The organism is Staphylococcus sp. NAM3COL9 (genome assembly GCF_001431205.1).
Classification (GTDB): domain Bacteria; phylum Bacillota; class Bacilli; order Staphylococcales; family Staphylococcaceae; genus Staphylococcus.
The window spans coordinates 1-57,671 of the sequence record NZ_LGPC01000016.1 but is presented as its reverse complement, the minus strand read 5'-3'; the positions used below and the strand labels follow the sequence as shown (position 1 = coordinate 57,671).

At 33.6% G+C, this 57,671-nt stretch carries 68 protein-coding genes and 1 rRNA gene (1 of these 69 running past the window's edge); 61 read left to right on the top strand and 8 right to left on the bottom strand.

Features of this window, described 5'->3' with window-relative positions; translation table 11 throughout:
* A protein-coding gene (locus ACA31_RS09965) for an AEC family transporter (RefSeq protein WP_057513171.1) crosses the window boundary here: on the top strand, nt 1–560 show its 3' portion. Its footprint begins 349 nt before the window's first position; 560 of the gene's 909 nt are visible here — the last part of the coding sequence; the start codon falls outside the window, past its left edge; the stop codon is at nt 558–560.
* 171 nt (nt 561–731) lie between these two features.
* Here ACA31_RS09965 and ACA31_RS09960 read toward each other — a convergent pair whose 3' ends face one another.
* From ACA31_RS09960 to ACA31_RS09950, 3 genes are all read right to left on the bottom strand, one after another.
* Nucleotides 732–1,523, bottom strand: coding sequence for a glucose 1-dehydrogenase (locus ACA31_RS09960; protein WP_057513170.1), 792 nt, complete (start codon nt 1,521–1,523; stop codon nt 732–734).
* Between the two features lie 159 nt (nt 1,524–1,682).
* Nucleotides 1,683–2,540, bottom strand: a complete 858-nt coding sequence (locus ACA31_RS09955; RefSeq protein WP_057513169.1) for a RhaT/GlcU family sugar-proton symporter — start codon at nt 2,538–2,540, stop codon at nt 1,683–1,685.
* Between the two features lie 247 nt (nt 2,541–2,787).
* A complete protein-coding gene (locus tag ACA31_RS09950; RefSeq protein WP_057513168.1) occupies nt 2,788–3,657 on the bottom strand; it encodes a GNAT family N-acetyltransferase in 870 nt (289 codons plus the stop codon).
* Between the two features lie 121 nt (nt 3,658–3,778).
* On the opposite strand from ACA31_RS09950, the gene ACA31_RS09945 reads away from it, so the two are divergent.
* Entirely contained in the window at nt 3,779–5,917 is a 2,139-nt protein-coding gene (locus ACA31_RS09945) for a DNA topoisomerase III (protein ID WP_057513167.1), read from the top strand.
* A gap of 110 nt (nt 5,918–6,027) precedes the next feature.
* A complete protein-coding gene (locus ACA31_RS09940) occupies nt 6,028–7,362 on the top strand; it encodes an NCS2 family permease (protein ID WP_057513166.1) in 1,335 nt (444 codons plus the stop codon).
* A gap of 310 nt (nt 7,363–7,672) precedes the next feature.
* Here the strand turns inward: ACA31_RS09940 and ACA31_RS09935 are convergent, their stop codons facing one another.
* Nucleotides 7,673–8,059, bottom strand: a complete 387-nt coding sequence (locus ACA31_RS09935) for a hypothetical protein (protein WP_057513165.1) — start codon at nt 8,057–8,059, stop codon at nt 7,673–7,675.
* Nucleotides 8,060–8,418: 359 nt separating this feature from the next.
* Here ACA31_RS09935 and rpsJ point away from each other — a divergent pair, with 359 nt between their 5' ends.
* From rpsJ to ACA31_RS09755, 36 genes are all read left to right on the top strand, one after another.
* Nucleotides 8,419–8,727, top strand: a complete 309-nt coding sequence (rpsJ, locus tag ACA31_RS09930; RefSeq protein ID WP_002482611.1) for a 30S ribosomal protein S10 — start codon at nt 8,419–8,421, stop codon at nt 8,725–8,727.
* Between the two features lie 27 nt (nt 8,728–8,754).
* A complete protein-coding gene (gene rplC, locus ACA31_RS09925) occupies nt 8,755–9,414 on the top strand; it encodes a 50S ribosomal protein L3 (RefSeq protein WP_057513164.1) in 660 nt (219 codons plus the stop codon).
* A 26-nt stretch (nt 9,415–9,440) separates the two neighbouring features.
* Nucleotides 9,441–10,064: a 50S ribosomal protein L4 gene (gene rplD, locus ACA31_RS09920; protein WP_057513163.1), complete on the top strand. Its 624-nt coding sequence runs from the start codon at nt 9,441–9,443 to the stop codon at nt 10,062–10,064.
* Nucleotides 10,064–10,339, top strand: a complete 276-nt coding sequence (rplW, locus tag ACA31_RS09915) for a 50S ribosomal protein L23 (protein ID WP_002506966.1) — start codon at nt 10,064–10,066, stop codon at nt 10,337–10,339. The genes rplD and rplW overlap by 1 nt, the downstream gene beginning before the upstream one ends.
* Nucleotides 10,340–10,367: 28 nt before the next feature.
* Complete coding sequence (gene rplB, locus ACA31_RS09910) at nt 10,368–11,204, top strand: 50S ribosomal protein L2 (protein WP_057513162.1); 837 nt, start codon at nt 10,368–10,370, stop codon at nt 11,202–11,204.
* Between the two features lie 64 nt (nt 11,205–11,268).
* Nucleotides 11,269–11,547, top strand: a complete 279-nt coding sequence (gene rpsS / locus ACA31_RS09905) for a 30S ribosomal protein S19 (RefSeq protein WP_002482616.1) — start codon at nt 11,269–11,271, stop codon at nt 11,545–11,547.
* Between the two features lie 28 nt (nt 11,548–11,575).
* Complete coding sequence (gene rplV, locus ACA31_RS09900) at nt 11,576–11,929, top strand: 50S ribosomal protein L22 (RefSeq protein ID WP_002482617.1); 354 nt, start codon at nt 11,576–11,578, stop codon at nt 11,927–11,929.
* Between the two features lie 23 nt (nt 11,930–11,952).
* Entirely contained in the window at nt 11,953–12,609 is a 657-nt protein-coding gene (gene rpsC, locus ACA31_RS09895; RefSeq protein ID WP_057513161.1) for a 30S ribosomal protein S3, read from the top strand.
* 2 nt (nt 12,610–12,611) lie between these two features.
* On the top strand, nt 12,612–13,046 hold the full coding sequence (rplP, locus tag ACA31_RS09890; RefSeq protein WP_021338400.1) for a 50S ribosomal protein L16: 435 nt from the start codon (nt 12,612–12,614) through the stop codon (nt 13,044–13,046).
* Nucleotides 13,036–13,245, top strand: coding sequence for a 50S ribosomal protein L29 (rpmC, locus tag ACA31_RS09885; RefSeq protein ID WP_002506970.1), 210 nt, complete (start codon nt 13,036–13,038; stop codon nt 13,243–13,245). Before rplP ends, rpmC begins: the two co-directional genes overlap by 11 nt.
* Nucleotides 13,246–13,271: 26 nt before the next feature.
* Entirely contained in the window at nt 13,272–13,535 is a 264-nt protein-coding gene (gene rpsQ, locus ACA31_RS09880) for a 30S ribosomal protein S17 (RefSeq protein WP_002506971.1), read from the top strand.
* A gap of 30 nt (nt 13,536–13,565) precedes the next feature.
* A complete protein-coding gene (rplN, locus tag ACA31_RS09875) occupies nt 13,566–13,934 on the top strand; it encodes a 50S ribosomal protein L14 (RefSeq protein ID WP_057513160.1) in 369 nt (122 codons plus the stop codon).
* Between the two features lie 41 nt (nt 13,935–13,975).
* The gene (gene rplX, locus ACA31_RS09870) at nt 13,976–14,293 is read left to right on the top strand and encodes a 50S ribosomal protein L24 (protein ID WP_057513159.1); all 318 of its coding nucleotides are present in this window, start codon (nt 13,976–13,978) and stop codon (nt 14,291–14,293) included.
* A gap of 25 nt (nt 14,294–14,318) precedes the next feature.
* Entirely contained in the window at nt 14,319–14,858 is a 540-nt protein-coding gene (gene rplE, locus ACA31_RS09865; RefSeq protein WP_057513158.1) for a 50S ribosomal protein L5, read from the top strand.
* A 21-nt stretch (nt 14,859–14,879) separates the two neighbouring features.
* The gene (locus ACA31_RS09860) at nt 14,880–15,065 is read left to right on the top strand and encodes a type Z 30S ribosomal protein S14 (RefSeq protein ID WP_057513157.1); all 186 of its coding nucleotides are present in this window, start codon (nt 14,880–14,882) and stop codon (nt 15,063–15,065) included.
* 30 nt (nt 15,066–15,095) lie between these two features.
* Entirely contained in the window at nt 15,096–15,494 is a 399-nt protein-coding gene (rpsH, locus tag ACA31_RS09855; protein WP_002506975.1) for a 30S ribosomal protein S8, read from the top strand.
* Between the two features lie 27 nt (nt 15,495–15,521).
* Nucleotides 15,522–16,058 carry a 50S ribosomal protein L6 gene (gene rplF / locus ACA31_RS09850; protein WP_057513156.1) on the top strand — a complete coding sequence of 179 codons (537 nt, stop codon included), beginning with the start codon at nt 15,522–15,524 and terminating at the stop codon, nt 16,056–16,058.
* A 31-nt stretch (nt 16,059–16,089) separates the two neighbouring features.
* Nucleotides 16,090–16,452 (top strand): 50S ribosomal protein L18, encoded by a 363-nt coding sequence (gene rplR, locus ACA31_RS09845; protein ID WP_002506977.1) that lies wholly within the window; start codon nt 16,090–16,092, stop codon nt 16,450–16,452.
* A 20-nt stretch (nt 16,453–16,472) separates the two neighbouring features.
* Nucleotides 16,473–16,970 (top strand): 30S ribosomal protein S5, encoded by a 498-nt coding sequence (gene rpsE, locus ACA31_RS09840; RefSeq protein ID WP_002506978.1) that lies wholly within the window; start codon nt 16,473–16,475, stop codon nt 16,968–16,970.
* A gap of 16 nt (nt 16,971–16,986) precedes the next feature.
* On the top strand, nt 16,987–17,166 hold the full coding sequence (gene rpmD, locus ACA31_RS09835; RefSeq protein WP_057513155.1) for a 50S ribosomal protein L30: 180 nt from the start codon (nt 16,987–16,989) through the stop codon (nt 17,164–17,166).
* Between the two features lie 16 nt (nt 17,167–17,182).
* Complete coding sequence (rplO, locus tag ACA31_RS09830; RefSeq protein ID WP_046465814.1) at nt 17,183–17,623, top strand: 50S ribosomal protein L15; 441 nt, start codon at nt 17,183–17,185, stop codon at nt 17,621–17,623.
* Complete coding sequence (gene secY / locus ACA31_RS09825) at nt 17,623–18,915, top strand: preprotein translocase subunit SecY (protein ID WP_057513154.1); 1,293 nt, start codon at nt 17,623–17,625, stop codon at nt 18,913–18,915. Before rplO ends, secY begins: the two co-directional genes overlap by 1 nt.
* A 17-nt stretch (nt 18,916–18,932) precedes the next feature.
* Complete coding sequence (locus tag ACA31_RS09820; RefSeq protein WP_057513153.1) at nt 18,933–19,583, top strand: adenylate kinase; 651 nt, start codon at nt 18,933–18,935, stop codon at nt 19,581–19,583.
* A 172-nt stretch (nt 19,584–19,755) separates the two neighbouring features.
* A complete protein-coding gene (infA, locus tag ACA31_RS09815; RefSeq protein ID WP_001118443.1) occupies nt 19,756–19,974 on the top strand; it encodes a translation initiation factor IF-1 in 219 nt (72 codons plus the stop codon).
* 31 nt (nt 19,975–20,005) lie between these two features.
* Complete coding sequence (gene rpmJ, locus ACA31_RS09810; RefSeq protein WP_002482634.1) at nt 20,006–20,119, top strand: 50S ribosomal protein L36; 114 nt, start codon at nt 20,006–20,008, stop codon at nt 20,117–20,119.
* 21 nt (nt 20,120–20,140) lie between these two features.
* A complete protein-coding gene (rpsM, locus tag ACA31_RS09805; protein WP_057513152.1) occupies nt 20,141–20,506 on the top strand; it encodes a 30S ribosomal protein S13 in 366 nt (121 codons plus the stop codon).
* A gap of 23 nt (nt 20,507–20,529) precedes the next feature.
* Nucleotides 20,530–20,919 (top strand): 30S ribosomal protein S11, encoded by a 390-nt coding sequence (rpsK, locus tag ACA31_RS09800; protein WP_002506984.1) that lies wholly within the window; start codon nt 20,530–20,532, stop codon nt 20,917–20,919.
* A gap of 77 nt (nt 20,920–20,996) precedes the next feature.
* On the top strand, nt 20,997–21,941 hold the full coding sequence (locus ACA31_RS09795; RefSeq protein WP_057513151.1) for a DNA-directed RNA polymerase subunit alpha: 945 nt from the start codon (nt 20,997–20,999) through the stop codon (nt 21,939–21,941).
* A gap of 18 nt (nt 21,942–21,959) precedes the next feature.
* Nucleotides 21,960–22,328, top strand: a complete 369-nt coding sequence (rplQ, locus tag ACA31_RS09790) for a 50S ribosomal protein L17 (RefSeq protein WP_002506986.1) — start codon at nt 21,960–21,962, stop codon at nt 22,326–22,328.
* A gap of 487 nt (nt 22,329–22,815) precedes the next feature.
* On the top strand, nt 22,816–23,625 hold the full coding sequence (locus ACA31_RS09785; protein ID WP_057513150.1) for an energy-coupling factor transporter ATPase: 810 nt from the start codon (nt 22,816–22,818) through the stop codon (nt 23,623–23,625).
* Nucleotides 23,622–24,485 carry an energy-coupling factor transporter ATPase gene (locus ACA31_RS09780; RefSeq protein WP_057513149.1) on the top strand — a complete coding sequence of 288 codons (864 nt, stop codon included), beginning with the start codon at nt 23,622–23,624 and terminating at the stop codon, nt 24,483–24,485. Before ACA31_RS09785 ends, ACA31_RS09780 begins: the two co-directional genes overlap by 4 nt.
* Complete coding sequence (locus ACA31_RS09775) at nt 24,475–25,281, top strand: energy-coupling factor transporter transmembrane component T family protein (protein ID WP_057513148.1); 807 nt, start codon at nt 24,475–24,477, stop codon at nt 25,279–25,281. Before ACA31_RS09780 ends, ACA31_RS09775 begins: the two co-directional genes overlap by 11 nt.
* Nucleotides 25,282–25,287: 6 nt before the next feature.
* A complete protein-coding gene (gene truA / locus ACA31_RS09770) occupies nt 25,288–26,091 on the top strand; it encodes a tRNA pseudouridine(38-40) synthase TruA (RefSeq protein ID WP_057513147.1) in 804 nt (267 codons plus the stop codon).
* Nucleotides 26,092–26,298: 207 nt separating this feature from the next.
* Nucleotides 26,299–26,736: a 50S ribosomal protein L13 gene (gene rplM, locus ACA31_RS09765; protein ID WP_057513146.1), complete on the top strand. Its 438-nt coding sequence runs from the start codon at nt 26,299–26,301 to the stop codon at nt 26,734–26,736.
* A 19-nt stretch (nt 26,737–26,755) separates the two neighbouring features.
* Nucleotides 26,756–27,148 carry a 30S ribosomal protein S9 gene (rpsI, locus tag ACA31_RS09760; RefSeq protein WP_057513145.1) on the top strand — a complete coding sequence of 131 codons (393 nt, stop codon included), beginning with the start codon at nt 26,756–26,758 and terminating at the stop codon, nt 27,146–27,148.
* A gap of 212 nt (nt 27,149–27,360) precedes the next feature.
* On the top strand, nt 27,361–28,239 hold the full coding sequence (locus ACA31_RS09755) for an alpha/beta hydrolase (protein WP_057513144.1): 879 nt from the start codon (nt 27,361–27,363) through the stop codon (nt 28,237–28,239).
* 68 nt (nt 28,240–28,307) lie between these two features.
* On the opposite strand, the gene ACA31_RS09750 is transcribed toward ACA31_RS09755, so the two are convergent.
* Nucleotides 28,308–29,309: an LLM class flavin-dependent oxidoreductase gene (locus ACA31_RS09750; RefSeq protein ID WP_057513143.1), complete on the bottom strand. Its 1,002-nt coding sequence runs from the start codon at nt 29,307–29,309 to the stop codon at nt 28,308–28,310.
* Between the two features lie 147 nt (nt 29,310–29,456).
* On the opposite strand from ACA31_RS09750, the gene ACA31_RS09745 reads away from it, so the two are divergent.
* The 6 genes from ACA31_RS09745 (at nt 29,457) to ACA31_RS09720 (ending at nt 34,822) form a co-directional block, all read left to right on the top strand.
* On the top strand, nt 29,457–30,464 hold the full coding sequence (locus ACA31_RS09745) for an NADP-dependent oxidoreductase (protein ID WP_057513142.1): 1,008 nt from the start codon (nt 29,457–29,459) through the stop codon (nt 30,462–30,464).
* Nucleotides 30,465–30,485: 21 nt separating this feature from the next.
* Complete coding sequence (locus ACA31_RS09740; protein ID WP_057513141.1) at nt 30,486–31,505, top strand: zinc-binding alcohol dehydrogenase family protein; 1,020 nt, start codon at nt 30,486–30,488, stop codon at nt 31,503–31,505.
* A 215-nt stretch (nt 31,506–31,720) separates the two neighbouring features.
* Nucleotides 31,721–33,331 carry a BCCT family transporter gene (locus ACA31_RS09735; protein ID WP_057513140.1) on the top strand — a complete coding sequence of 537 codons (1,611 nt, stop codon included), beginning with the start codon at nt 31,721–31,723 and terminating at the stop codon, nt 33,329–33,331.
* A gap of 126 nt (nt 33,332–33,457) precedes the next feature.
* Complete coding sequence (gene amaP, locus ACA31_RS09730) at nt 33,458–33,994, top strand: alkaline shock response membrane anchor protein AmaP (protein WP_057513139.1); 537 nt, start codon at nt 33,458–33,460, stop codon at nt 33,992–33,994.
* A 12-nt stretch (nt 33,995–34,006) separates the two neighbouring features.
* Nucleotides 34,007–34,246, top strand: coding sequence for a DUF2273 domain-containing protein (locus ACA31_RS09725; protein WP_057513138.1), 240 nt, complete (start codon nt 34,007–34,009; stop codon nt 34,244–34,246).
* A gap of 69 nt (nt 34,247–34,315) precedes the next feature.
* Nucleotides 34,316–34,822, top strand: coding sequence for an Asp23/Gls24 family envelope stress response protein (locus tag ACA31_RS09720; protein WP_057513137.1), 507 nt, complete (start codon nt 34,316–34,318; stop codon nt 34,820–34,822).
* A gap of 82 nt (nt 34,823–34,904) precedes the next feature.
* On the opposite strand, the gene ACA31_RS09715 is transcribed toward ACA31_RS09720, so the two are convergent.
* Nucleotides 34,905–36,860 (bottom strand): IucA/IucC family protein, encoded by a 1,956-nt coding sequence (locus ACA31_RS09715; RefSeq protein WP_057513136.1) that lies wholly within the window; start codon nt 36,858–36,860, stop codon nt 34,905–34,907.
* A 101-nt stretch (nt 36,861–36,961) separates the two neighbouring features.
* Between ACA31_RS09715 and ACA31_RS09710 the strand changes: the two genes are divergently transcribed.
* The 7 genes from ACA31_RS09710 to ACA31_RS09680 all read left to right on the top strand — a co-directional run bounded on the left by ACA31_RS09710 (nt 36,962) and on the right by ACA31_RS09680 (nt 45,664).
* A complete protein-coding gene (locus tag ACA31_RS09710; RefSeq protein ID WP_057513135.1) occupies nt 36,962–38,140 on the top strand; it encodes an MFS transporter in 1,179 nt (392 codons plus the stop codon).
* Nucleotides 38,137–39,894 carry an IucA/IucC family protein gene (locus ACA31_RS09705; RefSeq protein WP_057513134.1) on the top strand — a complete coding sequence of 586 codons (1,758 nt, stop codon included), beginning with the start codon at nt 38,137–38,139 and terminating at the stop codon, nt 39,892–39,894. The genes ACA31_RS09710 and ACA31_RS09705 overlap by 4 nt, the downstream gene beginning before the upstream one ends.
* 3 nt (nt 39,895–39,897) lie before the next feature.
* The gene (locus ACA31_RS09700; protein ID WP_057513133.1) at nt 39,898–40,959 is read left to right on the top strand and encodes an alanine/ornithine racemase family PLP-dependent enzyme; all 1,062 of its coding nucleotides are present in this window, start codon (nt 39,898–39,900) and stop codon (nt 40,957–40,959) included.
* A gap of 94 nt (nt 40,960–41,053) precedes the next feature.
* Nucleotides 41,054–42,064 (top strand): ABC transporter substrate-binding protein, encoded by a 1,011-nt coding sequence (locus ACA31_RS09695; RefSeq protein WP_057513132.1) that lies wholly within the window; start codon nt 41,054–41,056, stop codon nt 42,062–42,064.
* 12 nt (nt 42,065–42,076) lie between these two features.
* Nucleotides 42,077–43,111, top strand: a complete 1,035-nt coding sequence (locus ACA31_RS09690; RefSeq protein WP_057513131.1) for a FecCD family ABC transporter permease — start codon at nt 42,077–42,079, stop codon at nt 43,109–43,111.
* Nucleotides 43,108–44,070, top strand: a complete 963-nt coding sequence (locus ACA31_RS09685) for a FecCD family ABC transporter permease (protein ID WP_057513130.1) — start codon at nt 43,108–43,110, stop codon at nt 44,068–44,070. The genes ACA31_RS09690 and ACA31_RS09685 overlap by 4 nt, the downstream gene beginning before the upstream one ends.
* Nucleotides 44,071–44,290: 220 nt before the next feature.
* Complete coding sequence (locus ACA31_RS09680) at nt 44,291–45,664, top strand: YjiH family protein (protein ID WP_057513129.1); 1,374 nt, start codon at nt 44,291–44,293, stop codon at nt 45,662–45,664.
* A gap of 96 nt (nt 45,665–45,760) precedes the next feature.
* Here ACA31_RS09680 and ACA31_RS09675 read toward each other — a convergent pair whose 3' ends face one another.
* Nucleotides 45,761–46,078: a heme oxygenase gene (locus ACA31_RS09675; protein WP_057513128.1), complete on the bottom strand. Its 318-nt coding sequence runs from the start codon at nt 46,076–46,078 to the stop codon at nt 45,761–45,763.
* 266 nt (nt 46,079–46,344) lie between these two features.
* On the opposite strand from ACA31_RS09675, the gene ACA31_RS09670 reads away from it, so the two are divergent.
* Together ACA31_RS09670 and ACA31_RS09665 are read left to right on the top strand one after the other, a co-directional pair.
* Nucleotides 46,345–47,151, top strand: a complete 807-nt coding sequence (locus ACA31_RS09670; protein ID WP_057513127.1) for a carbon-nitrogen hydrolase family protein — start codon at nt 46,345–46,347, stop codon at nt 47,149–47,151.
* Nucleotide 47,152: 1 nt separating this feature from the next.
* Nucleotides 47,153–48,478, top strand: coding sequence for an APC family permease (locus ACA31_RS09665; protein WP_216634272.1), 1,326 nt, complete (start codon nt 47,153–47,155; stop codon nt 48,476–48,478).
* A gap of 397 nt (nt 48,479–48,875) precedes the next feature.
* On the opposite strand, the gene ACA31_RS09660 is transcribed toward ACA31_RS09665, so the two are convergent.
* Complete coding sequence (locus ACA31_RS09660) at nt 48,876–49,136, bottom strand: SunI/YnzG family protein (RefSeq protein WP_057513125.1); 261 nt, start codon at nt 49,134–49,136, stop codon at nt 48,876–48,878.
* A 174-nt stretch (nt 49,137–49,310) separates the two neighbouring features.
* Here ACA31_RS09660 and ACA31_RS09655 point away from each other — a divergent pair, with 174 nt between their 5' ends.
* From ACA31_RS09655 to ACA31_RS09625, 7 genes are all read left to right on the top strand, one after another.
* Nucleotides 49,311–49,808 carry a metal-dependent hydrolase gene (locus tag ACA31_RS09655; protein ID WP_057513124.1) on the top strand — a complete coding sequence of 166 codons (498 nt, stop codon included), beginning with the start codon at nt 49,311–49,313 and terminating at the stop codon, nt 49,806–49,808.
* 120 nt (nt 49,809–49,928) lie between these two features.
* Nucleotides 49,929–51,116, top strand: a complete 1,188-nt coding sequence (locus ACA31_RS09650) for a UTP--glucose-1-phosphate uridylyltransferase (RefSeq protein ID WP_057513123.1) — start codon at nt 49,929–49,931, stop codon at nt 51,114–51,116.
* 19 nt (nt 51,117–51,135) lie between these two features.
* Nucleotides 51,136–51,819: a PAQR family membrane homeostasis protein TrhA gene (gene trhA, locus ACA31_RS09645; protein WP_057513122.1), complete on the top strand. Its 684-nt coding sequence runs from the start codon at nt 51,136–51,138 to the stop codon at nt 51,817–51,819.
* 325 nt (nt 51,820–52,144) lie between these two features.
* Complete coding sequence (gene sdrM, locus ACA31_RS09640) at nt 52,145–53,473, top strand: multidrug efflux MFS transporter SdrM (RefSeq protein ID WP_057513121.1); 1,329 nt, start codon at nt 52,145–52,147, stop codon at nt 53,471–53,473.
* A gap of 234 nt (nt 53,474–53,707) precedes the next feature.
* Nucleotides 53,708–54,160, top strand: coding sequence for a SepA family multidrug efflux transporter (locus tag ACA31_RS09635; protein WP_057513120.1), 453 nt, complete (start codon nt 53,708–53,710; stop codon nt 54,158–54,160).
* 338 nt (nt 54,161–54,498) lie between these two features.
* Nucleotides 54,499–55,563 carry an Mrp/NBP35 family ATP-binding protein gene (locus ACA31_RS09630; protein ID WP_057513119.1) on the top strand — a complete coding sequence of 355 codons (1,065 nt, stop codon included), beginning with the start codon at nt 54,499–54,501 and terminating at the stop codon, nt 55,561–55,563.
* A gap of 494 nt (nt 55,564–56,057) precedes the next feature.
* Nucleotides 56,058–57,610 (top strand): 16S ribosomal RNA (locus tag ACA31_RS09625).
* Nucleotides 57,611–57,671: the final 61 nt, after the last annotated feature.

Here is a 57,671-nt window from a genome sequence, read left to right as displayed (position 1 = left end):
TGATTTATTTTGGTATGGCGGATATTGGTGGCGCCATTATTATGTTTGGGGTAACTTACTTTGTAGGAAGCTATTTTAGTAGTGCAGGTGATAGCTTTGACTTTAAATATTTAGGGAAAAATCTTCTTAAATCAGTGCCTTTAATGACATACATCAGCATGTTCATTTTAAATATGCTCAATATTCATTTTCCAGCCCCAGTCATTGATTTCTTCTCTGTATTATCAAGCGCTAATATGCCATTATCAATGATTTTGATAGGGTTAATGTTGAATTTTAGTATAGATAAACGATTTTTACCAATTGCGATGAAGTACATTTTATTACATTACGGTTTAGGTATTATCGCCGGGTTACTCGTATATTTCTTTTTACCAGTCGATGACCAAATGGTAAAAACAACACTACAAGTTGCATGGTTATTACCAGTAGGTGTGGCAATAATACCTTATGCGATTCAATTTAAATATAAGACATTACCACTAGTCGGTATGGTCACCAATTTAACTATTGTTATTAGTATAATTATATTATACATTTATCAAGCTTTATTTGTATAAATGAAAGCACTCCTGTTATTTACAGGAGTGCTTAGAACATAGACGAATCAAGTGCTATAAAAGCATTTGGTTTGTTTTTTTTATAGGTGTTTTCCCTGAGATAATGTTTGTTTTCATATGAGTTCAATCTATGAATATGATGAATGACTGATCACTAAATTAAATGTTAGTTTAACCTTTACCGCCCATAAATGAAGGGTAATTTGTCATGCCGCCATCGACATATATTGTTGTGCCATGGATATAATCCGCTAAGTCAGATGCTAAAAATCTTGCGACGTTAGCAACTTGACCAGCTTCGCCAATTATCTTAGATGGAATCATTTTTAATGTTTCTTCACGTGTTGTTGGATCAGAGAATTTTTCTTTCGTGTGTTCAGTAACGATAGCTCCTGGAGAAATATTATTAATACGAATACCATATTGTGCGTATTCCATCGACATTGTTTCCATCATTAATTTTAATCCGCCTTTACTCGCTGCGTAGTTTACATAGTTTGGCCATGGGATTTTATCATGAACACTAGAGGTGTTGATAATCACACCTTTTTTATCTTCTTTTAAAAATTGATTTACCGCTGTTTTTGAACCTATAAATGCACCAGTCAAATTGACATCAATGACTTTTTGCCATTCTTTTAAAGGCATTTCGTGTGTAGGTATCGGTTTTTCAAAACCAGCGTTATTAATTAAAATATCGAGTGTACCAAATTGATCTACAGCAGATTGAATTAAGCGTTCTACATCATCTTCTTTTGATATATCAGCTTGTACCTTGATTGCCTTGCCGCCTGCATCTTCAATTAATTGAATAGTTTGAGTCACAGCTTCTAGATGGCTTTTTGAGCGATAATTTATAACGACATTAGCTTTTTCCTCACCAAACTGTTCTGCTATAGCTTTTCCAATACCGCTACCAGCACCTGTAATAACTACAACTTTACCTTCTAAGTCTTTAAACATAATGTATGACGCCTCCTTAATAGTAATTGTATAAAACAAAAAGTCTAAGACAAATGATGAAAGATGATGATTATTAATCATCTAATATCTAATGAAAATTGTCTTTGTCTTAAACTTAATGTTGTTTATCTATTTGTAAAATAATATTAAAGGTTAATGTTAACCTTTAATATTTCCGAGTACAAAGGCAGCAATGACAATGAGAACAATACCAACCCATATGCCAGTCATTTGACGTTTGTCTTTACGCTCATTTAACAGGAAAATGCCGCCAAGTGTGGATACGATGACTAATAGTTGCGACAACGAAAAACTCGTTGCTACACCGACTTTTGGTTGTGAATAGAACATAAATAAATTACCTATTCCCCAAATAACACCTGGAATTAAATTCCATGCAGTACTTTTTATTGATGTTTCGTGTTTAGCTGATAGTATTAAGCCACCAATCGCCATACCTATAGATTGGAAGAAAAGGGCATTCATTCCATCTACACCGAAGATTTGAGCTATTACTACATATACGACGTAACCAACAGTAGAAATTAGTAAGATAGGCATTGCTTTACCAAAGTTTTTCGTATTTTCTGATGCTTCATTTTTGCCTTTAATAGACGTCATAGCAATACCAATAACGAGTAATACCATAGCGAGTATACCTAATACTACTTGAGTACCAGTACTCCATTCTCCTAAAAATACAGCACTAAACAATGTTGTACCTACTAATTGTAACCCAGTAGAGATAGGCATTGTTTTAGACACCCCAATTAAACTAACTGATTTCAATTGGTAGCCTTGACCAAGCGCCCAAAAAGCACCTGAAATTAAGCCGACAATAATAATAGTGGGGTCACCAAATTCAGCATTGCCAGTTAATAATAAAATGATACCAATAATTAATGCACCAAATGTAGTACCTCTAATTTGGTTATAGGGACCACCACCAACAAGCACATTAATTAAAACAACGCTTCCCCAAAATAACGCGGGTAAAAGGGCAATTAATATATCCATACTTTAAATTCACTCACTCTCTATTTATATAAAACTTTTCTTTCAAAAACTATCTGAAATTGCCCTTGTATGGTATTTTAAAGCAAAATATTAATATAGTAAAAAATATTAGATTATACGCAAAATTATTTTGTGTCATTGTGAAATAGGATGGTTAACTGTTTTGAGCATAAAAAAAGAATAATTAAAATAAGCTTAAAGTTTGAATGGATTACAAACTTTAAGCTTATAAAGGTATAGAGATGCATTAAATATGAGCAGCGACGTATTTAAATTTTTTATATTCATAATTAATATTAAAGCCTAGCTCGTTAAAACGTTCAACAAGTGTCGTGTTTTTACTACGTATTTTGAAAAAAACTTTTTCTATATCGTGATTAGTAAACGCGATGTGTATGGCGTGTGATAGTAAATCAAATGCTATACCTTTAAGTCTATAATCAGAGTGCGAAGAAAAATATTTAATTTCTGCCTTATGACTATTTTCAAATATTTGAAGATAGAGATAACCTTTCAGTAGTCCCTCAGACATAAACATAAATAGGCGATGATGCTCATCTAGTGATTCAACAATTTCATTGGCAGTCATTACACCATGTTTAAATGTGTGCTCGTGCAATTTACTAAATAAACGATAGTAAGCTGGCTGATACTCTGTGATGTTTTGTGCGTGCTCAATTTCACCAATATCTTGTGATGCTACTAAATAATAATCTGTAAAGCTGTAAGAAGATTGAATAGTTTTCATAAAATCTAAATAACTTTGTTCTGTTTCTTCAAAAGAAAAGTTAAAACTCGTAGACTCAGATTTACTCTGTGCTAATGTTTCAAATAAGTTTTGAAAGGCTGAAATTGATGGTGTAACTGATTTGTTTACGAAAGGACCAAGAACTTTATATTTATTTTGCTCAAATTGAAAGGCTGACATTAACATGATGATTTGATCTTGATCATCCATAAGTGCATAGACGCCAGGTTCTTCGATGAGTTGTTTTATATTAGATGTAATATCTTTATGTGCTGGTGGTAATTTGTATAAATAAGAAGCTGAACGATAATCTGCGTTAATTATAAACTGTTCTATCTGGTCATAATCGCTTAATTTGATAGTTTTCATAAAATACCTCCGTCTGTAAACTATTAAGTTAATTATAGGAACTTTTTGATAAAAATGGAAGTTTTGATGTGCTATATACATGTTACAATAAATATTATATTGAATTTGAAAGGGCGAAATTATGAAATCACTAATTATAGCTGAAAAACCTTCAGTAGGTAGAGACATTGCAAATACTTTGAATGTTAATGAAAAGCGCAATGGCTATTTTGAAAATAATAAATATATAGTTACCTGGGCGTTGGGTCATTTAGTAACGAATGCAACGCCAGAGCAGTATGATAATAATTATAAAGAATGGAAACTTGATGTTTTACCTATTATACCAAATAAAATGAAAACTGTTGTTATAAGTAAGACAAGAAAACAATTTTCAACAGTTCAATCTTTAATTAAGAACAATAATGTTAAAGACATCATCATCGCAACAGATGCTGGTAGAGAGGGTGAACTAGTAGCGCGATTAATATTAGATAAAGCACACAATCATAAACCAATTAAACGTTTGTGGATTAGTTCTGTAACAAATAAAGCAATTAAAGATGGTTTTAACAAACTACAAGATGGTCGCAAATATGATAATTTATATCATGCTGCATTAGCACGTAGTGAAGCAGATTGGATTGTTGGCATCAATGCTACTCGAGCCTTGACAACTAAATATGACGCTCAATTGTCACTCGGGCGTGTGCAAACACCAACAATACAATTAGTACAAATGAGACAAAATGAGATTAATCAATTCAAACCCCAAACTTATTTTACGATGAAATTGAATGCAGGTGGCCTTAACTTTCAATGTATTAAACCTCAGTCACACCCAGATAAAACTGTTTTTGAAGGTATCAAAAAGGAAATTGATGGACAAGTAGCAACGATTGAAACAATAACTAAAAGTCATAAAAAATCATATCCACAGCAATTGTTTAGCCTAACCGACTTACAACAAGAAGCTTATAAACGTTATCACTTAGGACCTAAAGAGACTTTAAATACATTACAAGCATTGTATGAAAGACATAAAATTGTGACGTATCCTCGTACAGATTCAAACTATCTAACTGATGACATGGTAGATACGCTCAAAGATCGTTTACAAGCAATTATGGCTACCACTTTAAAAGACATTGCAAAAGGGCAAATGTCACAATCGTTTTCTGCTAAGCAAAGATTTGTAAATAATAGTAAGGTATCAGATCATCATGCTATCATACCAACAGAAGTACGACCTGATATGAACCAATTAAGCCAACGAGAATCAAAAATATATATGATGATCGCTCAAAGGTACTTAGAAAATCTAATGCCACCGCATGAATACGAAGCAGTTTCTATAGAATTAAGTGTTGGTGGATATAAATTTACGTTTAAAGATAAAATTACTACTAAATTAGGTTTTAAAGCAGTCTATGATACACAAGAAAAAGCAAATGAACAAATTGCTCAAATGCAAAAAGGTGCAACACTTAAAATCAGTCGTGTGAACATAGAACAACATGAAACAACACCTCCTGCATATTTCAATGAAGGAACTTTACTCAAAGCGATGGAAAGCCCTCAAAAATTCTTTGCGTTAGATGATAAAAAACATAATGATACATTAAAAGAAACGGGCGGTATTGGGACTGTAGCAACAAGAGCGGATATCATAGAAAAATTATTTAATATGAATGCGATTGAAGCACGTGATGGCAAAATAAAAGTAACTTCTAAAGGAAAGCAAATTTTAGAATTAGCACCAAAAAAACTAACTTCTCCGTTATTAACAGCAGAATGGGAAGAAAAACTTTCACTCATTGAACAAGGCAAATATGATGTGAAGCAATTTATATCAGAGATGAAACAGTTTACTAACGACGTTGTATCTGAAATTAAGGAAAGTGAACAAAGCTATAAACATGACAATTTAACTACTACTGAATGTCCAACTTGCGGTAAATTTATGATTAAAGTTAAAACGAAAAATGGACAAATGCTAGTTTGTCAAGATCCTACGTGTAAAACGAAAAAGAACGTTCAAAGAAAAACTAACGCCCGCTGTCCTAATTGCCATAAAAAAATGACATTATTCGGAAGAGGGAAGGATGCCGTTTATCGCTGTGTTTGTGGTCATACTGAAAGTCAGGCTCAAATGGATAAACGACATAAAAATAAAAAGTCAGATAAAATAAATAAAAAAGATATGAAAAAATATATGAATAAAGATGAGGATATAGAAAACAACCCATTCCAAGATGCATTAAAAGGCCTTAAGTTCTAAAATAATCGAACAAATGAAATATATAATTTGACAAAGTTCGTGTTTACTATTGTAAAATAGTTGAATTGATATTAAAATATGAAAGTATTTTAAAAAAAGGAGAACTAACTGTGAAAAAGTATTTCAAGTTTGATAAACATGGAACAAGCTATAAGAAAGAGATACTTGGTGGGCTAACGACTTTCTTATCTATGGCATACATTTTAGCTGTTAACCCTCAAGTACTTAGTTTAGCAGGCGTTGATGGCGTGTCTGACGATATGAAAATGGATCAAGGTGCTATTTTCGTTGCCACAGCACTTGCAGCATTTGTTGGCTCACTATTTATGGGGCTAATTGCACGATACCCAATTGCTTTAGCACCTGGTATGGGTTTAAATGCATTCTTTGCGTTTACTGTTGTATTAACTATGGGCATTCCATGGCAAGTCGGATTAACTGGAGTACTATTTTCTGGTTTAGTATTTGCAGTCCTCACTATGACGGGGCTACGGGAAATAATCATAAACGCAATCCCCTTTCAGATGAAAATGGCAGTATCCGCAGGGATTGGGTTATTTATCACATTTGTAGGGTTACAAAGTTCAGGTATTATTGTTGCCAATGATTCTACGTTAGTTACATTAGGGCAACTGACTGACGGCCCTGTACTCTTAACAATATTTGGTATTATCATCACTGTTATACTTTATGCAGTTAGAGTGCCAGGAGCAATATTTATTGGTATGATGCTTACATCTATTCTTGGTATGATTACTGGTCTTATACACACGCCAAGTGGCATAGTAGGTCAAGTGCCAAGTATTGAACCCACTTTCGGCGCAGCTTTTGAAGCGTTTAAAGATCCATCGCAATTATTTACTGTTCAATTTCTAATTGTTATCCTAACATTCTTATTCATAGATTTCTTTGACACAGCAGGAACTTTAGTAGCAGTAGCTAGTCAAGCTGGTATGATGAAAGATAATAAACTTCCAAGAGCAGGACGTGCACTTTTCTCAGATTCATTAGCGACTATCGTAGGTTCGATTTTTGGTACCACAACAACGACTACGTATATTGAATCGACATCAGGTGTTGCTGTCGGAGCTAGGACAGGATTTGCAAGTGTAGTAACAGGTTTTTGCTTCTTATTAGCGATATTCTTTAGTCCGCTTATGGAAGTAGTGACGAGTGCAGTTACTACGCCTGCATTAGTTGTAGTTGGTGTCTTAATGTCTTCAAACTTTGCAGAAATAGATTGGAAGAAATTTGAAGTTGCAGTGCCAGCGTTTGTCACGATAATTATGATGCCTTTATCATATTCAATTGCGACAGGTATTGCTTGTGGATTCATATTCTATCCAATTACAATGTTAATTTCTAAAAGACATAAAGAAGTACATCCTATTATGTATGCTTTAATGGTATTATTTATTCTCTATTTCGTGTTTGTTCACGGATAAATCAAAAGCACATTGTTGAACGTCAAAGCGACGCAACAATGTGCTTTTATATTTATAAATAATTAACTAAGAATTGTTTATAAATTGTATGGAATATTGTGCATCAAATACATATTATACAAGAAGTGAAAACAAGTTTCTTCATTAAAAGGCAATTTTAGAAAAGATAATAAGATTTAAGCTTAAAATAAAGAATCGAATTATCAGATTGTTATGATTTACCAAATAAAGAATCATATAACATACACTCGATGAAAATAGTTAATCCAAACTAACAGATCTTATAAAACAATTAAAAAAGAAAGTATAATTACTTATGAGTTTCTTTATATTCTGTATATACTACTTTTGCATTTTTGTTAGCTACATACAGAGGAGTAGAAAAAAGTACGAATATAAAGAAAAGCATTAAAAAGAATAAAATCCAATGCACTACCATACCGACGAAAGGTAAAAATGCAATGAATGAACCAATAACACCTAATAAAGGAATAATCATCATAGGTTTAATTGAGTTTTGCTTATCTACTATAAGTATAATCATAGTTACAAGGTATAACAGCGCGTTGATAAGCAATGGCTGCCAACCAAAACTAAGAATAATGCTACCGCCAAGAAATGGAATACCATAAACAAACTCTCCTATAAGGAGTACAAAGCTCAAAATTATAAGTGTAGTACGAATACCGCTTTTCATATCATGTCACCACCTAATATCTATCATTATAAAACAAAACAATAGATTTCTATAATAATAAGTAATGATGAATTCTAGCGATTTAAAAAGAATTTCAAAAAGATTTTAAAAAAGGTTGAAGTGATTAGAGTATTCAAGTACAATAACAAAGTATGTGTTAGACAAAAAGTATAAAAACTTTTGCAGAAAAGCTTGATTAATCACTGCTTTTCATGTAACATATCTAATGTTGGACTTTAAGAACACGCGATGAAGCGAAAGGTTACTGACACACCCGGCCGCTTTGCCATGGCGCTGTGTGAGATAGTTTTCGTGGAGAAGTCTATCACTTAAATGTAGACGAATAAGGAGGGAAAATTATGGCAAAACAAAAAATCAGAATCAGATTAAAAGCTTATGATCACCGCGTAATCGATCAATCAGCAGAAAAAATTGTTGAAACAGCAAAACGTTCTGGTGCAGATGTATCTGGACCAATTCCGTTACCTACTGAAAGATCAGTTTATACTGTAATTCGTGCCGTGCATAAGTACAAAGATTCACGTGAACAGTTCGAACAACGTACACATAAGCGTTTAATCGATATTGTTAACCCTACACCAAAAACAGTTGATGCTCTTATGGGCTTGAACTTACCATCTGGCGTAGACATCGAAATCAAATTATAATAGAAAATTTTAGGAGGTGGACTTTCGATGACCAAAGGAATCTTAGGAAGAAAAATCGGGATGACACAAGTTTTCGGAGAAAACGGTGATTTAATCCCAGTAACAGTAGTAGAAGCAAGCCAAAACGTTGTATTACAAAAGAAATCTGAAGAGATTGATGGTTACAACGCAATACAAGTAGGCTACGAAGATAAACGAGCTTACAAAAAAGGTAGTAAAACTAGCAAATATGCTAACAAACCAGCTGAGGGCCATGCTAAAAAAGCAGGCGCAGCACCTAAGCGCTTCATTCGTGAATTCAAAAACGTTAATGTTGATGAATACGAAGTAGGTCAAGAAGTCTCAGTTAATACATTTGAAGCTGGAGACGTAATTGATGTAACGGGCGTATCTAAAGGTAAAGGTTTCCAAGGTGCCATTAAACGTCATAATCAAGCACGTGGTCCAATGTCACATGGTTCTCATTTCCATAGATCACCTGGTTCAATAGGTATGGCATCAGATGCTTCAAAAGTCTTTAAAGGACAAAAAATGCCTGGACGTATGGGTGGAGACACAGTAACAGTACAAAACTTAGAAGTAGTTCAAGTTGATACTGAAAACAATGTAATTTTAGTTAAAGGTAATGTACCTGGACCTAAAAAAGGTTTCTTAGAAATCTCTTCATCAATTAAAGGTAATAAATAATATAGAATGAAAGGAGGATATGCATAATGGCAAATTATGATGTATTAAAAGTAGATGGAACTAAATCAGGTTCAGTTGATTTAAACGATGCAGTATTTGCAATCGAACCAAACAATAGTGTTCTTTTTGAAGCAATTAATTTACAACGTGCTTCATTACGCCAAGGTACACACGCTGTTAAGAACCGTTCAGCAGTACGAGGCGGCGGAGCTAAACCATGGAGACAAAAAGGTACAGGACGTGCGCGTCAAGGTACAATCCGTGCTCCACAATGGCGTGGTGGTGGTATCGTATTCGGACCAACACCAAGAAGCTACTCATACAAAATGCCTAAGAAAATGCGTCGTTTAGCATTACGCTCAGCATTATCTTATAAAGTACAAGAAAAAGGTTTAACTGTTGTTGACACATTAAACTTAGAAGCTCCAAAAACTAAAGAGTTCAAAACTGTACTTTCAAATTTAGAACAACCTAAAAAAGTATTAGTAGTTACTGAATCAGAAGATGTAAACGTAGCATTATCTGCTCGTAACATTCCTGGTGTACAAGTTACTACAGCTCAAGGTTTAAATGTTTTAGATATCACAAGCGCTGACAGTGTATTAATTACAGAATCAGCTGCTAAAAAAGTTGAGGAGGTGCTAGGATAATGGAAGCAAGAGACGTTCTTAAGCGCCCCGTAATCACTGAAAAATCATCTGTCGCTATGGCAGAAGACAAATACACATTCGACGTTGATACTCGTGCTAATAAAACACAAGTAAAAATCGCTGTTGAAGAAATCTTTGATGTAAAAGTTGCTAATGTAAACATCATCAACTACAAACCAAAGAAAAAACGTATGGGCCGTTACCAAGGCTATACAAACAAAAGACGCGTAGCAATTGTAAAATTAAAAGAAGGATCAATCGATCTATTCAACTAAAACATTACCAATAAGGAGGTAAACGACAATGGCTCTAAAAAAATATAAGCCAATTACTAATGGTCGTCGTAATATGACTGGTTATGATTTCTCAGAAATCACTGAAACAACTCCAGAAAAATCATTATTACAACCGCTACCGAAAAGAGCGGGACGAAATAACCAAGGTAAATTGACAGTTCGCCATCGCGGTGGAGGACATAAACGTCAATACCGTGTTATTGATTTCAAACGTAATAAAGACGGCATCAACGCTAAAGTTGATTCAATTCAATATGATCCAAACCGTTCAGCAAACATTGCATTATTAGTTTATGCTGATGGAGAAAAACGCTATATCATCGCTCCAAAAAACCTTAAAGTAGGTCAAGTATTGGAAAACGGTGAAAATGCAGATATCAAATTAGGTAATGCATTACCATTAATTAATATTCCAGTAGGTACAGTAGTACACAATATCGAGTTGAAACCTGGTAAAGGTGGACAAATCGCTCGTTCAGCTGGTGCTAGTGCACAAGTACTTGGTAAAGAAGGTAAATATGTTTTAATCAGATTAAGATCTGGTGAAGTACGTATGATTCTTTCAACTTGCCGTGCTACTATTGGTCAAGTTGGTAACATCCAACATGAACTTGTTAACATTGGTAAAGCAGGACGTTCTAGATGGAAAGGCAAACGCCCAACAGTTCGTGGTTCTGTAATGAACCCTAACGATCACCCACACGGTGGTGGTGAAGGACGTGCACCTATCGGTATGCCATCTCCAATGTCACCTTGGGGTAAACCTACGCTTGGTAAGAAAACTCGTCGTGGTAAAAAATCTTCAGACAAACTTATCGTTCGTGGACGTAAGAAGAAAAAATAAAAATGACTTATTTGCGTGTGCGGCATGATTGCTGCACGCTCACAATAAGAAGGGAGGCGCCACTATGGCTCGTAGTATTAAAAAAGGACCTTTTGCTGACGATCATCTAAAGAAAAAAGTTGAGGCTCAAAGCGGAAGCGAGAAAAAACAAGTAATCAAAACTTGGTCACGTCGTTCAACTATTTTCCCTGATTTTATCGGACATACATTCGCAGTATATGATGGACGTAAACACGTACCTGTATTCGTAACTGAAGATATGGTTGGTCATAAATTAGGAGAATTCGCACCAACACGTACTTTTAAAGGTCATGCAGCAGATGACAAAAAAACTAGAAGATAACTTCTAACAAGTAGAGGAGGAAATTCGAATGGAAGCAAAAGCGGTTGCTAAAACAATAAGAATCGCACCTCGTAAAGTTAGATTAGTATTAGATCTAATTAGAGGCAAGAGCGCTGGCGAAGCTATAGCGATTTTAAAATTAAAAAACAAAGCTTCATCACCAGTAGTTGAAAAATTATTAATGTCCGCTTTAGCAAATGCTGAACATAACTATGACATGAACACTGATGAATTAATAGTTAAAGAAGCTTATGCTAATGAAGGACCAACATTAAAACGTTTCCGTCCACGTGCACAAGGCCGTGCAAGTGCGATCAATAAACGTACAAGCCACATTACAATCGTCGTAAGTGACGGTAAAGAAGAAGCTAAAGAAGCTTAATAATCTTTTAAGGAGGGAACACTGTGGGTCAAAAAATTAATCCAATAGGACTTCGTGTTGGTATTATCCGTGATTGGGAAGCTAAATGGTATGCAGAAAAAGACTTCGCATCATTATTACACGAAGATTTAAAAATCCGTAAGTTTATTGATAACGCATTAAAAGAAGCATCAGTTTCTCAAGTTGAAATTGAGCGTGCTGCTAACCGTATCAACATCGCTATTCATACTGGTAAACCTGGTATGGTAATCGGTAAAGGCGGTTCAGAAATTGAAAAATTACGTAATAAATTGAACTCATTAACAAGCAAAAAAGTACACATCAATGTTATAGAAATCAAGAAAATTGATTTAGATGCTAAACTTGTTGCTGAAAATATTGCAGTACAATTAGAAAATCGTGCATCGTTCCGTCGTGTACAAAAACAAGCTATTACAAGAGCTATGAAAAATGGTGCTAAAGGTATCAAAACACAAGTTTCAGGTCGTTTAGGCGGAGCTGACATCGCTCGTATTGAGCAATATTCAGAAGGAACTGTTCCACTTCATACACTACGTGCTGACATTAGTTACGCACATGCAGAAGCTGACACTACTTACGGTAAATTAGGTGTCAAAGTATGGATTTATCGTGGAGAAGTTCTTCCTACTACTAAGAACTCTAGTGAAGGAGGAAAATAATAATGTTACTACCAAAACGTGTAAAATATCGTCGTCAACATCGTCCTAAAACAACTGGTCGTTCTAAAGGCGGTAACTATGTAACATTTGGTGAGTATGGTTTACAAGCAACTACAACTTCTTGGATCACATCTCGTCAAATCGAATCAGCTCGTATTGCAATGACACGTTTCATGAAGCGTGGCGGGAAAGTTTGGATTAAAATCTTCCCACATACACCTTACACTAAAAAACCTTTAGAAGTACGTATGGGTGCTGGTAAAGGTGCGGTTGAAGGCTGGATTGCAGTAGCAAAACCAGGTAGAATTTTATTTGAAATCGCAGGCGTTGACGAAGAAGTTGCGCGCGAAGCATTACGTTTAGCTAGTCACAAACTTCCAGTGAAAACTAAGTTTGTAAAACGTGAAGAATTGGGTGGTGAAACAAATGAAAGCTAAGGAAATTAGAGACTTAACCACTTCAGAAATCGAAGAACAAATTAAATCTTCAAAAGAAGAGCTTTTTAACCTACGCTTTCAGTTAGCAACAGGTCAATTAGAAGAAACTGCACGTATTCGCACGGTAAGAAAAACGATTGCGCGTCTAAAAACTGTTGTTCGTGAAAGAGAAATAGAACAAGGTAAAGCTAATCAATAATTTAATTTAAAGAGGAGGTTACTATAGTGAGTGAAAGAAATGATCGTAAAGTTTATGTAGGTAGAGTCGTTTCCGATAAAATGGATAAAACTGTAACTGTACTTGTTGAAACATACAAAATGCACAAATTATATGGTAAACGAGTAAAATACTCTAAAAAATACAAAACTCATGATGAAAACAACTCAGCTAAATTAGGGGACACAGTTAAAATACAAGAAACACGTCCTTTATCAGCAACTAAACGTTTCCGTTTGGTAGAAATTGTTGAAGAATCAGTTATTATTTAATAAATAGTGAAGATAAAGGAGGTTTAACTCATGATCCAACAAGAAACACGATTAAAAGTAGCAGATAATTCTGGTGCACGTGAAGTTCTTACAATTAAGGTATTAGGTGGATCTGGTCGTAAAACAGCGAATATTGGTGACGTTATCGTAGTAAGTATTAAAAATGCTACACCAGGTGGCGTTGTCAAAAAAGGTGAAGTTGTTAAAGCTGTTATCGTACGTACTAAATCAGGCGTACGTCGTAACGATGGTTCATATATCAAATTTGATGAAAATGCATGTGTCATTATTCGTGACGACAAAGGCCCACGCGGTACTCGTATCTTTGGACCAGTTGCACGCGAATTACGTGAAGGCAACTTCATGAAAATTGTATCATTAGCTCCAGAAGTACTTTAATAATACATTTATAAATATATAAATTTAAGGAGGTGCCACACATGCATATCAAAAAAGGTGACAACGTAAAAGTTATCGCAGGTAAAGACAAAGGTAAAGAAGGTAAAGTTGTTGCAACTGAACCTAAAAAAGACCGTGTCGTTGTGGAAGGTGTCAATACAATCAAAAAGCACCAAAAACCAACTCAATTTAATCCTGAAGGTGGAATCTTAGAAACAGAGGCAGCAATCCATGTTTCTAACGTACAATTATTAGATCCTAAAACGAATGAACCAACACGCGTTGGTTATAAATTCGAAGATGACAAAAAAGTTCGTATCGCTAAAAAATCAGGCGAAGAAATCAAAACTAATAATTAATAACTAATTGAAAGGAGGACCCACTGTGAACCGTTTAAAAGAAAAATTCAACTCTGAAGTTGCTCAAAACTTAGTGAAACATTTTAACTATAGTTCAGTAATGGAAGTGCCGCAAATTGATAAAATCGTAGTAAATATGGGTGTCGGTGACGCTGTACAAAATACTAAAGTATTAGATGATGCTGTAGAGGAATTACAAGCTATCACTGGTCAAAAACCATTAATCACTAAAGCTAAAAAATCTGTTGCAACATTCCGTTTACGTGAAGGTATGCCAATTGGTGCTAAAACAACTTTACGTGGCGAAAGAATGTATGACTTTTTAGATAAATTAATTTCTGTATCACTACCTCGTGTACGTGATTTCCGTGGTGTATCAAAATCTGCATTCGATGGCAGAGGTAACTACACTTTAGGCGTTAAAGAACAATTAATTTTCCCTGAAATCGACTATGACCGAGTAAGTAAAATACGAGGAATGGATATCGTTATCGTAACAACTGCTAACACTGACGAGGAAGCTCGTGAATTGTTAACACAATTCGGTATGCCATTTCAAAAATAATCTCTAAAGGAGGCTAATTAAGTGGCTAAAACTTCAATGGTTGCTAAGCAACAAAGAAAACAAAAATTCCAAGTACGTGAATATACTCGTTGTGAACGCTGTGGTCGTCCACATTCCGTATATCGTAAATTTAAATTATGCCGTATTTGTTTCCGTGAATTAGCTTATAAAGGCCAAATCCCTGGCGTTCGTAAAGCTAGCTGGTAATATAAAAAGTCTGAAAGGAGGCAACAATCAATGACAATCAACGATCCAATTGCAGATATGCTAACTCGTGTAAGAAACGCCAACATGGTGCGTCACGATAAATTAGAATTACCTGCTTCAAACATTAAAAAAGAAATTGCTGAAATTTTAAAAAGTGAAGGTTTCATTAAAAACGTAGAATTTGTTGAAGATGATAAACAAGGGGTTATCCGTTTATTCCTTAAATATGGTCAAAACAATGAACGTGTTATCACTGGATTAAAACGTATTTCTAAACCGGGTTTACGTGTTTATGCTAAAGCTAACGAAGTACCTAAAGTACTTAACGGTCTTGGCATTGCATTAGTTTCTACTTCAGAAGGTGTTATCACTGATAAAGAAGCAAGAAAACGTAATATCGGTGGAGAAATCCTAGGTTACGTTTGGTAATAATAAATAACAAGGAGGTGCGATAACATGAGTCGTGTTGGTAAAAAAATTATTGACATCCCTAGTGACGTAACAGTAACTATTGAAGGCAATACAGTAACTGTTAAAGGTCCTAAAGGTGAATTGTTTAAAACTATGGATGAAAGAATGACATATAAACAAGATGAAAGTACTTTAGAAGTTGTGAGACCATCTGATTCAAAAGATGATAAAACAGTACATGGTACAACTCGTACTTTAATTAATAATATGATCATCGGTGTTAAAGAAGGATACCAAAAAACATTAGAACTAGTAGGTGTAGGTTACCGTGCTCAAATGCAAGGTGAAGACTTAATCCTTAATGTTGGTTATTCACACCCAGTTGAAATTAAAGCTGATAATGGTGTTAGTTTCGCTGTTGAAAAAAATACTAAAGTTACAGTAACTGGTATTTCTAAAGAAGCAGTTGGCGCTATCGCTTCAAACATTCGTTCAACAAGACCACCAGAACCGTATAAAGGTAAAGGAATTCGCTATCAAGGAGAATTCGTTCGCCGTAAAGAAGGTAAAACTGGTAAATAATAAATAACTTTCAGAAGAAAGGAGTAATAAAATGATCAGTAAAATTGATAAAAACCAAGTGCGTTTGAAAAGACATGCTCGTGTCCGTAATAAATTGTCAGGCACAGCTGAAAAACCACGTTTAAACATCTATCGTTCAAACAAACATATTTACGCACAAGTTATCGATGATGTTAATGGCAAAACATTAGCACAAGCATCAACACAAGAAAAAGACTTAGCAAATGAAACAGGTTCAAAAGTTGAACTTTCAGCTAAAGTCGGCGAAACTGTAGCTAAAAGAGCTAGCGATAAAGGTATTAAAACAATTGTTTTTGACCGTGGAGGATATTTATACCATGGCCGTGTTAAAGCCTTAGCAGATGCAGCTCGTGAAAATGGATTAGAATTTTAATTTGAAGGAGGGACATTTACATGGCTCGTAGAGAAGAAGTGAAAGAATTTGAAGAACGCGTTGTTACAATTAACCGTGTTGCTAAAGTTGTAAAAGGTGGTCGTCGTTTCCGTTTCACTGCTTTAGTAGTGGTTGGAGATAAAAACGGTCGCGTTGGATTCGGTACTGGTAAAGCACAAGAAGTGCCAGAAGCAATCAAAAAAGCAGTAGAAGCAGCTAAGAAAGACTTAGTAGTTGTTCCACGTGTTGAAGGTACAACACCTCACATTATTAATGGCCGTTTCAGTTCAGGTAATGTTTTAATGAAACCAGCTGCACCAGGTACTGGTGTTATTGCAGGTGGCCCTGTTCGTGCGGTATTAGAATTAGCTGGTATTACTGATATCTTAAGTAAATCTTTAGGATCAAATACACCAATCAACATGGTTCGTGCAACAATTAATGGATTAAAAAACCTTAAAAATGCTGAAGAAGTTGCGAAATTACGCGGTAAATCAGTAGAAGAATTATACAATTAAGGAGGGAAAATAAGTTATGGCTAAAGTACAAATTACCCTCACTCGTAGTGTTATAGGTCGTCCAGAAACACAACGTAAAACTGTTGAAGCTCTAGGTTTGAAAAAAACGAACTCTTCAGTAGTTGTTGAAGATAACCCTGCTATTCGTGGGCAAATCAACAAAGTAAGTCACTTAGTGACAGTAGAAGAAAAATAATTAAGGAGGTGCCGAAATGAAATTACATGAGCTAAAACCGTCAGAAGGTTCTCGTAAAGTACGTAACCGTGTTGGACGTGGTGCAGCTACTGGTAACGGTAAAACTAGTGGTCGTGGACAAAAAGGTCAAAAATCACGTTCAGGTGGTAGTGTAAGACCAGGTTTCGAAGGTGGTCAATTACCATTATTCCGTCGTTTACCAAAACGAGGTTTTACTAACATTAACCGTAAGGAATATGCTATTGTTAACTTAGACCAACTTAATAAATTTGAGGATGGTACTGAAGTAACTCCTGCTTTATTAGTAGAATCTGGTGTAGTTAAGAACGAAAAATCTGGTATTAAAGTACTAGGTAAAGGTTCATTAGACAAAAAGTTAACTGTGAAAGCTAACAAATTCTCTGCGTCTGCAGTAGATGCTATTGATGCAAAAGGCGGAGCACACGAGGTGATCTAATGTTTGAAACGCTTGTGAGCTTCTTTAAAACTAAAGAAGTTCGTAACAAGATCTTTTTTACTCTCGCAATGTTAGTTATTTTTAAGATAGGTACTTATATTCCAGCACCTGGTGTAAATCCAGCTGCTTTTGACAGTAGACAAGGTTCTCAAGGTGTCACTGATTTGTTAAATACATTTGGTGGCGGAGCCTTGCAGAATTTCTCAATCTTTGCCATGGGTATAATGCCTTACATTACTGCATCAATTGTGATGCAGCTATTACAAATGGATATTGTTCCGAAGTTTTCTGAGTGGGCAAAACAAGGTGATGCAGGTAGAAAAAAACTTACCAACATAACACGTTATTTTGCTATTGTACTCGCATTTATCCAATCAATTGGTATGGCGTTCCAATTTAATAACTATCTAAAGGGTCAATTGATCATTGATCAATCAATCCTTAGTTATTTATTAATTGCTGTTGTATTAACAGCAGGTACAGCATTCTTAATTTGGATGGGTGACCAAATCACTCAATTCGGTGTTGGTAATGGTATTTCAATTATCATCTTTGGTGGTATTTTATCATCACTACCTTCATCATTAATTCAGTTCTATCAACAGTCATTCGTAGGTCAAGATGATACTACAATGTCATGGTTAAAAGTACTAGGATTAGTTATAGGAATGATATTATTAACAGTCGGTGCAATATTTGTATTACAAGCTATTCGTAAAATTCCAATTCAATATGCGAAGAAGCAATCAACACAACGATTAGGTTCACAAGCAACATATTTACCTTTGAAAGTTAACTCTGCTGGGGTTATCCCGGTTATCTTTTCAATGGCATTCTTCTTGTTACCTAGAACATTAACATTGTTCTTCCCTGACGCTAGTTGGTCGCAGAAGATTTCAGACGTGGCAAATCCATCGAGTAATATCGGTATGATTGTTTATGTGGTGCTTATCATTGCATTCACATACTTCTATGCATTTGTTCAAGTCAATCCTGGAAAGATGTCAGATAATCTCAAGAAACAAGGAAGTTATGTTCCGGGTATTAGACCTGGTGAACAAACAAAAAAATATATTACTGGAGTACTCTATCGTTTAACATTTGTAGGATCAATATTCTTAGCTGTAATTGCGATTATGCCAATCATTGCTACTAAAGTAATGAGTTTACCTCAATCTATTCAGCTTGGTGGTACTAGTCTACTCATCGTAATTGGTGTAGCAATTGAAACAATGAAGAGTCTTGAAGCTCAAGTGACTCAGAAAGATTATAGAGGCTTTGGTGGTAGATAAATTGTAGGAGGGCACTTATGAATATCATTTTAATGGGTTTACCTGGTGCAGGTAAAGGAACTCAAGCGAGTGAAATTGTAAAGAAATTCCCAATTCCACACATATCTACTGGAGACATGTTCAGAAAAGCGATTAAAGATGGAACAGATTTAGGCAAAGAAGCTAAATCATTCATGGATCGTGGAGAATTAGTCCCTGATGAAGTAACTGTGGGCATCGTTAAAGATAGAATTTCTGAAGACGATGCAAAAAAAGGATTCTTACTAGATGGCTTTCCTCGTACTATTGAACAAGCTGAAGCATTAAATGAAATTATGCAAGAATTAGGTAGAAAAATTGATGCTGTTATCAATATAGAGGTAGCTGAAGAAGAATTAATGAACCGCCTAACTGGTCGTAGAATCTGCGAGAAATGCGGAACAACTTATCATCTTGTATTCAATCCTCCTAAAGTTGAAGGTATTTGTGATCTTGATGGTGGTAAATTATACCAACGTGAAGATGACAACCCAGAAACAGTTGCAAATCGTTTAAATGTCAATGTTAAACAGTCTAAACCTATCTTAGAATTCTATGATAATAAAAAAGTATTAAAAAACATTGATGGTTCAAGAGATATTAAAGTCGTTACTGAAGACGTTATCGATATCTTAGAAAACTTAAAATAATATCAACTTGTACGGTCTATGGAATGTCAAAAGTATAATTGAATAAGAGTGACAATACGATATAGTAATTCATTTTAATTTTGTTAAACTTATTAACAACACTTATAGACTCGTATGGTTAGAGTTGATTGTTGACGATAACCAACTATTGCAAAAAGGGGGAAGTTAATAAATGGCTAAACAAGATGTTATTGAATTAGAAGGTACTGTGTTAGATACTTTACCAAATGCAATGTTTAAAGTAGAATTAGAAAATGGTCATGAGATTTTAGCTCACGTAAGTGGTAAAATCAGAATGAATTATATTCGTATTCTGCCTGGCGACAAAGTAACTGTAGAAATGTCTCCGTACGATTTGACGCGCGGAAGAATTACGTATCGTTATAAGTGATCGTCACTCCATAATATAGGGAGGTATTAAAATGAAAGTAAGACCATCAGTAAAACCAATTTGCGAAAAATGTAAAGTCATTAAACGTAAAGGTAAAGTAATGGTAATTTGTAGCAACCCAAAACATAAACAAAGACAAGGCTAATAAAGAGAGGTGTAAATAATTATGGCACGTATTGCAGGAGTAGATATTCCACGTGAAAAACGTATTGTTATTTCATTAACTTATGTATATGGTATCGGTACTACTACAGCGAGTAAAATTGCTGAAGAAGCTAACGTTTCACCAGACACACGCGTTAACGAATTAACTGACGATGAATTAGGTCGTATCCGTGAAGTAGTAGATAGCTATAAAGTAGAAGGTGACTTACGTCGTGAGCAAAACTTAAACATTAAACGTTTAATGGAAATCTCATCATACCGTGGTATCCGTCACCGTCGTGGCTTACCAGTACGCGGACAAAAGACTAAGAACAATGCTCGTACTCGTAAAGGCCCAGTTAAAACTGTAGCTAACAAGAAAAAATAATAGGTAAAGGAGGCAAAATTTAAATGGCACGTAAACAAGTATCTCGTAAACGTAGAGTGAAAAAGAATATTGAAAATGGTGTGGCTCACATCCGTTCAACATTCAATAATACAATCGTAACAATTACTGATGAATTTGGTAATGCGTTATCATGGTCATCAGCAGGTGCACTTGGATTCAAAGGATCAAAAAAATCAACTCCATTCGCAGCTCAAATGGCATCAGAAACTGCTGCTAAATCAGCTATGGAACATGGTTTGAAATCTGTTGAAGTCACTGTAAAAGGCCCAGGTCCTGGTCGTGAATCAGCTATCCGTGCATTACAATCAGCTGGATTAGATGTAACTGCAATCCGTGACGTTACTCCAGTTCCACATAATGGTTGTCGTCCACCAAAACGTCGTCGCGTATAATTTTATTGTTATTGTCGCAGGTCACTGAGAAATTACAGTACAAATCAAGTCGACGTAATCAAGGAGGATATTTGTAAATGATTGAAATCGAAAAACCTAGAATTGAAACAATTGAAATTAGTGATGATGCTAAATTCGGTAAGTTCGTTGTTGAACCACTAGAACGTGGCTACGGTACTACACTAGGAAACTCCTTACGTCGTATCCTACTATCTTCATTACCAGGTGCAGCCGTTAAATACATTGAAATCGAAGGCGTATTACATGAATTCTCAGCTATAGATAATGTTGTTGAAGATGTTTCTGCAATTATTATGAACATCAAAAAACTAGCATTAAAAATCTATTCTGAAGAAGAAAAAACTTTAGAAATCGATGTTAAAGATGAAGGCGAAGTAACTGCAAGTGACATTACTCATGATAGTGATGTAGAGATACTGAATCCTGAGATTAAAATTGCAACTGTTTCTAAAGGTGGACATTTAAAAATCCGTCTAGTTGCTAATAAAGGTAGAGGCTACGCATTAGCAGAACAAAATAACACTAGTGATTTACCAATTGGTGTAATTCCAGTTGATTCATTATATTCACCTGTAGAACGTGTTAACTATACTGTAGAAAACACGCGCGTAGGTCAAAGTAGTGATTTTGATAAATTATCGTTAGATGTTTGGACTAATGGTTCTATAACGCCACAAGAGTCTGTTTCATTAGCTGCAAAAATCTTAACTGAACATTTGAATATCTTTGTTGGATTAACTGATGAAGCACAAAATGCTGAAATCATGATTGAAAAAGAAGAAGATCAAAAAGAAAAAGTTCTTGAAATGTCAATCGAAGAATTAGATTTATCTGTTCGTTCTTACAACTGTTTAAAACGCGCAGGTATCAACTCTGTACAAGAGTTAGCTGATAAATCAGAAGCTGACATGATGAAAGTCCGTAATTTAGGTCGTAAATCTTTAGAAGAAGTTAAATATAAACTTGAAGATTTAGGTTTAGGCTTAAGAAAAGAAGATTAATATAAAGGAGGTTAACTCATGGGTTACAGAAAATTAGGTCGTACTTCTGATCAACGTAAAGCTATGTTACGCGATTTAGCTACTTCACTTATCGTTAGTGAACGTGTTGAAACTACAGAAGCACGTGCAAAAGAACTACGTAGTGTTGTTGAAAAATTAATCACTTTAGGTAAAAAAGGAGATTTAGCTTCTCGTCGTCAAGCTGCTAAAACTTTACGTAATGTTGAAATCTTAAATGATGATGAATCAATTCAAACTGCACTACAAAAATTATTCGGTGAAGTTGCTGAACGTTATACAGAACGTCAAGGCGGTTACACTCGTATTCTTAAAGTAGGCCCTCGTCGTGGTGACGGAGCTGAATCAGTAATTATCGAATTAGTTTAATTTAAATATACGTACTACTATGTATAAAGCAAATGAGTGCAACGATAATGTTTGCCACATACAAATATTGTCTAGCTCAGAGTACCCCATCAAACTTAATAAACTTTAAAGCGTGAACTCAAAAAATATGATGGGGTGCGCGCTTTTTTTATTTATAAGGCCCTCTCAATTCTATCAGAATTGAGAGGGCCTTATGCATTTGTAAATCAATTGTGCCCCTCTCTACCTTAACGCTTTAGTAAAAAGATGAATAGCTAATCTAAAGCTTATGCGTAAGGTATCATTATCAAAGCAGAGTTTAGAGCGTTTTTTTAGAGTCACATGTATGTTAAAGCGCAAATGACAAAAGAAATATTTTATAAAATATTTAAAGTACTTCTTTATAGCAATGCTTCTTTAGACTTTACTAGTGCTTCTTTAGAAAATTTCATGTAAAATAGGTTAAGTATACAACAATGATGAATATAAATTTTTGGAGGCAATTGATATGAAAACGCGAGATAATATTATTACATTTAATCATGTTTCATTTAAATATAATAGTGATGAACGATTTGCGTTAAATGACGTATCTTTTGATATTCCAAAAGGTAAATGGACATCAATCGTAGGACATAATGGCTCAGGTAAGTCTACTATTGCTAAACTAATGATAGGCATAGAATCACCATTTAATGGTGATATTTATTTGCGTAATAGATTAATTCACGAAAATAATTTGAATTACTTAAGACAGTACATTGGCATCGTGTTCCAAAATCCTGAAAATCAATTTGTCGGCTCTACAGTGGAGTATGATGTTGCATTTGGTTTAGAAAATAATGGTGTTACATATGAAAGCATGCAGACGATTGTGCCTGAAGCATTAGCTGACGTAGAAATGTTAGATAGAGCTACATACGAACCTCAGTCTCTCTCAGGAGGCCAAAAGCAACGTGTTGCAATTGCAGGGGTTCTTGCTTTGAATACAGATATCATTATATTAGACGAAGCTACATCTATGTTAGACCCTGCTGGTAGAAATGAGTTACTGACATTAATTCATCGTTTAAAAGAGGAAAAAGATGTTACGATTATTTCTATTACACATGATTTGTCAGAAGCAGTAGAGGCTGACCATGTAGTGGTGTTGAATGAAGGTACTGTATATCAAACTGGGTTACCACAAGAAATTTTCAATGATGGTAAGGAACTCACAAAGATTGGTTTAGACCTTCCATTTTCGATGCGGATGAATTCTCAGTTATTAGGTGTTACTGATTACATAACTTATGAAGGGTTGGTAAGAAAATTATGACAGTACATTTTAACCAAGTTAGTTATGTATATCAAAATGGCACTCCGTTTGAGCATCTCGCATTGGAAAATATTGTAACTTCATTTGAACAAGGGAAATACTATGCTGTGATAGGACAAACTGGTTCAGGTAAATCGACATTGATTCAACATTTCAATGGCCTTTTAAAGCCAACTAGTGGCGCGTTAGAAGTCAATGATATAACAATCACCCATAAGACTAAAGATAAGATTTTAAAGCAAATACGTAAACGAGTAGGGGTTGTATTTCAATTTCCAGAGTCACAGCTATTCGAAGATTCAGTTGAACGAGAGATTCTTTTTGGTCCTCAAAACTTTAATATGCCTCTTAACGAAGTAAAAGAACGTGCATTTCGTTTACTATTAGAATTTGGGTTTAACAGGGATATATTGCAGCAGTCTCCTTTTCAAATGTCAGGTGGGCAAATGAGAAAAATCGCAATTACATCAATACTGGCAATGAATCCAGACATTGTTATTTTAGATGAACCTACTGCAGGGCTTGATCCAAAAAGTAGAAAACAAATCATGGAGTTAATAAAAAAACTTCAAGTAGAACAGCAGAAAACAATCATCCTTGTAACGCATGAAATGAATGATGTAGCAAAATATGTAGATGAAGTTAAAATTATGAGCGATGGCAAACTTATTGATTCATGTGCGCCACGTAAACTATTTAGTGATACGAATTATGTGAAGCAAATGCACTTAGATGTACCTAATATTGTGAAATTGCAAAGAGATATTGAAGATAAACATCAATATCATTTTAATAAAATTGCATTAACTGAAGCAGAATTTATTGAAATGTATAAGGAGTGGCAACAACATGAGAGATAAGTTTATCATAGGCCGCTATCTTCCGTTAGATACAATAATTCATCGTTTGGACCCACGTTCAAAATTGATCTTTGTCTTCTTCTTTATTGTATTAATCTTTTTTGCACATTCGTTTGCTACTTATTTTTGGTTGTTTCTATTAATATTAGTTTTCATGAAGTTAGCCCATATTAAATTATGGTTTTTAGTAAAAGGATTGACGCCAATTTGGATATTTCTCATCTTTACCTTTCTCATGCATTTGTTTCTAACCAAAGGTGGTACAAGAATATTTGAGCTTTCAATTATTTCTATCGATACACATGGTATTTTAGAAGGTATTTATATTGTCTTGAGACTAATGTTCATCATTATGATTTCAACGATATTAACATTAACGACAAGTCCAATTGACTTAACAGATGCATTTGAAAGGCTATTCTCACCATTGAAACTCGTTAAAATACCTGTGCATCTATTGAGTATGATGATGTCGATAGCATTGCGATTTATACCAACACTGATGAATGAGTTAGATAAAATTATTTTAGCTCAAAAATCTCGTGGCTCAGAAATAAGCGCTGGAGGGTTGGTTAATCGAGTAAAAGCATTTATACCATTATTAATACCATTGTTTATTTCTGCATTTCAAAGAGCAGAAGACTTAGCTATCGCAATGGAAGTAAGAGGTTACGATATTAAAAAACAACGTACGAGTTATCGTAAGTTGCAATGGCGATGGCCAGATGTATTAGTACTCACATTACTAATACCGATAGCAGTGATATTGTTTGTTTTAAAATATATAGGAGTGTAATGCAGGATGCGTGTTTTAGTAAATATTTCATATCAAGGAAGTCAGTTTCTTGGTTTTCAAATACAACAAAATGGTAGAACAGTACAACAACAGTTTGAGAAAATACTTAAAAGAATGCATAAACGTCATGTGCGAATTAACCCAAGTAGCAGAACAGATAAAGGAGTCCATGCGCTAGAGCAATATTTTCATTTTGATACAGAATTGAACATCGCTGCGTCACAATGGAAGTACGTAATGAACCGCGCTTTGCCTGATGATGTATATGTAAATGATGTAACCTTCATCGACGATGATTTTCATTGTAGGTATGATTGTGTTGCAAAGTCTTATCGTTATAGAATTTATCAATCTGAGCATAAGGATCCCTTTCAATGTGGTTTAAAAACATATATTACTGATTCATTGGATATTGAAAAAATGAATAGAGCAGCCCAATTATTTATAGGAACGCATGATTTTACGGGTTTTTGTTCACAAAAAACAGAAGTAGAGAGTAAAGTTCGCACGTTATATGAAAGTCGCATTAAAATTACAGAAAATGGTCTGGATTATATTGTCACAGGCTCAGGATTCCTATATAATATGGTACGTGTGCTTATGGCGTTTCTAATAGAAGTTGGAAAAGGAAAGCGTAATCCTGAAGAGGTACCTGAGCTTTTAATGATGAAAGATCGTAATCAGGTTCCGTTTACTGCACCATCAGAAGGATTATATTTAGAGCGGATTTATTTGACAACTTCAGCGTTAATCAATGACTTTGGTAGTGATATAAAAATACATCAAAAAAAATCATCACAAAATGATTAAATAAGATTGACAAAATGGCTTAAAAATTATACGATTACTAACGGTATTGTTTTATATCACCCACGATAAGCCCCGGAATCTTATTGTGTAACAAGATATAGAAGCACGTAGAACAAGAACAAAAAATTAACAAAATAAATGACATCTAAACTTAAAAGTAATAACTATTAAACAAGAAACATTTATTTATTCTAGGAGGACAATTATATGCGTCAAACATTTATGGCTAATGAATCAAACATTGAGCGCAAATGGTATGTTATTGATGCTGAAGATAAAACACTTGGTCGTTTATCATCAGAGGTAGCAACTATTTTACGCGGTAAAAATAAAGCAACTTATACACCACACGTTGATACAGGTGATTATGTAATTATCGTCAACGCTTCAAAAATACATTTTACAGGTAACAAAGAGCAAGATAAAATGTATTATCGTCACTCAAACCACCCAGGCGGAATCAAATCAATTTCTGCTGGTGAGTTAAAAGCTAAGAATCCAGAACGTTTACTTGAAAATTCAATTAAAGGTATGCTACCAAGCACGCGTTTAGGCGAAAAACAAGGTAAAAAATTATTTGTATATAGTGGCGCTGAACATCCACACGCTGCACAACAACCAGAAAACTACGAGTTACGTGGTTAATTAAAAGGAGGAAATTACATTGGCACAAGTTGAATATAGAGGCACAGGCCGTCGTAAAAACTCAGTAGCACGTGTACGTTTAGTACCAGGTGAAGGTAACATTACTGTTAACGGCAGCGATGTACGTAGCTACTTACCATTTGAATCATTAATTTTAGACATAAACCAACCGTTTGATGTTACAGAAACTAAAGGGAACTATGATGTTTTAGTTAACGTTCACGGCGGTGGATTTACTGGGCAAGCTCAAGCAATCCGTCACGGTATTGCTCGTGCATTATTAGAAGCAGATCCTGAATACAGAGGTTCTTTAAAACGCGCTGGATTACTTACTCGTGATCCTCGTATGAAAGAACGTAAAAAACCAGGTCTTAAAAAAGCTCGTCGTTCACCACAATTCTCAAAACGTTAATATTACTACTGCAACTGTTGCGAATTTTTTTGCTTCCAGATACAGTACGCAAATTAGTGTAGACAATTTGTGTTCGATATTAAAAAGCACTTTCCAATTATATTGGAGAGTGCTTTTTTGTATTACAAAATAAAATTTTATTTTAAAACGTTAAGTATGATAAGATGTTGGGTAATTAAAGAAAATAACTTTATAATATAGGGCGTGATTACATGGAATATAAAAAGAACTCTCGTAATTTTTATACAGTACTACTTATCGTTTTGCTCGTTGCCTTATTAAGTGTAGTGTTTTTAGTAATTAAATATTATGGAAATAACGAATATCCTGTCAGAAGTGATTCCGAGGAAGCAATACCTACATTTTACCTTCATGGATATAAAGGGTCAGCAGATTCGGGGAATTTTCTAGTAAATTCAGCTATTAAGTCAGGTGCCTCAAAAGAGGTTATTCAGGCCTATGTTTCAACAGATGGAAAGGTGACATTCGATGGAAATTTAACGAGTAAATCCAAGTATCCAATTATTAAAATTAAGTTAGAAGATAATAATAATGAAAATGTAGAAAAAAATGCGAAATGGATAAGAAATGCCATCGTTGCAACAAACTATCAATATAACTTTGAAAAATTTAATTTTGTTGCACATTCTATGAGTAATAAGTCATTTAGTTACTATATGTTAAATTATGGAGACGATGAACAACTACCAACTTTAAACAAAGTAGTAAATTTAGCTGGAAACTTTAATGGTAAGGTAGATGTAGATGGCAAAAAATTAAATGTTGAATTAGATAAAAATGGTAAACCTAATAAAATGATGGATGATTATAAAGAATTAAGAGCTATGAAACATAAATATCCTGATAACGTAAATGTATTAAATATATATGGAGATATAGAAGATGGCACTGATTCAGATGGTAGGGTGACGAATGTATCTTCAAAATCATTAAAATATTTATTAGGTGACAATGTAAAATCATATGAAGAATTTAAAGTGCAGGGCCCTAATGCAGAGCATGGGAAACTAGCAAATAATAAAAAAGTGCAAGATAAAATAAATGGATTCTTATGGGATAAAGATCTTTAGATTAAAATATCATGCAAAATAGCAACATATCAACCATTAAGTTAAATTTGGTTGATATGTTGTTTTATTTAATATTCTGTCATGTTTTGCTTAGCAATTAACTCTAACAATGTTTTTCGGTGTGTTTCACCAAAAACGTGTGGTTGAATCATAATTTCGTCAGCATTAAATCTTAAAGTAACATCATTCAATTCTTTCATAATATCATCAGGTAAACCTGAAATCACTCTATTTTGATTATGATTCTTTTTATCTTGTTCACGTGTTGACAGTTGTCGATTCATTGCTGATTCAATTGAAGGATAAAATTCAGGCTGATTCAAATAACCAATGCGTATTAACCATAAATGAAATGCATACTCTAATTGAGTAATTTGTGATTGATTTTCTGCTGTAATTACAAACGTAGAGATAATGACATAAGATTCGCTTTCAGGATGAAATTTTTTAAATAAATGACGATAATGATTAATAACATTTTCAGTATTATGGTTAGCTTGACCCATTAGCGCAACCACGAAAGGTAATCCCTTTTCTGCAGCAATTGTAGCACTTTGTTTACTCATACCTAATATATACATACTTGGTTTTGTATCGATTAATGGCGTTGCATGTAACCCTTTAAAACGATGATCATGAGTATTGTCACCATTAAAATAATGTATTAAATCATTAATTTGTGTTTTATAACTTATATCTTTTGTTTTAGTTTCATTTAAAGCATGATTTACATTTTTAAAGCTAGGCGAGTGTCCTGTCCCTAAATCGACGCGTCCAGGGTGACGTGCTTCCATTAATTTAAATTGTTCTGCAATTTTATATGCACTATAATGAGGCAGCATAATACCGCCACTTCCAATATGAATGGAAGTGGTTTGTTCTAAGAGTGACATCATAACCATTTCAGGCGCACTAGAGGCCACAGAGAACACTTGATGATGCTCTGCAACCCAGTAGCGATAAAAGCCTAATGACTCAGCTAATTGAGCTAATTCAATGGTATGATTTAAAGCTTGTGTCGGGTTGCGGCCTTCAAAAATTGGAACATAGTCTAAAATACTTAGTTTCACTTAAATATCTCCTTATTCTTTTACATTAGTCAGTATATGAATTTAAAGTAAGCATAACATAGCCATATAGAGCTGAATAAGCGATTTGATTGATTGCAAAGCTGTATCACTATAAAATGAAAGGAAATAGCGAATGGAGGCAATATAATGAATACAGAACAAATCGTATTAGCAAAGAGACCTGAAGGCATTCCTTCAGATGAGGTATTTAAATATGAAACTGTTGAAATAGATGTGCCGAAAAAAGATGAAATTCAAATAGAAGCGTTATATATATCAGTAGATCCATATATGCGTGGGCGTATGGATGATAGTGATTCTTATATCAAACCATTCCAAATTGATGAACCTTTATCAGGACATGTTGTTGGTAAAGTCATTGAATCAGAAGCAGATGATTTTGAAAAAGGTGACATTGTTACTGGTCAATTACCTTGGCAAAAACTAAGCAATGTTCCAGCAAAGCATGTTATTAAAGTATCTAATACAGATGTTCCACTACATTTATATTTAAGTGTATTAGGAATGCCTGGTCAAACAGCGTATCATGGTCTATTAAAAATTGGACAACCGAAAGAAGGCGAAACAGTTGTAGTATCTGCTGCATCTGGCGCAGTTGGTTCTGTGGTAGGGCAAATTGCTAAATTAAAAGGTGCTTATGTTGTAGGCATTGCAGGTGGCCCTGAAAAAACAACATACTTAACAGAAACATTAGGTTTTGATGTGAGTGTAGATTATAAATCAGATGATTTTTCAGAACAATTTGCTAAAGCAGTACCAAATGGTGTAGATGTATACTATGAAAACGTAGGTGGATCGATTGCTGACGAAGTAATGAAACACTTAAATCAATTTGCTAGAATTCCTGTTTGTGGAGCAATTTCTGGTTACAATGATACAACGATTGAACACGGACCACGTATTCAACCTATACTCATAAAATCACAAGCGTTAATGAAAGGGTTTATTGTGGCAAATTATGCAGATGATTTCGCAAATGCGAGTAAACAACTTGCACAGTGGGTACAAGAAGATAAAATAAAAACAAAAACGTCAGTCATGAACGGATTTGAAAATATACCAGAGGCATTTAGAAACTTATTTACAGGCGATAACTTTGGCAAACAAGTTATACAGGTGTCAGACAATATCTAAACATTAAAGGGGATATGTTATATGAAAGCAATAGGTGCAGATACTCGTTTTAATCTAGATGAAGGAAATCAGTTCTATGAATTTGAAGTTGAACGACCTGAACCAACACAATACGAGCTCTTAGTACGTGTACAAGCTATGAGCATTAATCCTGTAGATACGAAAATAAGACAGTCTCCTGTTGACCAACCACCACGAGTTTTAGGCTTTGATGCTGTTGGTGTTGTAGAAGCGATAGGTGAGGAGATTAATCATTTTAAAGTTGGTGACGAAGTGTTTTATTCTGGTTCTCCAGCATATCAAGGTTCTAATCAAGAATATCAACTTGTTGACGAGCGTCTTGTTGCTAAAAAACCTAAAAATATAAGTGCTACTGAAGCTGCAAGTTTACCTTTAACAGGACTCACTGCTTCAGAGACGTTATTTGATGTATTTAAAATTTCACATAACCCAGAAGATAATAAAGGTAAGTCTATTTTAATTATCAATGGTGCAGGTGGTGTAGGAAGTATTGCAACACAAATAGCCAAACACCATGGACTACATGTCATCACAACCGCTTCACGAGAAGAAACGTATAATTGGTCTAAAGATATGGGTTCAGATATTGTGTTAAATCATAAAAATGATTTAATTAAAGAGTTTGAAAAATATGAAATAAGCGAAGTTGATTACATTTTCTGTACGTTTGATACAGACCAATACTATGAAAAAATGATAGAACTCGTAAAAACAAGAGGAATCATTGCAACCATTGTTGCTTTTAAAAACAAACAAGATTTAAACCTACTAAAAGACAAAAGTATTACATTTACACATGAATATATGTATTCAAGACCACTACATGAGACTGAAGATATGACTTTACATCGTGATTATTTAACGGATATTTCTAAAAAAATAGAATCGGGTGTATATCAACCTACATTAAGTAAAGTGATAGATGGTCTAACAGCAAATAGTCTGTTCGATGCACATACGAAACTTGAAAATGAAAACATGATTGGTAAATTAGTAATTAAACTCAATCAAGGATCATAACTTATAAATGCTAGATAAGCCTTCCAATTACTTCATGGGTGAATAATTGGAAGGCTTTTAAATATGTAATTTTATTATAATTTAATCTTTAATAAATCGAATAATAGTATTTAAATAAGTTTTTATAATCTTTAAAAATGGTTACAAATATAGAATATATTAAGTATGATAGGGTATGTATGTTACATAAAGTAAAGGGAGTGTGTATTTTTGTTATGCATTTAAAAAAAATGGCGGTAGTATTTTGGGTGGCATTAGCTATCTGTACGTTATTTGTACTCTATGGTGCAATATTACCGAAACAATTAGAATCAGTTACTCAAACTATAACGAATTTTATAGCAGTTACTTTTGGGTGGTATTATTTATTACTTGTATTAGTTATATTAATTGTATGTATTTATCTATTATTTTCTAGATATTCATCTATTACATTAGGTGAAGAAGGCGAAGATCCTGAATTTTCATTAAAATCATGGTTCGCAATGTTATTTAGTGCAGGTATGGGGATTGGTTTAGTCTTTTGGACAACTTCTGAACCTATCAGTCATGCATTTACTTTAACCCCATTACATAAAGCAGGAACGCAAACTGCAATTAATGATGCGATGCAATTTTCATTCTTTCACTGGGGCGTGCATGCATGGGCTGTATATGGTATCGTGGGCCTCGTTTTTGCGTACTTTAATTTCCACAAAGGTTATCCGGGATTAGTCAGCGCTACGCTCATACCTGTTTTAGGTAGTAAAATGATGAAAGGTCCTATCGGTGGGGCAATTGATGTCCTTGCAATTATCGCTACTGTAACGGGTGTTGCTGCAACCCTTGGTTTTGGTGCGTTACAAATCAATGAAGGGTTGAACTTCTTATTTGAAATACCTTCTAATTTTGTGACTCAAGTTATTATCATTATCATAGCAACTCTATTATTTACTTGGTCGGCTTGGTCAGGAATTGATAAAGGTATTAAGAACTTAAGCAATATTAATATGGCGTTAGCGTTCATTGTATTACTCCTATTGTTCTGTGTAGGACCTACACTAACGATTTTAAATACATTTACCAATTCATTAGGAGATTATATTGCTAATTTCTTTAAGATGAGTTTACGTATACCGCAATCAAGTGGCGAAAAATTCCAATGGCTACAACAATGGACGATTTTTTATTGGGCTTGGTGGATTTCATGGGCTCCATTTGTTGGAATCTTTATCGCTCGTGTATCTCGTGGTAGAACAATTAAAGAATTTATATTAGGTGTGCTATTTGTACCAGCACTTGTATGTTTCCTATTTTTCGCAGTATTTGGTGCATCAGCAATTTACTTACAACAAAATGGTATTGCGAATATCGCGAAAGAGGCAACTGAAACAGCGACATTTGCTACGCTGGAACATTTCCCATTAGGATTTACATTGAGTATTATTACACTCATAGTCATTATGATTTTCTTTGTAACATCAGCTGACTCAGCAACATATGTATTAGGTATGTTGAGTTCTAAGGGTAGTATTAATCCTTCTGGTTTAGTCAAAGTCAGTTGGGGCATTATTTTAGCATTATTTGCAATGATTATGATTTACACAGGAGGAACACAATCGATTCAAAACCTGTTAATTATCGCAGCCTTACCATTCTCCATCGTCATTATATTAATGATATGTTCACTCTTTAAATCCTTAGCTATAGAAAAGCCGAGACCTAGCAATAAATTACTTGTCACGGATAATCAGCTTTTACAATATCGTAAAGCAAATCAAGACGATATAGAAGCGAAAGACAATAAAGAAATAGAAACGACTGAAAATCAGAACAGAAATAACTAGAGCAAACTTATTTTGCCATAGAAATTATTTAAAAAATACAATAAAAATGTTTTTAAGATTTTTATTAAGGGTATTAGTCTTATATGACAAGTACATAATTTAGAAACATAGGAGGTGTCATACGAGGTGAAGCGACTTAAAAATTTTATATTAGGACTTTTAATTGTAGTAATTGTTGGTGTTTTACTGTTTATGTATATCAAAGATTCTAGAATTACTCAGTATCAAGATTACTTAACAAAGTTTAATTGGTTTGAACCGACCTTAATAGGTTTGGCAGCGTTACTCATTTTAATTGGTCTGATACTACTATTCAGCTTGTTTAAACCTACGCATAGAAAACCCGGACTTTACAAAGATTTCAACGATGGTCATATTTATGTATCGAGAAAAGCAATTGAAAAATCAGCATACGATACACTTGTACAATATGAACAAATTCGTCAACCGAATGTGATTGCTAAATTGTATAACAAGAAGAAAAAATCACATATTGCTTTGAAAGCAGATTTTTTTGTACCAGGTGATGTTCAAGTTAAATCGTTAACGGAAGAAATTAGAAATGACATTAAGCAGAACGTAGAACACTTTACTGAATTACCAGTATCAAAACTAGAGGTCAACGTTAGAGATCAAAAAACCTCAGGCAAACGTGTGTTGTAAGGGAGGGTTATCATGGCTAATAATAATCACCAAAATGGACAAGATTCTACACAAGAAGTTGTTGATTTCTTAAAAGTATTTAAATGGAGAATCATTGGATTCTTAGCATTCTTGATTATCGCAATATTATTCTTAACACTAGGTTTCTGGAGTACAATATTAATCTTAATATTATGTTTGATTGGAATTGCAATCGGGTATACTAAAGACCGTAAGCAAGACTTTTTAAATTTCTTAAATCGATGGAGTTAGTATTTCCAAAGATTGAAAATGACTTAAAATTATATTTTTAAAAATTGAGAAGACAAAGGAGATTTTAATATGGCAGTAGATAATAATAAAGCAAAACAAGCATATAATAATCAAACTGGAGTTAATGAACAAGAAGTACAAAAGCAACAACAAGAACAAAAACAAGAACAAGAACCACAATTTTCAAATAAACTATCATTTTCTGATGAAGTAATTGAAAAAATTGCAGGAATCGCAGCGCGTGAAGTAAGTGGTATTTTAGAAATGAAAGGCGGATTCGTCGATAGTATTTCTAACTCATTCGGAAGCAACGAGAACGTTTCACGAGGCGTAAGCGTTGAAGTTGGAGAAAAACAAGCAGCTGTTGATTTGAAAGTGATATTAGAATACGGTGAGTCAGCACCTAAAATCTTCCGTAAAGTAACAGACTTAGTTAAAGAACAAGTTAAATATATTACTGGTCTTGACGTAGTTGAAGTTAACATGCGCGTTGAAGATGTAATGACTAAAAAAGAATGGTCTCAAAAAAATGAAAAAAGCCAAAACTCAAATAACGAGGAAAAAGGCTTACAATAGTTAAGAACATTCATTTTAATAAAAAATACCGATAAAGCTTATGCTTTATCGGTATTTTTATTTTGTATTTTAAGTGTAAGTATTAATCTAATATACGATATAGAGGATTATTGACTTGAATATAAGTATAGTAATCGGCTTCATCTTTAAGTCTCATGGTTGTTACACATTTATAGTCAATTTTAGGAGCAAATAAAATGGATTGTATATCATTGATTCTAGGTGTATTATTCATTGAATTTTCAATTTCCTGTAACTTTTTAAATATAATATCACTTATCATAGACCAAATGTTTTGTTCTAAATTTTTGTTATTACTTGATTGGGCTATGGTCAAAATTAATTCGCCAAGATGGTTCTGGATACTAGAATAAAACATTTTATTAAAGACAGTTTGCGATTGATCCGTAAGGATTAAAGATTTTTCATGGAAATTGCTTGTACTATACCCCATTTGATTTAAATAGTTTTTGTCGATGCGCAGTCCTTCGAAATCACGTATGTATAACGTGTGAATTAAACCGTCCTCCTTGAATGAGGCAATCGAATTTTGTAAATGAGCCTCCAACGCAATACCATATTTTGCATATAATGGGAGCGCTAAATCAATTAGTGCTTGACTATAATGTTGCATCCAATCGATACATGCATCTTCATAATTTTTAAAGTTATGAGTATTAGTATATTTCTTGATCAGTGTCACGATTGGTGTCTCTTGATTGTTTGCGTATTGAGCAACTAAGCTGGAAGGTATCATCGGCGTTGTATTTGGAGCGATTAAATTATAAATATTTTCTCTAAATAGTGAGCCTAATTGTTCACTTTTTACAATTTGTTTACCAGACGTATCTTCCTTATTATAAAAATGGATACCAGCTAATTCATCGATTGTATCTGCATTAATATTACTAAACAAAGGATCATGCTTTTTTATTTTGTTTATTATCGCTGTGACTTGCGGTCCATTAAAGGTTGTTTGTTCAGATAAGGTGCGTATTTCACCGGTGATATGAACATTTGTAGATAATTTAATATGTGGTGCAGTCTCTGGGTAATGCGGCATCAATGTTCTAAAAGATAAACCGGCAAAGTAAATTAAAGTATAATCTAAAGGAATCAGTTGTTGCTTTTTAAGTTCATTCGCATAATCGCTTGCTAATACAGCATCGTATTGCCATGGATGGACTGCCATGACATAATATGACTCTATTTCATCTCTGCTTATCGTATTACAAACTACCTCATACAATCCTTCAAATAATGTAAAAATAGTATCGTTATATGCTTTTGTTAATGTTTGAACTTTAGCAATGTCGCAATGTATTAAAATAAATTTCATGCTAATCTCATTAGCAAATTCGGACGAATATTCAATTGCTGTTTGGGGTGTCATACCTTTGCGTAATTTTGCGCCAGGGTGTAATGGATGACCTTCAATGACTGCTTGTTCAGAGCGTAAATAACTATCCTTTTCATTTATAATTAATTCTAAAAGCGGTTCATTATTTATTGATAATGTGATTAATTGATAACTAAGTGCAATCGCCATATTTGCGACACTATTATTCATATCGTCTTTAAATTGATTGCTAGCATCATTATCTAAAACAGGTGATTCTATTAAGATAGAATCCAATATTTCATTAGGATGTAAAATACGTTCTAATCTACTATTGCATTCAAAATAAAAAGGCCCTTCAACATCAATTCTATCGAATGCATGTTGACCCGAAATGGGTGCATATAGTGTTTTTTTGTCATTTGGAAAAACTATTTTTAATACATAAGGTTGTGGCATTTCGATGTTAAAGTCTAGCTGTCTTGTAGCTATAATCTGACTGTTTTCTCGACTATGAACTAAATCTTCTCTATGTAAAGAAGTGATTAAACGTTGTGAAATTTTATCACGACTTTTTAATAATACATTTTTAAAAGCGTTTGCCCACTCCGAGTTTGTACCGTGTAAATAAGACAAAGCATATGCTTCGTCATTTGTTAGATCCACAATTAAATTGCTATCATCTTTTTTGTAATTCATAATGCACCTCTAAAAAATTATTTTACAAATGTGTAATATATTTGTATAATCCATAATATCGATAATGATAACCATTATCAATTAAAAACAGGAGGAATTTTATGGCAAAGTATTTTTTCCCTAGTTCTTTCCTACTGTTCTTAGGAAATTGGATTGGCCAAATTACGCTAAACTGGTATGTGTTTACTATATATCATAACGCAATTTATTTAGGATTGATTAATTTTTTTCGACTCGTACCTATTCTACTCATAAGTGTATGGGCTGGGAGCTTAGCCGATAGATGTGATAGAGGGAAATTATTGAAAATATCAATAACCTCTTCATTTATTCTAACAACTATATTGTGTATTTTAACATTTCAAAGTGAACAGTTACCTATAATTGTTTTTTTGTTATATTCCTTAGGACGTGGCATAATGAGCGCAATAGAAACGCCGGTGCGTCAAGCGGTGTTACCAGATTTAACTCATCGTTTAACAACGACCCAAACCGTGGCTTATCATTCGTTTATTATTAATATTTGTCGCTCAATTGGTCCAGCAATAGCCGGATTTATTATGGCTACTTATAATGCACAAATTAGTTTTAGTGTGCAAGCGATTTGTTATTTCATATCGTTACTACTGTGCTTGCCTTTATCGTTCAGTCAGAATATGTTATCAAAAGTATCTTCAGAAGTGAGTTTCAGATATGTTATAGACTATTTTAAAGATAATCAAGTAGGCGCTAGAATATTTGTAACATCACTTTTAATTATGGCAACTGGCTTTACATATACTACGCTTTTGCCAGTATTAACTGATAAGACATTTCCAAATCAAGTGACAATATTTGGTAGTGCTATGACATGCTGTGCAATAGGGGGCATTATAGCAACAATAGTTTTACCTAATATTTTGGAAAAAATATCTATGGTTAAAATGTACTATATCAGTTCTATATTATTTGGCTTTGCGTTACTCTGCACCGTTAGTAGTAATATATATTTACTATTTACGGCTTTATTTTTTATAGGCTTATTTAGCCAATGGGCACGTACGACCAATAGAATATACTTTCAGCTTCGAGTAGAACCTGAACATAGAGGGAAGATTCTTAGTGTAGTGATGATGGATAGAGGTATGATTCCATTAGGAGCAATGATTATGAGTTTTTTAGCGGAACTTATAGGTATTATAGAAACATTTATTATCATGGGAACAAGCACATTTGTCATAGCATTGTTATTCAGTGTAATTACTAGAAGGCAAAGAAAAAATGGAGGAAGTACTGTATGATGCATGAAACATGGCAATTGGCAGATAGAAATGTACAATATCGTATTATTAACGCAATGATTAAAGAGCAAATTTTTTCAGACAATATGTTCTTTAAAGAATATGGTTATTGTGTTGAGATACAATATAAAGGCCAAGCGTTGCAATTAAATAAAACCAGAAAAAGTGCTATGGAACGTTATGAGTTTTATGGTGAAATTTCGTATATTAAAGGTAAATCACAAATATTTATTAAGTCGTTAGAGGAATTGTTTGAAATTTTAGAAACTTATTTTAATATTTCAATAAGTAGTCGGTTAATAGATGAGTTGCTATCGAGTAGAGAGGGCTTTGCGTTAACCTATGAACATTTTGAACAAAGACAATCATTGATACACGCTACATTAAAGTTTTCTAAGATGCCAGAAACAATTAATTTTTTCTCATGGCTACAACATATGGTCGCTTTGGAACAAATTAATGATTTAAATTATTCTGAGAGTCTCGTAGTTGAAGGACATCCTACACATCCTTTATCTAAAACAAAACTACCTTTAACAGTTGAAGAAGTGAAACACTATGCACCTGAATTTGAAAAAATAATTCCATTAAAAGTAATGCTTATCCATAAAGCATACTGTGTAACTACGTCTATGGAAGACGATCCTGAATATATGCTAAATGTTGTGGTTCCTGAATATCGATATAAATTAAAGGCATTTATAGCCCCACATGAATTAGAATTAAATGACTATAGAGTGATACTTATACATCCATGGCAATATGATAATGTGATTGCGCATAAATTTGCAGATTGGATAGTTGAAAAAAGATTATTACCGACGCCTTTTGAAGTTGAATCAAAGGCAACATTGTCTTTTCGAACAATGCAATTAATCCATAAGCCATTTCATATTAAATTACCAGTTAATATACAAGCAACTAGTGCTGTAAGAACAGTGTCTAGCGTAACTACGGTTGATGGTCCGAAATTAAGCTATGAATTACAAGATATGTTAAGTATTTATCCAGAGTTACAGGTAGCTATGGAACCCTTTGGTATTCACGCTAAAACGGAACCCGATATCGCACGACATCTAGCATGTATTGTTAGACATCAGCCGTATATTCCAGATAATGGGACAACTCTAGTAACTGCTAGTTTAGTTAATAAAAATCCAATTGATAATAATATAACCGTAGATAGTTACTTAAATTGGGTGAGTGATGGTGTAAAAGAAACGTCAATCAAAAAGTTTATATGGCAGTATAGCAAAACGTTGATAGAACCTTTAATAGCATATATTCAAGACTATGGTATTGCCTTGGAAGCACATATGCAAAATACAATTGTTAATCTTGGTCCAAACTATCAAATGAAGTTTTCTATCAGGGATTTAGGAGGATCTAGAATTGATTTAACAACTTTAAAAAATAAGGAGCCTAATATTGATATCACAAACACCAGTTTAATCGCAGAAAATATTGACGCAGTTATTGCAAAGTTCCAACATGCCGTCATACAAAATCAAATTGCAGAACTTATACATCATTTTGTTCAATATGAATTAGTGCCAGAAGCAACATTATTTGAAATAGTAGGTGATATTGTTGAGAATGCAATAGATCCAAATAAAGCCCATGCACAAAAATTAAAACAAGTATTATTTGGTCCTACGATAACTGTCAAAGCACTTTTACGTATGAGAATGGAAAGTAAGGTAAAACAATATGTAACGGTAGATTTAAGGAATCCGATATATAAAGAGGTGTAGTAGATGGCTGAAATAAAGATAAATTTATCAAAAATAAAATATAACGCCCAAATATTGTTATCAATTTTTCAACAGAATCATATACAATTTACACCAGTTATTAAATGTGTTGGTGGAGATAGTCAAATTGTGGAAACATTAAAACGTGTAGGCATAACACATTTTGCTGATGCACGTATAGAAAATATTACTAAGAGCTCTGATAATAATTTATCATTTACAATGATTAGAACAGCAAGCCAGAATGAACTTGAAGATGTCGTGAGGTTTACTGATATAAGTATCCAAACTGAAATGGCAACGATTCAGCGGTTGAATGAAATAGCAAGTCAACAACAAGTTAAGCATCAGATACTACTTATGGTTGATTGGAAGGATTCAAGAGAGGGCATACTTACGTATGATATTGTTGATAATATTAATAAAATTATGCAAATGGATCATATTAATGTGATTGGATTAGCTTTTAATTTCATGTGCTTTCAATCAGTTATTCCCACAGAAGAAGATGTGGCGCTGATCAATCAATTTGTTGATTCAGTTGAAATTGAAACACATATGCGTTTCAAAATAATTTCCGGTGGAAATTCTAGTATGTTACCACAAATGCTTTATCAAGATATGGGTAAGATAAATGAGTTGAGAATTGGCGAAACGCTCTTTAGAGGAGTTGAGACAACAACTAATCACCCCATCGCATCATTATATCAAGATGCTATTATTTTAGAAGCGGAAATTGTAGAAATTAAACCTCGCATTGATATTTTAACAGGAAAACAATATTTGCAAGCCATTGTCGATATTGGTAATCTAGATACATTCGTTGAAGATATTAAACCACTTCATCATTATGTTAAAGTAGTGGGGGGAACAAGCGATCATGTTATGATTGACTTATTAAATCAAGACCATTATCAAATTGGGGATAAAGTTCAATTTAGCTTAGGCTATAAAGCATTAGCCCAAAGCATGTATATGCCAAATTTAGAGAAGCACTATACCGAAGATAAAGTGATTGAAAGCCTTTGTTACAATTTTAATGTCCGAAAATCAAATAGAATATAAATTTCAACAAAAGTTTTTAAAATTTTTATTGACACCGATAATCATTATCAATAGAATTAGATATGTAAATATACATATCTAAGGAGTGAAAACGATGAAACATAGTTATAAAATTATGGGTATCCTGTTTTTAACTTTAACTGTTGTCTTATTGACTGCATGCGGTAGCGTTAGCGATAAGGATTCAGATAAATCCAATACAGACAAAGACACTAAAAATGGTGTTACAATTAAACATGACGGTGGCACGACAAAAGTTGCAAAAAATCCAAAACGTGTCGTAGCATTAGAGTTTTCATTTGTTGATGCACTTGCAGCATTAGATGTTAAACCTGTAGGTGTAGCTGATGATGGTAAAAAAGAAAGAATTCTTGAACCTATTCGCAAACAAATTGGAGATTATACATCGGTTGGCGCACGTAAGCAACCAAACTTAGAAGAAGTTAGTAATCAGAAACCTGATGTCATTATTGCCGATAGCAACAGACATAAAGGTATCCAAAAAGATTTAGAAAAAATTGCACCTACTATTATGCTACCAAGTTTTGATAGTGATTATAAAGATAATTTAGAAGCTTTTAAAACAATTGCAAAAACTGTAGGTAAAGAAGATAAAGGTAAAGAAAGATTAAAAGAGCATAACGATTTAATGGACAAATATAGCAAGGAAATTACTATGGATAAATCACAACCTGTATTACCTGCTGTAGTTGCAAAATCTGGTTTATTAGCACACCCTGATAATACATATGTCGGAGAACTTTTAAAAGAATTAGGTTTTAATAATGCACTAAACAAAACAAAAACAGATAATTTATCTAAATATTTAAAAGGACCTTATTTACAATTAAATTCAGAAGTATTATCAGATATTAACCCAGGTCGTATGTTTATCATGGCTGATAAAGGTGAAAATGATCCAAATCTTAAAAAACAAGAAAGTGATCCTGTTTGGAATGATTTAGATGCCGTTAAAAAAGATCGTGTATCTGTAGTGGATAGAAATACATGGGCGCGAGCTAGAGGTATTATATCTTCTGAAGAAATAGCAAAACAGCTTGTTGAAATTTCAAAAAACGAGCAAAATGACAAACAACAAAAGTAGGATGAACGGTAAATGACTAAATCACGTATCATTAACCCCACTAAGTCAACAGAACAAAAAACTCAAAAACGTACAACACTCACATTTATTGTGAGTGTGTGTGCGCTTTTTGTCATTATATACTTCAATCTTAGCGTAGGGGCATCACACATTACAATTCAAGATTTTATTGACTATAGCGTGAAACACATTGATACAAAACAAACTTTTTTAATACATAATGTACGCATGCCTCGGATGTTAGCTGGTCTTTTAATAGGGGCAGCACTTGGTATTTCAGGATTACTTATGCAAGCTATGACACGCAATCCATTAGCATCTCCACAAATATTTGGTGTTAACTCAGGTGCTTCATTTGTGATTGTATTTATTTCTATGATTGTTCCTGCCTTAACGGAATACGCAACGATTCTAGCATTTTTAGGGGCTTTTATAGGTGGTTTAACTGTTTACACTTTGTCAGGTTCTACTAAAGGAATGACCCCTGTTAAACTTGCACTTGCAGGTATGGCGATACACTTATTCTTTTCCAGTATGACACAGGGCATTATATTACTAAATGAGGATGCTACTTCGACAGTGATGTTTTGGTTAGTAGGTTCATTATCAGGTATACAATGGTCTCAAATTATAGGTGTTTTTCCTTGGTTAATGATTGCATTTATAGGAGCAATATTTATAGCTAAACAATTAACAATTATGGAACTAGGCGAAGATTTAGCTAAATCCCTAGGTCAAAATGTTAAAGTTGTTCGTATTATTACTGGATTACTTGTTATCATATTAGCTGGTGCATCCGTATCGATTGCAGGTCCTATTGGATTTGTTGGTTTAATTGTGCCACATATAGTGAAACACTATATTCGTGCAGATTATAAGTTAATGGTTCCATTAACTATGATTATTGGTGCAGATTTATTACTGCTATCTGATGTATTAAGTAGATTAATTGCGTTTCCATTTGAATCACCCGTAGGTATTGTCACATCTTTTGTAGGGGCGCTATACTTTTTATTCATTACAGTTAGAGGAGTTGATAGACTATGATTGGGAGATTAACTTTTCGTTATGGCATTGTCATCATATTAATCATTATCTCAGCAATTGCATCATTGTCTATCGGAGCAGTATGGATTAATCCAATTGAAGCGGTAAAAAGTTTGTTTATACAGGACAATTTTATTTTGAACGAATATCGTATACCAAGAATGTTACTTGCTATAATAGTTGGTAGTAGTTTAGCAATTTCTGGCTCTCTTATTCAAGGCGTTGTAAGAAATGCCCTTGCCTCACCAGATGTTATTGGTATAACTAAGGGCGCGAGTCTTTCAGCAGTATCTATTATAATGCTATTTCCATCTGCACCACTATTTATACTGCCATTTGGATCATTTGTAGGTGCGCTATGTGTTAGTTTGATTTTAACTGTTTTAATTGCAAAATTTAATGTTAAGGGTTCCAAATTAGCATTAATAGGTTTAGCGATTGGTGCTATTTGTACAGCGATAGTACAATATTTATTAATTCGTAATCCTCAAGATGCCAATACGGCATTAGTGTGGTTGACTGGTAGTTTATACGGACATAATATGTCTAATGTGCTGGTCATATTACCTTGGTTTATCATTGCATTACCAATTATATTTTATTATTGTCGTCAGCTAGATATATTAACATTAGGCGATGATATTGCTATTGCATTAGGAACAAAAGTGAAAAAAATAAAAATGATATTGTTACTTTTAGCAGTTATTTTAGCTGGAGCATCCATTTCTGTAGTTGGTGGTTTGAGTTTCTTAGGACTGATTTCACCACACATTGCACGAAGAATAGTTGGTCATAAACATACGCATATCACAATGATGTCTGGATTAATTGGTGCATTATTATTGTCTATAAGTGATTGTTTAGCACGAGGTATTCATCCACCTCTTGATATTCCAGTAGGAGTCATTGTTGCAATCGTTGGCGTGCCATATTTTTTATTTTTATTGAGAAAAATTTAATTAATATTTTTGCAATAAAAAATTGCAAAAGGAAACGCTTTCATATAAAGTATAATTGACCCTAAATAAGATTAGGGTCAATTATTTTATTTATACATAAACAAGAAGACAATAAAAACCTGAATTTATTGATTTACATATTTATACATAATAGGTTATAATTATTGCTGTTGCTTTTTTAAGTGTATATAAAAATATAAACACCTAAGGGGTGAATGAAATGAATAAATATAGTAAATCACAATTAGTGCGAGGTAGGTTAAAATTCATAGTCCTGTCATTTATTGGTATTATCTTGTTTTTGGTACCTATTACTGTGACTGAAGATGGTGTTAAACAAACCACATTACCCGTCGCGTTTTTAGCAGGACTATTGCAAGATGTTCTCGGGAACGCAATGCCTTTAATTATTGTTTTGATTATCACAATATCAGGCATATTAACAATCTTATGTTCCACAATATTGAAAAATAAATTAGAACCAGAGGGCCTTTTATATAACGCGTTTAATGTGAAAATCGTCTGGTTGTTATTAAGAATATTAGCAGTTGTCTTTGTATGGATGACTTATTTGAAAGTAGGTACTGAGGTAATTTATTCTGCAGACACAGGCGGACTTGTATTTGAAAGTCTATTACCAACATTAGTTGCTGTGTTCTTATTTGCAGCATTGTTTTTACCATTACTCATGGAATATGGATTGTTAGAATTTTTAGGACCAATCTTTAGACCTATTATGAGACCTTTATTCACATTACCAGGACGCTCTACAGTAGATAATTTAGCATCGTTTATCGGAGATGGCACAGTAGGGGTATTAATAACAAGTAAGCAATATGAAAGTGGCTTTTATTCTAGACGTGAGGCGACAGTTATTGCTACTACTTTCAGTGTAGTATCTATAACATTTGCAATCGTCATTGCAGATACAGTACATATGCAAAACCATTTCTTCTATTTCTACTTCTCAGTTATTGTTTCGTGTATTGTTTGTGCATTGGTTTTGCCAAGAATTTGGCCATTAAAATCTATCAAAGACGAATATTCAAAAGAAGTATCTGAAGAAATGAGAACTGAAAAATTACCAGAAAATAAAACTGCATTAAGTCATGGTTTTGATATGGCGACTGAAACAGGTATCAATGCGCCAGGGTTCAAATCATTTTTTAAATCAGGTCTTAAAACAGTTGTAGATATGTGGTTTGTTATTTTACCAGTTGTTATGAGTATTGGTACACTAGCGACAATCGTTGCGACTTATACACCAATATTCGCAATTATAGGTAAGCCGTTTGTACCATATTTAGAATTGCTGCAAATCCCTGAAGCTGCGCAAGCATCAGAAACAATATTAATAGGCTTTGCCGATATGTTTTTACCTTCTATATTAATTGAAGGCGTAGGCAATGATGTTACATTATTCGTTATCGGTGCATTAAGTATTAGTCAGTTAATTTACTTATCAGAAGTAGGTGGGGTGATACTAGGCTCAAAAATTCCAGTCAGTATCTTTAAACTATTTGTTATTTTCTTAATCAGAACGATAATTGCATTGCCAATTATTGCATTGATGGCACACCTATATTTTAATTGAAAATTTATAAAATAGAGAAAGCGCCATGTCGGGTTAACCGATATGGCGCTTTCTCTATATGCTATTTTATTTATATTAAATTAGGAAAATAGAAATTTAGTTCTTAAGTTCAGATATTACGTTCGCTTTAACAACTTTATTGCCTAATATAGGTGAATTTTCGTTTTTTGTTTTTGATCTGCCTTCGTGAGCTTCTTTGAAAGCGTCACTTTGAAGCCATCCTTTAAAGTCATCTTCAGTATTCCACCATGTATTAATGTACATTTGGTCATAATCTTCATCATCGTCAATTAACCAAACCTCAACTTTATGAAAGCCTTCTAATTCTTGAATCTTGCCACCCTGTGTAAATTTCGAAGCCATTTTTTCAGCAAAGCCTTTCTTAACATCAATTCTATTTGTGACTACATACATAAAGTACACCTCTTTCTAAATGTATTTTTATTATAGCATTGATAGTTAAAATACATAATTGAGAACCCTTATTAATTATATAATTGTAGACTATATTCTTATTATAAATAACAGAATAAGAAATGTGAAGGAGACTGGTACCATGAAAATGAGAGAACTGGTACTTTTAAACATCCAATAATTATAGTAAGATTCAGAAAATTAAGAAGTTAGTTATTAAATGTAGTCTGAAGATTTAATAAATGAGTAAACAAAGGGGTATGTTTATGAAAATTTCAATAGCACAAATGAGACCAATGTTAGGTGAAATAGCATTGAATGCAGATTATATTTGTCGTACATTGACAGATGAAAGCCATAAGAATGCAGATTTGGTATTATTTCCTGAATTAGCAGTCTCCGGTTATATACAGAATGAAGCATTATTAAATAAAGTAGCAATGTCGGATAATGCACAAGTATTAGTAGATATTATAGAAACATGTAAAAACAATGAAATTGACGCAGTAGTTTCATTTCCAGAAGTTGAGGATAAGCAATACTTTATAGCAACAATATATATAGATGCTAAGAGGGGAATTTTAGCAAAATATCGAAAAACACATTTATTCGCCGATGAACAACTTATTTTTAAGAAAGGCAATGAATTTCCAGTTGTAAATACTAGGTTTGGTAAAGTCGGTCTCATGATATGTTATGATTTAGAATTTCCAGAAGTGGCACGATTATTGAAACTGAAGGGTGCAGAAATCATTCTGATTTCTACAGCTAATATGTCACCTTATGAGTTCTATCAAGATATCTATTTAGCTAGTCGAGCATTAGAAAATGAATTACCAATAGCAATTGCTAATCAATATGGAATAAACGAACCACATTATTTCTTTGGTCATAGTAGTATATTAAATCATAAAGGTGAAAAATTATTATATATTCAAGAAGGACAAACCACTCAACATGCAAAAATAACTTTAAAAAATGATTTAAATAAAGATTTAAATTTAGACTATATTAACCAAATTCACTCAAGTATGTATCAAAAATTAAATGACGCGTTTAAGGAGAGTGAATAATGTGGAACAAGCAAATTTAAAGCAATCTCTGTCTTTATACCAAGTTATTATGTTTGGATTAGCATATATGGCCCCAATGATTGTTTTTGGAACATATGGCACATTGTATGAAGTCACGAATGGTTATGTACCATATGCATATTTATTTGCAACTATTGCAATGCTTTTTACAGCATATAGTTACGGTTTAATGGCAAAAGCTTTTCCTTCTGCAGGATCTGCATATACATTTGTTTCTAAAAGTCTCCATCCATCATTGGGATTTATGATTGGTTGGACAATATTATTAGATTATTTATTTTTGCCCTTAGTCATATGGCTTATTGGAGCAGAGTATTTGTCCACTGCATTTCCATTTATACCAAGTTGGGCATGGATTATAATATTTATAGTAATGACAACGTTAATCAATATTATAGGTATTAATACAACGACATCTATGAGTCTATTAATAATGATTTTTCAATTATTAGTGATTTCTATATTTATTATCTTATGTATTTGGCATGTTGTCCATGGAATGGGCGAAGGACAGCTTTTGAGTAGTCGTATTTTTACCATAAAAGAAAACCATATTTCTCCAATATTGGCAGGTGCAGCGATTGCTTGTTATTCATTCTTAGGATTTGATGCAGTTACTACTTTGGCTGAAGAAACAAAAAACCCTACAAAAACGATTCCGAGAGCCATTATGATTATTACTGTTGTAGGTGGATTTTTATTTGTTTCAGTTGGATATGTATTATCAATTACACTTCCTAATTTTAATGTTATTAATAATACTGATTCCGCTGCTTTTGAAATAGCTAAAATGGTAGGAGGAAACTTACTTTCTGCACTATTCTTAAGTGGTTTGATATTAGCACAATTAGCTTCAGGGCTATCAGCACAAACCAGTGGAGCAAGACTTCTTTATGCAATGGGGCGTGACGGTGTACTCAGTAAAAAAATATTTGGTTTTGTAGAAAAGAAAAGACAGACACCCATTTTTAATATAATGTTTATAGGTATTGTAGGTTTAATTGGTATCTTTATGAATGTAAGTACTTCAACTTCATTCATTAATTTTGGTGCATTTATTTCATTTACTTTTGTTAATTTATCAGTTATTGCTTTTTACTTTGTTAAATTGAAGCAGAGACAGGGAGTGAAGCTGATTACATATTTTGTTTTACCATCAATAGGAATGATATTAGATATATGTTTGTTTATAAGTTTAGATAAACATGCACTGATATTAGGTACTGCATGGACAAGTATTGGCTTTATTTACTTAATTTTTCTTACAAGAGGATTTTCAAGGTTACCACCAACTTTAGCATTATAAAACAAATACAAGCACTGATTCGCTCCAGTCATCTACTGACCATAAGATTAAAGAATTCGAGACAGCTACTTATGTCCCGGATTCTTTAATCTGTCGACAAATTTTTGTTCAAGCTTTCGACGGGTATTGCATTAACTTAAAAATATAAACTGTTTTTTATTAATTGTTGCTATTCATATAAAGTTAGATGTAAAGATATTATTATTTTAATGTGAAAAGAGCAGAAGTTTTTTGAAAAAGTATTCTCTACAAAAATTAAGGTTTATTTATAAAAAAACAAACCAAATGCTATTACTGCATTTGGTTTGACTCGGTTGTAAAGCGAAAGCATAATTAAAAAATCAAATTTTGGTTGTTAACATAAGCAAATGTTTTGATATGTGCACGCTCAAATATATTATTTAGTTACTTCATTATATACTTTTTGATCGTTTTGCGTATAAATAATGTATTCATGGTCATTAGTGTCGATGATAACACGGTTTGTTTTTCCGAAAGTAGAACCAATTCTTGAAACTTTGTTTCTATCTAATTTAGGGATTTCATGGATATTTTGATCTTGTGAAATGTTCTTAATATCACCTGTTGGAATCTTAATATCTGCAACTCTCCATTGAATTCTTACTTCATTGTTATCTTTTTTAACTGTCATTGCCATATCTAGAACACATCCTTTAATTAATTTATAGCTACATCATACAACAACATGCAATCGTTTTCAAGTAATTGTGTGATACTTTTTTGAATATGTTATACTCAATGTTTTTACGAAAGTATGTTCGCATTGGTGTAAAAGATATGATAAAATATATTGCGATAAGGAGAAGTGAAAATGACAGGTAAAACCCACGCATCATGCGGTTTATTAGTAGGCGCATTAACTATAGAATATTTTCATACAGATTTGTTTACATCAATTACGGTTATAACGCTTGCAATTATATCAAGTTTATTACCTGATATTTGTCATGCACAGAGTAAAATTGGTAGACGATTAAAAGTTTTGAGTTTTTTTATTAGAATATTATTTGGACATAGGACATTCACACACTCGCTATTATTTATTTCAATTATAATTTGCTTATTATATGCTATTCAAACGCCGATTTATTATTTGATTACCATTATATTAGGAATACTTTCTCATGTTATACTAGATATGTTAACACCTAGGGGAGTTAAATTTTTATATCCTATCCCAATCAGTGTGAAATTCCCTTTGGTTTTTAAAACAGGTGGTCTCGTTGATTTATCACTTGCGAGTGCGTTAACTATAGGCGCAACTTATGTATTTTTTCAACCGTTTATTAATCAACTGTTTTTTAAATGATTATGATTAAGGTTGTGCATATAATCATAATCATATAAAGTACAAATAGTGAAATTATATATTCAAGTCAGTAATAAGATATAATTTTTATCTAATATTTGAATATTAAGGAGAGAGAACATGCTAGATAAGAAAGGTTTAGAAAAGTTTAAACAAGACCATTTAATTGAATTTGAAAAACTCATGAGTACAAATGAGAGAGAACAATTAGCTAATAAAGTAGATTCTTTAAACTTATCTGATATTCAAGGTTTATATGAAGATTTGTATGTAAATAAAAAAGTAATTGATGATGTTTCTTCTATTAATGAAGTGAAATATGATGTTAAAAATAATTTTTCTGAAGAAGAAATCAAAAAATATGAAGAAGTTGGTTTAGAAGCAATTCAAAAAGGCAAATTTGCTGTTTTATTAATGGCAGGTGGGCAAGGGACGCGTTTAGGTTATAAAGGGCCTAAAGGTTCGTTTGAAATTGAAGGCGTTAGCTTATTTGAAATTCAAGCACAACAATTAATAGCATTAAAAGAGCAAACAGGTGTAGCTGTTGATTGGTATATCATGACTAGCAAAGTAAATGACAAAGAAACACAATTATTTTTCGAAAGTAAAGATTATTTTGGATATGATAAATCGCATGTGCACTTTTTCAAGCAAGAAAACATTGTTGCCTTATCTGAAGAAGGCAAGTTAGTGTTAGATGTCGATGGTAATATTCTAGAAACGCCTAACGGTAATGGCGGCGTGTTCAAGTCACTCAAAAATTCAGGCTACTTAGAAGAAATGACAGACAATGGTGTGGAATATGTTTTCTTGAATAATATTGATAACGTTCTTGTAAAAGTATTGGACCCATTATTTGCAGGTTATACGTTCCAAAAAAGTATGGATATCACTACGAAATCAATTCAACCTAATGAGGGTGAGAGTGTTGGTAGATTAGTTACAGCTAATCAAAAAGATACTGTACTTGAATATTCAGAAATAGACCCTGAAGTTGCTAATGAATTTAAAAACGCCAATATAGGAATACATACATTTAAACTTTTATTTATTAACAATGTAGTTGACTATGCATTGCCATATCATTTAGCGATGAAAAAATTAAAACAATTAGATGATGATTTTGGCGTAATAGAGCAAGCGACGCTTAAGTTTGAATTGTTCTATTTTGATATTTTTCAATATGCTAATAGCTTTATTACATTACAAGTACCGAGAGAAGAAGAATTTTCTCCTTTAAAAAATAAAGAAGGTAAAGATAGTGTTGAAACAGCTACAGCTGATTTGAAACGTATGAATTTGATTTAATAAAAGGGTGGTTACACTTATGTCTCATACAGTAGATGTAGATAATAGCAAAGTGGCTAAAACATTTAAAAATATTGTACCTTTAACATTTGGTGAGGAAATTGGAAACGCAGTTTCACATGGGGCAGCTGCATTCATTGCTTTATGCGTATTGCCGTATGCAGCGATACAAAGTTTTTTGGATCATGGCATATTAGGTTCATTTAGCGTTTCACTATACGTGATAAGTATTTTTCTAATGTTTATATCTTCAACGGTTTATCATGCGATGCCTAACAAATCTTCGCATAAATATATACTTAGAATTATTGATCACAGTATGATATATATCGCAATTGTCGGAACATATACGCCTATATGTTTAGTGTTAATCGGTGGTTGGTTAGGATGGACTGCAATGGCAGTGCTTTGGGGTATTACACTCTGGGGCATTCTATACAAATCTTTAGCTAAAAACGTTAGTCATAAATTGAGTCTAACAATGTATTTAGTTATGGGATGGATTGGTGTTTTATTTTTACCGACAATTATCTTTGATTCTTCGGTAACGTTTATGTTATTTATTCTATTCGGTGGTATTGCTTACACGGTCGGAGCATGGTTCTATGCACAAAAAGAGCGTCCATACTTTCATATGATTTGGCACTTCTTTATAGTGATTGCATCCGTATTTCATTTTATAGCTATTTTATATTTTATGTAACTTTAAGAAAAATACATTACGATTTAATAGTGTCTAGAACATAAATACTTGTTTTAAGTTTTTTAAGAATTACTTCTTCATTTATAAGACGAGTAGTTCTTATGCAAGAGCTCCGGCTCTCGTATTATTTTTTAGTAGGCTTTGTGGGGGCGGGAATATGAAATCAAATTTTAAATTTTGATTTCTATCCCGCTCTTTTTTTAAAACAAATTACGATAAAACAATAGTTTTAATTTGAAGTATTCGATTTGAAACTTATCACAACATAGTAATTGATCCGATTATGCTTAAAAGAATTTTAATTTATTATGCAAGGAGGTAAATTATGAATGTTAAGTCTTTAGGTATTGTAGTTGCATTAGTATTAATTATGTTTATGTCGGCTATAGAAACATCAATAGTTTCTTTGGCAATTCCTACTATAAGAGATGACTTAAATGTTACTTCATCTATTTCATTGATTTTTGCAGTTTATTTTATTGCAATTGTCATAGCTAATCCGATTGTGGGAGAATTATTAGATCGAACAAAAATTATTTATATCACGCTTTTAGGATTATTGTTTTTTATTATAGGTAGTTTCTTATCCGGAATAAGTGGTACTTTCAGCATACTTATCATGTCTCGTTTTATACAAGGTTTAGGCGCTGGTGTAATGATGGCACTGAGTCAAATCGTACCTAAACTTGCCTTTGAAATCCCATTACGTTATAAAATTATGGGAATTGTTGGCAGTGTATGGGGGATCTCTAGTATTATCGGTCCAGTTTTAGGAGGAACTATTTTAGAATTTGCAACATGGAATTGGTTATTCTTCGTGAATATTCCGATTGCAATTGCTGCTATGATATTGGTGATGATCACATTTCATTTTGAAAATGAAAGTACAACTGCAAAGAACAAATTAGACGTAAAAGGATTAACGTTCTTCTATGTATTGGTCTTCTTTTTAATGTTTGCAGTTATGAATAAAGCAAATTTATATTTAAACATAATCTCACTTATCTTAGCTTGTGTAATGGCAGTGATACTTTATAAAAATGAAAAAAATGTTAAAACACCATTTGTACCAGTTACAGAATTTAATAAGACGATTATTTTAATATTCTTCACCGATTTTGCTTATGCAATTATTCTGATGGGGTACAACTTATATATGCCCATTTATTTACAAGAAGAAATGGACCTCTCACCATTACAAAGTGGTTTTGTAATATTTCCAATTTCATTCGCTTGGTTAGCACTTAATTTTTCATTAGATAAATTAGAGGCTAGAATGAGTAGAAAAGGATTATATATATTTGCATTCACACTATTAATGCTATGTGGCATTTTAGTTTTTATAGGCACCGAATCACCATTATTTATAGCATTTAGTTTATTACTTGCAGGAGTTAGCTTTGGTACAGTTTACACAAAAGATAGTGTTATAACTCAGGAAGAGTCCTCACTAAATAATATGAAGCGGATGATGTCACTCTATACATTAACCAAAAGTTTGGGTAATTCAATAGGTTCTACCGTGATGGGTTATGTTTATGCTTTATCATTTACTTTTATCAGTCTACAAATACACAATGTTATTTTACTTAGTTTAATTATATTGATTATACTAACGATTTCATGGATTGTTTTTTATAAAGAACAGAAATAGGAATCGAATTAGTAAGCTATATTTATATAACCAAAACAGGGTACACTTCGTTAATAAACGTTATAATTTGATTAGTAGAGCTTCCTGTTAATTTGTATTTGGTGGTGGGTTATTATAATGGTAATATAGTTTATGCGATTACAGTTTTAATAAAAGAACAGTGAGATTGTAATAAAAGTTAGATGATTATTAAGCGGAATATCGAAATAGAGTAAAAAGGGAGGACAGTAAGCAATGAAATATATAAAATATTTATTTACAACGCTTATTGTACTTTCGGTATTTATTATTTCTGGTGCTATATTTTTAACATTTTTAGGATTTGGATTATATGGCTTGAGTAGAATCCTTATTTATTTCCACCTTGCGTATTTTGGATATAACAAAAACTTTTACGATAACTTAATTTATTATGGTAGTTATATTGTATTAGGTTATTTTAACTTGTTTATAATAGAGAATTTAATGGATTACTTTAGAAAAAAATTACCAGACAACCCATATTTTAAAGGATTAACTTATCACTTAATTACTTTCACAGTAACAACATTGCTATTTTACTTCATAGTGCATATCCATTACGCTTATATAAATATTGATTTTTGGGTGATTGTATTTATAGTTGGACTCTTATTTATATGTAAGGAAATATTTTATCCAGATAGTGAAAACTTAAATGGAAAATAAGCATAGTGCTTTAGAAAATCAATTCAGTTAATTGGAGTACTTTAACTGTTGTGATCATGAAGAGTGAAGATAGTGTTAATATATAGTAGAAACTGAAATACTTTAACTTTATGACTAATAGTTTAAAGTTACCATTTGGGAAGGCAAGAATTATATCAATGATATAGCAATTACTATAAGAAGTTAGTTTGTTTATTCTTTGATAGAGAGTGAAGTGAGCTAACTTCTTTTTTAATAAGTAGATTATATTTATACTGAATATAATCTATTTAAAGCAAACTTAAGTTTTGTTTGTTAAAATATAAATAATGATTATTTTATAAAGAGGGGGACGCATTGTGTTAACGACTGAGCAAGTTAAAGAACTTGTTGGAGAATTAAAAGATCCAATAATAAATGTACCTTTAAAAGAAACTGATGGGATAGTAGAGGTTACTATTAAAGAAGAAATAGAGCATGTAAGTGTCAAAATAGCTATGGCTCAATTAGGGGGACAACCTCAATTAGATTTACAAATGGCCATAGTAGAAGTATTAAAAGAAAATGGGGCTAATACGGTTGGCATTAGATTTGAAGAATTACCATCTGATGTAGTAGAACAATACAGAGGTACGAGCGATGACGAGCAACAAACAATAGAAGGTTTATTATCAAAAGACAATCCTGTTGAGTTTATAGCCATCGCTTCTGGTAAAGGTGGCGTTGGAAAATCTACAGTAGCAGTGAATTTAGCAGTATCATTAGCTAGAGAAGGTAAAAAAGTTGGTCTAGTTGACGCTGATATTTATGGCTTTAGCGTTCCAGACATGATGGGAATTGACGAAAAACCAGGTGTACAAGGCAAAGAAATCATACCGGTTGAACGTCATGGTGTTAAAGTAATTTCAATGGCTTTCTTCGTTGAAGAAAATGCACCAGTTATATGGAGAGGTCCAATGTTAGGCAAAATGCTTACGAATTTCTTTGTTGAAGTGAGATGGGGAGATTTAGATTATTTAATTTTAGATTTACCACCAGGTACAGGGGATGTTGCTTTAGATGTACATACGATGTTGCCATCAAGTAAAGAAATTATTGTAACAACGCCTCATCCTACTGCAGCATTTGTTGCAGCAAGAGCTGGAGCAATGGCAAAACACACTGAACACACAATTTTAGGTGTAATAGAAAACATGTCTTACTTCCAAAGCAAAGAAAGTGGAAATAAAGAATATGTATTTGGAACAGGTGGCGGCGAAAAACTTGCTGAAGAATTACAAACAGATTTATTAGGTCACCTACCATTAGAGCAACCATCATGGAATCCAAAAGATTTCGCTCCTTCTATTTATCAACCAGATGATAAATTAGGAGAAATATACCAATCAATGGCACAACAAATTATTGAAAAGACTAGAAAATAGTAGCATTTGAGGAGTGGGTAAAAATTAATTTGATTTTTATCCACTTTTCTCTTGCAATTTTTTTGAATGGTGGTAGAATTATTTCTTGTGACCAACGAACACACGTTACAGTATGAACGTAATAAATCACAACTAGAAAAATAAGGTGTTGACTTTTCCTTGTGGAATTGATATTATATAAAAGTCGTCAAAAACGACAAAAACATTATTTAATTCAATTTCGAAAAAGTGTAAAAAATATACTTGAAACTTTGTAAAAATTACTTTAATATTATTAAAGTAATGTTAAATGATTGTTAAAAAATATTAAATTTTTATTGACACAACGTCGATTGAAATGGTATAGTAATAAAGCAGTTATCCAAATGAACATTGAAAACTGAATTGCAATATGTCAACGTTAATTCCGAACGCAACATTAAATTGTTGGTTCAAACGTGTTAGAGATAACACACAAATTAGTATTTTATGAGCTAATCAAACATCATAATTCATTTATGGAGAGTTTGATCCTGGCTCAGGATGAACGCTGGCGGCGTGCCTAATACATGCAAGTCGAGCGAACGGATAAGGAGCTTGCTCCTTTGAAGTTAGCGGCGGACGGGTGAGTAACACGTGGGTAACCTACCTATAAGACTGGAATAACTTCGGGAAACCGGAGCTAATGCCGGATAACATTTGGAACCGCATGGTTCTAAAGTAAAAGATGGTTTTGCTATCACTTATAGATGGACCCGCGCCGTATTAGCTAGTTGGTAAGGTAATGGCTTACCAAGGCGACGATACGTAGCCGACCTGAGAGGGTGATCGGCCACACTGGAACTGAGACACGGTCCAGACTCCTACGGGAGGCAGCAGTAGGGAATCTTCCGCAATGGACGAAAGTCTGACGGAGCAACGCCGCGTGAGTGATGAAGGTTTTCGGATCGTAAAACTCTGTTATTAGGGAAGAACAAATGTGTAAGTAACTGTGCACATCTTGACGGTACCTAATCAGAAAGCCACGGCTAACTACGTGCCAGCAGCCGCGGTAATACGTAGGTGGCAAGCGTTATCCGGAATTATTGGGCGTAAAGCGCGCGTAGGCGGTTTCTTAAGTCTGATGTGAAAGCCCACGGCTCAACCGTGGAGGGTCATTGGAAACTGGGAAACTTGAGTACAGAAGAGGAAAGTGGAATTCCATGTGTAGCGGTGAAATGCGCAGAGATATGGAGGAACACCAGTGGCGAAGGCGACTTTCTGGTCTGTAACTGACGCTGATGTGCGAAAGCGTGGGGATCAAACAGGATTAGATACCCTGGTAGTCCACGCCGTAAACGATGAGTGCTAAGTGTTAGGGGGTTTCCGCCCCTTAGTGCTGCAGCTAACGCATTAAGCACTCCGCCTGGGGAGTACGACCGCAAGGTTGAAACTCAAAGGAATTGACGGGGACCCGCACAAGCGGTGGAGCATGTGGTTTAATTCGAAGCAACGCGAAGAACCTTACCAAATCTTGACATCCTTTGAAAACTCTAGAGATAGAGCCTTCCCCTTCGGGGGACAAAGTGACAGGTGGTGCATGGTTGTCGTCAGCTCGTGTCGTGAGATGTTGGGTTAAGTCCCGCAACGAGCGCAACCCTTAAACTTAGTTGCCAGCATTTAGTTGGGCACTCTAGGTTGACTGCCGGTGACAAACCGGAGGAAGGTGGGGATGACGTCAAATCATCATGCCCCTTATGATTTGGGCTACACACGTGCTACAATGGACAATACAAAGGGCAGCTAAACCGCGAGGTCATGCAAATCCCATAAAGTTGTTCTCAGTTCGGATTGTAGTCTGCAACTCGACTACATGAAGCTGGAATCGCTAGTAATCGTAGATCAGCATGCTACGGTGAATACGTTCCCGGGTCTTGTACACACCGCCCGTCACACCACGAGAGTTTGTAACACCCGAAGCCGGTGGAGTAACCATTTATGGAGCTAGCCGTCGAAGGTGGGACAAATGATTGGGGTGAAGTCGTAACAAGGTAGCCGTATCGGAAGGTGCGGCTGGATCACCTCCTTTCTAAGGATATATTCGGAACATCTTCCTTGAGAAGATGAGAAGGAATGACATTGACATATTG

Coding starts and splice junctions, on each gene's coding strand:
- ACA31_RS09960 (WP_057513170.1), bottom strand. CDS start 1,523: ATGTTTAAAGACTTAGAAGGTAAAGTTGTAGTTATTACAGGTGCTGGT.
- ACA31_RS09955 (WP_057513169.1), bottom strand. CDS start 2,540: ATGGATATATTAATTGCCCTTTTACCCGCGTTATTTTGGGGAAGCGTT.
- ACA31_RS09950 (WP_057513168.1), bottom strand. CDS start 3,657: ATGAAAACTATCAAATTAAGCGATTATGACCAGATAGAACAGTTTATA.
- ACA31_RS09945 (WP_057513167.1), top strand. CDS start 3,779: ATGAAATCACTAATTATAGCTGAAAAACCTTCAGTAGGTAGAGACATT.
- ACA31_RS09935 (WP_057513165.1), bottom strand. CDS start 8,059: ATGAAAAGCGGTATTCGTACTACACTTATAATTTTGAGCTTTGTACTC.
- rpsJ (WP_002482611.1), top strand. CDS start 8,419: ATGGCAAAACAAAAAATCAGAATCAGATTAAAAGCTTATGATCACCGC.
- rplC (WP_057513164.1), top strand. CDS start 8,755: ATGACCAAAGGAATCTTAGGAAGAAAAATCGGGATGACACAAGTTTTC.
- rplD (WP_057513163.1), top strand. CDS start 9,441: ATGGCAAATTATGATGTATTAAAAGTAGATGGAACTAAATCAGGTTCA.
- rplW (WP_002506966.1), top strand. CDS start 10,064: ATGGAAGCAAGAGACGTTCTTAAGCGCCCCGTAATCACTGAAAAATCA.
- rplB (WP_057513162.1), top strand. CDS start 10,368: ATGGCTCTAAAAAAATATAAGCCAATTACTAATGGTCGTCGTAATATG.
- rpsS (WP_002482616.1), top strand. CDS start 11,269: ATGGCTCGTAGTATTAAAAAAGGACCTTTTGCTGACGATCATCTAAAG.
- rplV (WP_002482617.1), top strand. CDS start 11,576: ATGGAAGCAAAAGCGGTTGCTAAAACAATAAGAATCGCACCTCGTAAA.
- rplP (WP_021338400.1), top strand. CDS start 12,612: ATGTTACTACCAAAACGTGTAAAATATCGTCGTCAACATCGTCCTAAA.
- rpmC (WP_002506970.1), top strand. CDS start 13,036: ATGAAAGCTAAGGAAATTAGAGACTTAACCACTTCAGAAATCGAAGAA.
- rplN (WP_057513160.1), top strand. CDS start 13,566: ATGATCCAACAAGAAACACGATTAAAAGTAGCAGATAATTCTGGTGCA.
- rplX (WP_057513159.1), top strand. CDS start 13,976: ATGCATATCAAAAAAGGTGACAACGTAAAAGTTATCGCAGGTAAAGAC.
- rpsH (WP_002506975.1), top strand. CDS start 15,096: ATGACAATCAACGATCCAATTGCAGATATGCTAACTCGTGTAAGAAAC.
- rplF (WP_057513156.1), top strand. CDS start 15,522: ATGAGTCGTGTTGGTAAAAAAATTATTGACATCCCTAGTGACGTAACA.
- rplR (WP_002506977.1), top strand. CDS start 16,090: ATGATCAGTAAAATTGATAAAAACCAAGTGCGTTTGAAAAGACATGCT.
- rpsE (WP_002506978.1), top strand. CDS start 16,473: ATGGCTCGTAGAGAAGAAGTGAAAGAATTTGAAGAACGCGTTGTTACA.
- rpmD (WP_057513155.1), top strand. CDS start 16,987: ATGGCTAAAGTACAAATTACCCTCACTCGTAGTGTTATAGGTCGTCCA.
- rplO (WP_046465814.1), top strand. CDS start 17,183: ATGAAATTACATGAGCTAAAACCGTCAGAAGGTTCTCGTAAAGTACGT.
- secY (WP_057513154.1), top strand. CDS start 17,623: ATGTTTGAAACGCTTGTGAGCTTCTTTAAAACTAAAGAAGTTCGTAAC.
- ACA31_RS09820 (WP_057513153.1), top strand. CDS start 18,933: ATGAATATCATTTTAATGGGTTTACCTGGTGCAGGTAAAGGAACTCAA.
- infA (WP_001118443.1), top strand. CDS start 19,756: ATGGCTAAACAAGATGTTATTGAATTAGAAGGTACTGTGTTAGATACT.
- rpmJ (WP_002482634.1), top strand. CDS start 20,006: ATGAAAGTAAGACCATCAGTAAAACCAATTTGCGAAAAATGTAAAGTC.
- rpsM (WP_057513152.1), top strand. CDS start 20,141: ATGGCACGTATTGCAGGAGTAGATATTCCACGTGAAAAACGTATTGTT.
- rpsK (WP_002506984.1), top strand. CDS start 20,530: ATGGCACGTAAACAAGTATCTCGTAAACGTAGAGTGAAAAAGAATATT.
- ACA31_RS09795 (WP_057513151.1), top strand. CDS start 20,997: ATGATTGAAATCGAAAAACCTAGAATTGAAACAATTGAAATTAGTGAT.
- rplQ (WP_002506986.1), top strand. CDS start 21,960: ATGGGTTACAGAAAATTAGGTCGTACTTCTGATCAACGTAAAGCTATG.
- ACA31_RS09785 (WP_057513150.1), top strand. CDS start 22,816: ATGAAAACGCGAGATAATATTATTACATTTAATCATGTTTCATTTAAA.
- ACA31_RS09780 (WP_057513149.1), top strand. CDS start 23,622: ATGACAGTACATTTTAACCAAGTTAGTTATGTATATCAAAATGGCACT.
- ACA31_RS09775 (WP_057513148.1), top strand. CDS start 24,475: ATGAGAGATAAGTTTATCATAGGCCGCTATCTTCCGTTAGATACAATA.
- truA (WP_057513147.1), top strand. CDS start 25,288: ATGCGTGTTTTAGTAAATATTTCATATCAAGGAAGTCAGTTTCTTGGT.
- rplM (WP_057513146.1), top strand. CDS start 26,299: ATGCGTCAAACATTTATGGCTAATGAATCAAACATTGAGCGCAAATGG.
- ACA31_RS09755 (WP_057513144.1), top strand. CDS start 27,361: ATGGAATATAAAAAGAACTCTCGTAATTTTTATACAGTACTACTTATC.
- ACA31_RS09745 (WP_057513142.1), top strand. CDS start 29,457: ATGAATACAGAACAAATCGTATTAGCAAAGAGACCTGAAGGCATTCCT.
- ACA31_RS09740 (WP_057513141.1), top strand. CDS start 30,486: ATGAAAGCAATAGGTGCAGATACTCGTTTTAATCTAGATGAAGGAAAT.
- ACA31_RS09735 (WP_057513140.1), top strand. CDS start 31,721: ATGCATTTAAAAAAAATGGCGGTAGTATTTTGGGTGGCATTAGCTATC.
- ACA31_RS09725 (WP_057513138.1), top strand. CDS start 34,007: ATGGCTAATAATAATCACCAAAATGGACAAGATTCTACACAAGAAGTT.
- ACA31_RS09720 (WP_057513137.1), top strand. CDS start 34,316: ATGGCAGTAGATAATAATAAAGCAAAACAAGCATATAATAATCAAACT.
- ACA31_RS09715 (WP_057513136.1), bottom strand. CDS start 36,860: ATGAATTACAAAAAAGATGATAGCAATTTAATTGTGGATCTAACAAAT.
- ACA31_RS09710 (WP_057513135.1), top strand. CDS start 36,962: ATGGCAAAGTATTTTTTCCCTAGTTCTTTCCTACTGTTCTTAGGAAAT.
- ACA31_RS09705 (WP_057513134.1), top strand. CDS start 38,137: ATGATGCATGAAACATGGCAATTGGCAGATAGAAATGTACAATATCGT.
- ACA31_RS09700 (WP_057513133.1), top strand. CDS start 39,898: ATGGCTGAAATAAAGATAAATTTATCAAAAATAAAATATAACGCCCAA.
- ACA31_RS09695 (WP_057513132.1), top strand. CDS start 41,054: ATGAAACATAGTTATAAAATTATGGGTATCCTGTTTTTAACTTTAACT.
- ACA31_RS09690 (WP_057513131.1), top strand. CDS start 42,077: ATGACTAAATCACGTATCATTAACCCCACTAAGTCAACAGAACAAAAA.
- ACA31_RS09685 (WP_057513130.1), top strand. CDS start 43,108: ATGATTGGGAGATTAACTTTTCGTTATGGCATTGTCATCATATTAATC.
- ACA31_RS09680 (WP_057513129.1), top strand. CDS start 44,291: ATGAATAAATATAGTAAATCACAATTAGTGCGAGGTAGGTTAAAATTC.
- ACA31_RS09675 (WP_057513128.1), bottom strand. CDS start 46,078: ATGTATGTAGTCACAAATAGAATTGATGTTAAGAAAGGCTTTGCTGAA.
- ACA31_RS09670 (WP_057513127.1), top strand. CDS start 46,345: ATGAAAATTTCAATAGCACAAATGAGACCAATGTTAGGTGAAATAGCA.
- ACA31_RS09660 (WP_057513125.1), bottom strand. CDS start 49,136: ATGGCAATGACAGTTAAAAAAGATAACAATGAAGTAAGAATTCAATGG.
- ACA31_RS09655 (WP_057513124.1), top strand. CDS start 49,311: ATGACAGGTAAAACCCACGCATCATGCGGTTTATTAGTAGGCGCATTA.
- ACA31_RS09650 (WP_057513123.1), top strand. CDS start 49,929: ATGCTAGATAAGAAAGGTTTAGAAAAGTTTAAACAAGACCATTTAATT.
- trhA (WP_057513122.1), top strand. CDS start 51,136: ATGTCTCATACAGTAGATGTAGATAATAGCAAAGTGGCTAAAACATTT.
- sdrM (WP_057513121.1), top strand. CDS start 52,145: ATGAATGTTAAGTCTTTAGGTATTGTAGTTGCATTAGTATTAATTATG.
- ACA31_RS09635 (WP_057513120.1), top strand. CDS start 53,708: ATGAAATATATAAAATATTTATTTACAACGCTTATTGTACTTTCGGTA.